We start from the raw sequence: 57,671 nt of genomic DNA, 5'->3' as shown, positions 1-57,671 counted from the left end.
GACGATGGCAAGGATTCATCCCCAGTAAAGCCTATAAATTTAGATGGTTCCTGCAAGACTGACTGTTCACTTCCCATTTCCACAATCAGTTGATTTTGTTCAATTCGATAACCAGTCGATTGCAAGTGTGAGCCCTTTTCCAGCGGTATAATTAGGTCCAAAAACCTGCGGGCATACAAAATAACTTGCCGTCCCCTCAGCGGGTTATAGGTGGTTCCTCTTTCGGTGCCATCTTGTTCATCAATGACATCCGTTCCGTAAAGCGCATCATATAGGCTACCCCAACGTGCATTGGCTGCATTTATTGCATAACGAGCATTATTGACCGGTACGACAAGCTGCGGCCCAGCGAGTGAAGCAATTTCATCATCTACATTTAAAGTCTCAATCTGAAAGGGCTCCCCCTTTGGTTCCAAATAACCAATTTCTTTTAAAAACATTTCGTATTTCGTCCGATTTTCAAACCAATTATGATTGCCATGCCATTCATTAATTTTTGTCTGCATCTGTTCTCGTACAGTCAACAACTCACGGTTCTTTGGAGCCAATTCATAAATTAGTTGACTCAAACCTTCCCAGAACATATCGCTCCTTACATCACTGCCTGGCAAAGCTTCATCTTCTATAAACCGATATAATTCATTTGAAATTTTTAAACGGTTCCGTTGAATCACTCAACCGCCTCCAGTTGTTATAGTACAGTTATTTTTTTATATACTATTACATAACAATCTGTTTCGTGCAGTCACTTTCATCATTTTTTTTCTTAAAGTAAATCGATCTTCATCGCATTATCTAAAAAAGAATAAAAAAATGATATAAGACCACTCTAAAGTTACAAATACACAAGGAGGCTGTTGAACTAATGAAAAAAACATGGATGATCTTCTCAACCATCCTTTTATGTATCGCGTTAATGGGATGTGGCACTAAAGAAGAAAAAGATACTACCAACAATTCTGAAAGTAATAAACCTATTGAGGAAAATACAGATGAAACAGCAAATGACGAAGTTAATTTAGAGCTTGCTGATAAAGCTTCAGAAAAAATTATGGAATTAGAAGAAGTGAAAAGTGCGACTGTCATTCTTACAGATAACAACGCCTATGTCGGGGTGGTATTAAACAAAAAAGCAGATGGAACAGAAATAAAAGAAGGTTCAGAGGAACTTGATGAACTATACGCCAAGATACGAAAAGAATTAAGTATGACAAACGCCAATGTTAAGAATGTTTATATTTCTATAAATCCTGAATTTGTAACCCGTATGCAGGACTATGGTAAGAAAATTGATGAAGGCAAACCAGTGGAAGGCCTATTCGAAGAATTTAGCGAAACTGTTAAACGGGTCTTTCCGGACGCTAAATAGTTCCACTTCCAGAAATCAGCCTTATTATTCCCGCGTGAGAACCTGAATGTGATATTTATTTCTTAGAAACCTGCCTATGTGGCAGGTTTTTTAATTGGTTCACGACTCTTGGTTGTAATTATCGACGTTCACGTAGGAATTATCGAGGTTGACGTTGGAAAATTCAGGGTTCACGTAGGAATAATTGACGTCCACGTTGTAAAAAGCATCTTTTGGAATGTACAAAAGCTCCAGCAGGAAAAGCAAAGTGGCGAAATCCACACGAACGAACAGTTCGAGTTATTTCGGCGCAAGCCCGCGGAAAGCGCAGCTGTTTTACGGCATATCAACCTCACATTGATTTATTCATAGCTTATATTGTGTGGGGGTTTTCGAAGTGTTCAACCTACCAGTAGCCACCTTATTTAAAAAACAAGAAAATGAGTTCGCAGAATTCAACCTATATCGATTCTTTGAAATCACATAGATTATGTATAAAACTAAATGAGGTTTTAACATGACATACACGAAACACGTTATAACGATATTGGGCAGTGCAGGAGGAGTGGCAAACGGGATACTTTCGATTCTCAACAACTCCTTGCAGGATCAGCAGGATCCAATTAATGAAGTTATGAATAATTGCTGCATTCATTTAATTGATCATGTACAAAAACAAGCATCTGACTTTGCTCTTTCTTTTCCAAACTTAAAAGATAAGTTTGTTTTCCATGAATTCGATTTGAGAGACGCTGAACAATTTATGGATCATTTAAGAAACACCCTGACTTCTATTGTCATTGATCTTTCCTGGGCGGATACAGTTGAGATGATGCAGTGTTGTGATCAGCTCGGTGTCAGCTATGTAAATACAGCGTTGGAGAACACGATGATTGATGAAAACGAAGAATTATATGAAGGGTTTGGCTTGATTGAACGATTTAGGCATTTGGAAAAGGTTAAAAACAAATTTCTAAATCACACAGCTATTATCGGTTCTGGAATGAATCCCGGTGTCGTTCAGTGGATGGCTCTTGAACTTCTAAAGGCAGATTCAGCTGATAATAAGCCAATCGGCTGTTATATTGTAGAGCATGATAACTCGTTTTATAAAAATCCAGAACGAGCGAAAATGAATGTAATCTACACCACATGGTCCCCTGAATGTTTCCTTGACGAGGCTATTCTTAGCCACCCCATGTTTATGAAGCACCACAACCCCCTCTTCTTCTACGAAAAGGTTTATAATCTTGAATTCAAGGTCACCTTGGGAAATAAACAGTTTTATGGTTGCTTAATGCCCCACGAAGAAGTCTATACCCTTTGTAGGCTTTTCGACATGGAAGGCGGCTTCCTTTACAAAGTGAACGATCATACGACGAACTTGATACGTGAAAACATCGATGACTTGGATAAATTGTGGAATTATGAGATGGAGGTGCTTAATCCTGAAGAGGAAGCATTAATTGGCGAAGATTTAGTAGGAGTTTTGCTCGTTTATCCCGATAAAGAACGGTACATGTATAACGTGTTGAGCAATGAAGCAATCTTTTCCAAATTTAAAACAAATGCAACTTATTTCCAAGTAGCCTGCGGAGTTTACGCCTCCCTTTGCACACTGCTTTTGGATTCAGTCCCTAAAGGGGCGTACTATGTTGATGAACTGCTGTTGAACACCGAGAACAACTATGGAAAATATTTAACGCACTATATGACGGAATTCATTACAGGAGAAAACAAACAGACAGACGGCCTGTTGCATCAGCGCATGCACAACCGTCGTACATCAGATGAGTAATCAATTAATTTGCTTATAGACGGTTCATTGGGACGTTCATTTCTTAGTGACCTTTAACAATAGCCGAGCTTTCTTTCAACTTAAATTATCCTATTTTCTTACAGTAACAACTTACTTTATTTTACGAAGCGTCAATAGATCCGTATGAGATATGACATCAATTTGATGGTTGCCTTTTATGTAATATACCGAATCGCCTTCTCGTTGTCCTTTTTCCCAACCATTTACTTTTAGTACCACTTCGTAAGCTACCGGGATTCCGTGTTCTTCGGAGACATGGGACCACTCATACGTTTTCCCCTGTGTACTTTCTTCAACTAGCTCAGCATGCTTAGGTACTGGGAAGTTAAATAGCTCTTTCGAAGATTGATAGGCAAATACAGTCGTCGAATATAAACCAACTCCAATAAATAGCACTACGGCAAGCACCCAACCAATAATCTTCATCATAAAGCCTCCCCCTTCCTTCACAAAACCGAACTGAACAATGATATGTAAATTATACCCATTATCATAACATGTAGATTGAAGATGAGTTAGCATTATTTTACATTTTACCGAAATTGATGTTGGGAAATATTTGACTCACCCTTCACTTTAATCATTAAAATTTCCGTACCCTTACTCCCATTAATATCGATATGTTAAAAAGTATCTTGGATGAACACCTATTGGACTTCACTGATTATACAAAACAAATCCTTAAGAGTTCATGATTCTCAAAAAGCCCCCACTCTCCAATACAAAATTGGTAGAGAGGAGGCTTTTTAAGGATTTACATTGTATTCTTTTTTAGTCCCTGTGTTCCTAACCTGATTCACTCCATCGCTAACCGAATCTTTTTAAAAGGATTTTTCCATTCCATCAATAATGCATTATGATGCGAGTCTTTATCATCCAAATAATTTGGTACTAGACAAACTGGCGTACGCCCGCATCTGAGTAAAAAAGTAATGACTGGATCCTTTATCTCACCAGCAACCACCTTCTCCACATACGCTTCCGGTGTTAGTTGAACTGCATGCATGTGATATCCAGGCATGCGTCCTCCTCCAAGTACACGATCAAGTTTATCGTTGACCACTCGCTCGTACATCGACTGCATCAACAATTTCCCAATATCCATTTTGCGATATTTAGGCTTTACGGAAATATCAACGATGTACAATGTTTTCCCCATAGGTTTATGATTCGTAATATAACCACGATCAGTCACCTCATCCCAAGTATGCATGGGGTTTTCTGAATCGAAATCGACCAATAATCCGGTAATCGAACCCGCTATTTCACCATTTAACTCTACACATAATGCACCTTCTGGGTAAATCCCCACATGGTTTTTTAGCTGTTTTTCATTCCACCACAGATCGGAAGGAAATGGTGGTGGAAAACTCTCTTTCTGAACGGCAATTAAGTCTTCAAAATCTTCTTCGCGATAATTTCTGACAACCGCTGGAATAGGAGTTGATTCCATAAATACATATACTTCTTTTCTATACATATTCTCATCTACTTTCGAAAGGCATAATGCAATTCTACGTCATCATCGGAAATTCAATCGTAAATATTTTTCCCACCTCAACCCCGTGTCGAAGAATGGTCGACTACTCCACTTTCTCCGCCTTCATGAGTTATCCCAAAAAATATATTAAGGGTACAATACATTTCGGTTTACGAATGTTATAATATTCTAACTATTATATATTTTAAGAAATTTATTATTGTTAGTAATTTACAGGAAAAGGGAATGAACTTATTGATTAAAATGGGAACCAAACTAAAAGAATTGAGAATGAAAAAATGTATGACTTCTGAGGAGTTAGCAAAAAATCTTGATGTTGCCAAAAGTATTATCTGGAGTTATGAATTAAATAAGAAAGAGCCTAGTAATACACATTTAATTAAGATAGCCGATTATTTTGATGTCTCAGTGGATTACTTACTGGATCGGGAACAGCAGAATAATACAGTCAATTTTCAATATCCACTCGATGACGTGATCGACAAATACACTTTCTTAATTGACAATCGGCCGGTAGGAAAAGAAGAATTGCTGGACACAATTGCTTATATAAAAGCCAAAAGAATTTTAACCTCGCAAAATTATAGTTAAATAACTAACGTAGTATGAATCGAAAAATCAAGTGGAGGCTGAATACATGTGGGACCAGCAACTTATTGAAACAACTAGAGGAACTTTCGAGATATTCATAAAAGGAAATGGCGAACCCATGTGTGTTACTCATTTGTACAGTGCCTATAATGCAAATGGAAATACATTTGCTCATGCATTCACCAATTATTTCACCGTTTATCTCGTGAATCTACGTGGAGCTGGAAACTCGGTTGGTTTTCAGACAACCGATGAGTTAAGCATGAAAGAATCCATCAACGATCTGGAAGCCATTCGTGAGGCACTTCACATCAAAAAGTGGGCATTTGCCGGTCATTCCACTGGAGGAATGCTTGGGCTCGTTTATGCCCTCCAAACACCTCAATCTTTAACACAAATCGTCATTGGCGGAGCCTCCGCTTCCAAGGAATATATGAACCACCCAGGAAGTATTTATTGTAAAGACAATTTGAATAACAAACGACTGCTGGAGATTTTCAGTACATTGAACTCCCCATCGAGCTCAATTGAAGAAAAAAGATCCGCTGGTCGGGAGTGGACGGAAATGTCCATTTACCGTCCCGAGAAGTACGAAGAGTATTTTAATGTACCAAACAGTGGCAGTGTCGTTCCAGATCGACTCAATTATTATTCCTACTTAGAACTTCCCACATATGATTTAATGATTCACTTAAGTACGATCACTGTTCAAACCACTGTATACTGTGGTTTACATGATGCACAGTGTCCCTATATATTTTCTGAACAAATCGCACATGCCATTCCAAATGCAAGCCTTTTTACATTCGAAGAAAGTAACCATTTCCCTTTCACTGAAGAACCTGAACATTTTATGAATATGATTGCGAAAACAGTATGAGTTTAATGAATGCTTACAGCTCATCATGTGATAATTGATATTTGGTTACCTTTCCTTAGAAGCATCCAGTTTCGCTATTTGATTATTGTGTAAACCGCTTAATATAAGGGTCGCCAAAATCGCCCCCGCAAAGGCACAAGACATATCCCATTGCGCGTCCCACTGATCTCCTTGCATGCCTAGAAAGTCTTTAGCTACTTTTTTGGCATTCGGCAGTTTCGTACTCAGCCATTCAACAATTTCATACAACGCTGCAAGGGCAAGTACCATACTGATGGATATGGCAGTCAACCAGCTTCCTTTAAACAATGGGGTTTTCCTCACTAAAATTTCCCTAATCACAATGACTGTTAGCCCTTTTAGAAAATGTCCAAATCGATCGTAGTGATTCCGAGCCAAATGGAACTCTTCTTTTAGCCAATTAAATAGGGGAACCTCAGAATAGGTATAGTGACCTCCGATAAATGTAAGGATGGACAAGATTGCAATGATTAAATAAGAAATGGTTGTCAGGCGAAACTTGTTATAAGTAGCTACTACTACAATGAGTGCCACCATTGATGGCACAACCTCTGCCACCCATGACATAAAAACGGCCGGTTTTATAACAGACCACACGAATACAGCTAGTACCAATAAAAGTAGAAAAATATGAAGCTTTGTCTCCTTACTAGATGCCAACGTTTCCACTCCTTCCGCTAACAGTATGCGAAAAAATAGAATAGTGCATACCTGCTTAATCATGAAGAGCCACTTATCAGGATACTTTCACAGTTAATTGGTATCGAACTCTGTTTATTCAACATGACACTCAACTTATTCGGAGTAAGAGGGAATTTAATCGGCATAAAATTGGATTTAATCGGCTTCAACTTGTACTTGTCACGATTTCTAGTACTTAAAGTTATCCTTTCAGTTCAATAAACTCAAATGTGTTAACCATTATTAAAAATAGGTTGACTAATAAATTCGGATTTTCTATACTGAATTTATATTGAGTTACTGGAGGGTTCACATGACGAGTTCCACTGCAACAAGATCAACTAACCATTCACGCACTTTACAATTGGTACAAACTGCGATGTTTGCCGCTTTAATGATGGTAGGTGCCAACATTTCATCGTTTCTAATCATTGGTGGTGTCCCAATCACACTTCAAACATTCTTCGCCATACTAGCAGGTCTCTTATTAGGGAAACGTACTGGCGCAATTGCGATGCTTGTATATGCTTTAATCGGTTTAGCAGGATTACCTGTATTCGCAAACTTTTCAGGTGGATTTGATACAATTCTAAGCCCAACATTCGGCTTTATTGTTTCCTTTATATTGGTCGCTTATTTTGTTGGTCTCATTGTTGAGAAATACCCAACTAAAGTTGGATTTGTAGTAGCGGCATTAGTCGGGACTGCAATCAATTACCTTTTCGGAACGAACTGGATGTATGCTGCTTATAAAGTTTGGGCTGCAGCACCAGAGGGCTTTACATACCAAATGGCTTGGGCTTGGATGGCCGTACCTTTGCCAAAAGATCTTCTACTTTCGGTTCTTGCTGGCTTGTTCGGTTATCGATTACGTCCAATCATTCAAAAATATTTATAATCTCAAAAACCCCCTCACCACGCTGGTCAATCGCCGGTTGGTGAGGGGGTTTATTATTCATTTGTTTTCTATTCCCAAATGATTTCCATTACTTTATGCGGGGAATCTGGTTGTCTTTTCTTCAGTTATTTCTTATGGCGATGTTAAAGTAAATGGTTCATATTGTATAGAAAAATGAGCCTGGAAAAGCATTTCCAAGCTCATTTTTTCCTGTCTTTTTCACTAAAGCATCCACTAGCGCAGTTGATTGTACTATTCATATTCCCTTAAACCGGTGTATTTTGGTGTCCGTGAGCGTCCGTAAGTTACTGGCGTTGTCGTTTACTCTCTTCACTTTGACGGACGATTTCGTCAACGACACGCTCGATCGGTGCGGTGGAGTCGATTATTATTCCGTTTTTCGGAATGTCTTCTTTCGTTTGGTGTAATCGCGTAATGAATTCCCGTTCTGTCTTTTTCCCGCCAAACTCATCTTCCGGTCGCTCGTCAAGCCGCCGATTCAATGTGTCAATGTCGACCTCGAGGACAAACACTCCGTCAAATAGATCTATAAATTTCGAAAAGTTCCTAGAGCCACCGCAGAAAAATGTTACCGCCTCATCCTGTTTGGCCACCAAAGCTTTTACTTTATCTACATGCCAAATGTGGTTCTCGTGCGTGGCAGTATCCGTCGGTGTACCAGTTTCCGAATCGCCTTGATAAGCCAATTCACGGTCACCATGAATGGCATGGTAACCTCGCCGCTGCAATTCGTTGCAGACTGTTGTTTTACCGGAGCAGGAAACGCCTTCAATCAGATAATTCCTAATGCCCATGTCTAGTACCTCCATTCAATTGGATAGGAATCGTAAGGTATACCTATTAAAGTTCTCTTTGAAGTGTAACATCTGCTTGTCAAAAAAGTTGACTGCTTCATTCACTAGGCTTTAATTTAAATTTCATATGTACCTCCAAAGTTTAAACACTTTCACAATATTATGTTTATTTTAAACATAAGTTTCCATAAAAAATTATATAGGGAAGCCCATTCTCACATACATTATCGATTAATAATTAACCTTTTCCTTTAACAGAGTCTTTCTTTTTAATAATTTCATCAAGCTTAAACTCCGTAGGGATATAGTGTTGATCAGTAACAATATTACCGCCGTCACTAAAAATCTTAACCTCATGAACTGTATTCTTTCCTTCGAATATTATTCTACCATCCGGCCCTTTTTCAAAAGAAATTTTTGACAAATCCTTTTTGGGAGTCGAATTTATTTTTTCAATGAAGTCATTTATAACGTTCTTATTCGTAATAACATACGGTCCGTCTTTATCAAAATTCGTATAGATAGTCATTTTAGAAAAGTCGTCGTCTTTTATCAGTTTATCTCCAATCATCATGTATCCACACACGATGCAAACCATAGTAGTTACAAATATGTAGAAAAGCTTACGTTTCATATATCAACATCTCCATATATATGAACTGATAATTACTAATCACAACCTCCTCCGCCGTCACCGCCACTGTCTCCTCCACTATCTCCACAGTCACTACCCCCACCGTAGTAGCTCCAGGCGTAGTCATTTGAAGACTGCTTTTTAGATTTCTTTTTGTGGATCTTTGTTGGTTTTCTCTTTTGGGTGATTTCAAAAACAGCTGGTAAGAACATCCCTAAAATGAATGATGATATAACGAATGAAGATGTGGTGTATTCAAAACTGTCTAAAATTGTTATGACAAGGGCTACCATCATTAATTCTACGACCATAAACTTAATGACATCGAAATTGAATCCAAGTTTGAAAAGCAAATATATGATTTGGGTATTTTTAAGGACGAAGATACTGGCAATTATTATAAATATGCCCATGAATAAATAGTAGATCATCTTCTTTCCCCGCTTCCTTAACAAGATTTCTTTTATAGTAATACGTTCAAAATAGGCGTTGCGTTTCATTTAGTCAATTATAAAAAAAGGCAGCTGAATTTGTTTTTCAACTGCCTTTGTCAAAAATCGACTTTATTAAATTTCAAAGGAACATGTTATCTCCATAATCCCAAAATGAAGCCAATAACAGTAAACGTCACTACATGGTATCCTGCATTAATCAAAAATAATTTCAAAGACTTTCTTTCAAATAAATACGTGATTCCCATTGCGGTAGCAACCCAAAAAAGTCCAGCCATAAAACCAGCAGAAGCGCCGAACATCGCATCACGTTCCGGTCCTAAAAATAACACGAAGACAAATGAAATGATTAAAGATAAAATAAAGGACCCTCCAAAAATGATGCCCATATTTCCTTGCTTTAACTTTTCTTCATCAAACCCATTCTCTACCATCCATGACTTTGAAAATAGCACTGAATACCAAAGACCTCCTATAACGAAAGCCGATAAAGCTGCTACTATAACTGATAAATAATTGATTGATTCCATCGACTGTGAAAAATCCATTTTCTTCACCCTTTCCTACTTCCAAAAACATTGAGGCCATCATCACAATATCATATGGATAATCTCCTTGAATTTCTTTTCTTCATCATCAATTCCGACTTTTTGGGACAAGATCTAATTCAGTCTAAACAATTCCGGATACATGCTGGCCATAGTTTTCATGATTTCTCTTGATTCGCGACTACAAGACCACGATTCTAGTAGGGACAGTTGCCACCCCTGCAACTCGCTTCGAGCCCCTTCCACTTTAGACCACACCCCATAGGAACTATCCAAATGTTTGTCCACTTCCATATACCAGCCGTCCGCAATTAACCACCGCACGCGATCTATATTGGAAAGGGCATAATACATTTCGTTTCTCATGACAGCACGATACGTTTCATGTAGAAAGGCGAAAACCTTTGTTTTCCAAAATGAGATATCCTCCACTTCCACCTTGTAAATTTGCTCATTGGCTTCCCTTAATAATAGAACAAGGATGTTTGAAGGATCGTACAAAGGTTTTAACCCCTTCAACCAGATGGAAGGGATAACTTCATCCAGAGTTTTATACCAGCTATCCACTTTTATAAAGCAATCAAAATGAGTCACAACCACTGGAGAAGTGGGTGAAGATTCTTCGTAATACAACACGTTCCCCCAAGTTGAAGACCGTTTTCGTTTATTCTTGATAAATTCCTTTTTTGTTTCAGGCGTCACAATAATATGTAAATCAATGTCTGAGTAAGTATCAAAATTACCCTTTCCCAGTGACCCCCCAAGGTAAATGGCCAACACATTGGGATTACCAGTCAAATCGGACAAAGCACTTTCTAAAAGTCGCGTACGTAATAAGGGTAGCTCCTCATCCCGTTTCAAATGTCTAGATACTAATCCCACTCATCCTTCACCAACTCCTAACAAATTAAATTCATTCATCACTCTCTATTAATTTCGATAAGTCCCTATCAATCCCTTCTTTTTGAATGACACTGAAAAATGATACTGCTATTTATCGTACATTTTCGCTTAATGCATGTTCCGAGCCGAACAAGTATGAGAAAGGTAGCCTATTCCCCTAATTTTTATAAAAATCAACATTAAAAGTTAAGTGTGCCTTTTTCTCTTGGGTCACCTGTCAATCGGAAAAGCAAGTTGATTTAAATTCAAAATATATAAAAAGACGACTGAAAAAAATTTCAGCCGTCTTTTGCTTATTAAACTTATTTATTTCCTTATACAATTAAACTCAACAATAGAACAAATACTAATCCCGACACCGAGATAATCGTCTCAAGTAACGTCCATGTTGCAAACGTTTCTTTTAATGTTAATCCGAAGAATTCTTTGAACATCCAGAAACCTGCGTCATTCACATGTGAAGCTATTAAACTACCTGCACCCGTTGCCAGAACGACTAACGCCAAGTTGACATCAGTTGAACCTAGCATTGGAATAACCAAGCCAGCAGTGGTTAATGCTGCAACAGTTGCCGACCCTAAAGATATACGTAAAATAGCTGCAATCATCCAAGCAAGAATGATTGGCGAGAGTGTGCTGTCACTGAACAATTCAGCCACATAATCCCCGACGCCACCATCGATCAGCACTTGTTTAAAAGCACCGCCACCACCGATAATCAATAGCATCATACCGATACTTGCAATCGCTTTGGAACAAGAATCCATAATGGTTTTCATCGGAATATTACGAGCAAGTCCCATCGTATAAACAGCAAGCAATAATGAAAGAAGCATCGCTGTTGAAGCATTCCCGATAAAACGAACTGTTGCAAAAATGGCGTTATCTTCAATGCCATTTGTTTTTTGAATCATGGTAATAATCGTAGCTATTGCCATTAAAATAACAGGAAACATTGCCGTGAATACACTAATCCCAAAACTTGGCGTTTCATTAAGGTTAAACGTTTTTTGTTCACCCAACGATTCGATATCTCCCGTTTTATTAAACGAGTTAGGTACAATTTTTCTAGCAAGTTTTGTAAATAAAGGTCCAGCAATAATAACGGTTGGAATTGCAATGATGAAACCATAAAGTAAAACTTCACCAATATTCGCTCCGTACTCCCCTGCAATAACTGTCGGGCCCGGATGCGGCGGTAAAAATCCGTGTGTGACGGATAAAGCGGCAACCATCGGAATTCCTAAATGTAAAATGGAAACCTTCAATTGCTTGGAAATTGTAAATACGATCGGAATCAACAATACCATCCCAACTTCGAAGAATAGAGCAACACCAATGATGAATGAAGAAACGACTACTGCCCATTGAATATTTTTCTCTCCGAATTTATCAATCAAGGTCATGGCGATGCGCTGTGCTCCACCTGAATCTGCAATCAATCTACCTAACATGGCACCAAGTCCAAATATTAATGCCAAATGTCCAAGTGTTCCGCCAAGTCCACCTTCAATGGATGCGACAATGCTATCCAGTGGCATACCTAAAGCTAAAGCAACTCCAAATGCCACGATGATCAATGAAACGAACGTATTTAATTTTAAGCCCATAATCAAAATAAGTAACGAGACAATTCCGATTGCAACAATCAATAACGGCATAACAATTCCCTCCAAATTCTTAGTTGTTAGTTTTGATTAAACTTCTTTGATACTTTGCGATGCTAGAATACTCTTTTTCCAACACTCGCGAAATGTTAATAAATATCGGTAGCAACTCTCTGTATTCCTGAACATCTGATTCAATCGGTGTGTGCTTAAATGTACTGCCAATCATGTCAGAAACCACATCAAAGGAGTCAATTTTCCCTGTAGCATATAGCCCTAATATACAAGCCCCAAGACATGAACTCTCATAACTTTCCGGCACAACAACTTCAAGATCGAATATATCAGCCATCATTTGACGCCACACATCTGATCTGGCAAAACCACCAGTTGCCTGAATCCGAACGACAGGCTCATCCATCACTTCGAGCAATGCCAGAAATACGGTGTAAAGATTGTAAATGACACCTTCAAGGGCAGCTCGAATCATATGTTCTTTCTTGTGGGACATGGTCAGCCCAAAAAATGAACCTCTTACATCCGGATTCCATAATGGTGCACGTTCACCTGCCAAGTAGGGATGGAACAACAATCCATCTGCACCCGGTCTTACGCGTTCTGCTATCTTGGTTAACACTTCATATGGATCAATGCCAAGTCTTTTTGCCGTTTCCACTTCTGAAGAGGCGAATTCATCTCTGATCCAACGAAGAACCATTCCACCATTATTGACTGGACCACCAATAACCCAATGTTTCTCGGTCAAGGCGTAACAAAATATGCGCCCCTTTTCATCTGTTTGAGGTCGGTCAATAACCGTACGAATCGCTCCACTGGTACCAATTGTAACGGCTACTTCCCCTTTACCAATTGCATTGACACCAATGTTGGAAAGGACTCCGTCACTTGCCCCGATGACAAAGGCTGTTTGTGGACTGATCCCTAGCTTTTTCGCAAACTTTGGATTGCAATCACTGAAAATCGTAGTTGTCGGCACCAGTTCAGATAACTGCTCTGACGTGACGCCCGCGATTTGCAGCGCTTCTTCATCCCAATCCAAATTTTTAAGATTCATCATCCCCATAGCAGAAGCTAAAGAATGATCGACCACATAGCGATCAAAGAACTTTTTGAACACATATTCTTTAATGCCTATATATTTTTTCACTTTCGCTGCCAGCTCAGGACGATCATTTACAATCCAAGCAATCTTGCTCAATGGTGACATCGGGTGAATCGGCGTCCCAGTCCGTTTATAGACTTCGTGACCGTTTAACTCTTTTTTAATTTTTCGTGCCCAGGCTTCACTGCGGTTATCTGCCCAAGTGATGCACTGCGTTAACGGTTGATCATTTTCATCAATTGCAATGACGCTGTGCATGGCACTGCTAAATGAAATGAACAGCAATTCTTCCTGAGCAATACCGGATAGTTTCATGACATTGGATATTGATTTAACTACGGCCTGAAATATTTCTTCTGGATTTTGTTCAGCAGTTGAAATATCCGGTGTATGCAGTGGATATCCATTATTCTCTTGATGAATGATTTCACCCGACTCAGTAAATAGAACAGCTTTCGTGCTTGTTGTTCCTATATCCACACCTAACATATAGTTCGTCATCTATTTTGCTCCCTCTCTTTCGTGAGCATTTGTTGGGACATCCAAAGGTCTTCCACTTTCTCCTGAACATCCTCAAAGTTTTGATGCAACGCTTTAATCATGATGTCCCTGTCTTTCGATTGAATCGCTTCAATATAAACATCATGATTGTTCAAGACACGTGAATAATCTTCGAATTTCTCTTCCATTCGCATGCGCATCGATAATAGAATGAGACTTTCCATCACCGGTTTTGCATTGTTCCAAATCAATAGGATATAGGAATGGTTGATGGATCGAACGATTGTTTCATGGAATAACACATCTTGGTACGAGAATTCATCTGCATCCTTATATTTAATGGCTACTTCCATCATTTCACGAATTTTGCTCAGTTCTTTGACTAAGTCAGTTGTATCGAGTTTCAAGATTCGTTCATATACAAACGTTTCAATCATTAGTCGAACATCGTATAGCTCTTTTATATCTTTTTCCGTTAATCCAACAACTACAGCACCCATCCGCTCCAAACGAATGATATTTTCCGATGCTAATATTTTAAGCGCCTCACGAATAGGCGAACGGCTTACTTCAAATTCTGCTGCTAGCTTGTTCTCCGAAAGTACGGTACCACGCTCAATCAGCCCTGCAATGATTCTTATTCTTAACTCACTAGCCAGTCGTACGCCAGTGGAAGCGTTTGCAATCCACTTTTCAGGAAAGATATATTTTTGATTTTCACTCATGATTACCTGCCTACCTTCATAACCGACATACTTGTATACAAGTATAGTAATTGACTATTCTCAAAATGTAAACGCTTTTACAAGATTCATTCTCGCTCTCACTAATAAAAGAGCTGTGGATTAACCACAGCTCTTAGACTGATAACAAGAGATTATTAATTAATATACAGATAGGCCGCTTTAAGGAATTAGAATGGAAAAAGCCTAATTTTCCAACCTACTACGATTGAAAAATAAGGCTTCTTTCCAAACTATATGATCTTTAACACTCAGGGAGTTAAATATAGCCGAGTATTTTACCGCCAGCTATATAATGGTTTTCATTAAAGTCTAGATCCTCATGCGATGAAACAATAAACCAAGAGTAAGTGTTATCAAAAATACAGAAATCCTTAGGTGAAACTCCACGTCTAATTTTAAACTCATGATTGATTATTTCATTGTAATTAACCTTGTAAACTGCACTTCTACGGTGAGAAATAGGTAAACTTGAATCTCCATTTTCAAAAAGGATATAAACAGTTGTATTTAACAAAGGAGTAATAATATTTCTCAATTTATCTACACTTACGGTTCTATTTTCAATACTAAATTGCGATTCCCAAATATAATTTCCTGGTTCATTGATTATAAAGTTCTGAATGAATTCATTAACAATCTTTTTTGAATTGGACAATGGTTTATTCCCATTCCAATCTAAATGTTCATTTGGATTTACATCCGGAAAATATACATTTCTATTGTTGTTTTTTATAGAAAACTCCTCAAAAAAAGAGGCGTTTCCATATAGTGAATTCTCGCCAAATACATTATAAGTCAAATAAATATAAGGGAAAGTCGGAAGATATAATTCGCTCATAACTTTTAAATATTTTCCTGATTTAATTATAATGTTTGCAAGTTTATCGTTATCTAAGGTAGGAATTTCTTTTTTTACTCCTATAAAATTCATCATTTTAGAACCATCATACAATACATAAAATTTATCATTGATAGTTATGCCTAATTTTTCTTCTAATAAATTTATGTTTCTAAAATAATCCACCTTCTCATATTCATCGTCTGTATCATAAAATCCAACAAGTGTTATATCGTTTAATTGTATTACTTTTTCATCATTTTTCATTTTCTCATACCTCCTACCCTAATGGTAGCACCTCTTCTATTTGGTAGTAGTTGTTCGACAACTCTACTTTACCATGGAATGAGGTGTTTTCTTCTGTTTAATTTAACTGTCAAAGAACTTAATGAAACAGGGAAAAGCTTTAACAAGATTCATTCTCGCTCTCATTTAAAAAAGAGTATCAATTTATATAACAGGATAAAAATTCGTGTTCTTATTTTCTGCACTCAATCCAAAAAAGGTGTTCGGCTATTTCTTTCGCTTTCCGCGGATGAAACGCCAGCCTCCTCGGTTTTTAAAAACCTAAGGCACTGGTGCAGGCGTGGCTTTCCCTAGAAGAAGTACATGCCAAAAGATGTTTTTACAACGTGAACGTCGATTTTTCCTACGTGGAGCTCAATTTTTCCTACGTCAATGCCGATTTTTCCTACGTGAACGCCATTTATTACAACTGAGAGTCGGTTTCTCCTAAATAAGCTTCGCACAAACGGATAAAAAAAGAAGAAACCTGCCAAAATTACATCTTTGGCAGGTTGTTTTCTCGAGACTAGGTGTCGAATCTTTCGTTACCCAAAGCACTTAAACATGGGCACATCAAATTCCGATGTTCTACGGCAGGATTGCCCAAGAGAAAGACCCTGGCGAAGTGACAACTTCACTTCATCAGGGTCTTTGCGTTCAGGTCGGATTTACTTGTGTAAATGTATTTTCATGCTACGAAAGTTGAATTATTTATTTCTTCGTCAACAGGTAAATGAAATAAGGTGCCCCGATTAATGCCACCATGACGCCTGCTGGAAGTCCGTTTTGCTCAATAATATTACGACCGATTGTGTCTGCAATTAGCAATAGCCAACCACCGACCAGTAAGCTCAGTGGAAGAAATAGCTGGTGTCGTGGACCAACGAGTGTACGTGCAATGTGCGGTGCCATCAACCCAATGAATGAAATCCCACCAGTCACGGAGACAGCGGACGCTGCAAGTGCAACGGCTGCGAGTGTCAGGACAATTCGTTCTTTTTGAACGGACAAACCGACGCCAATCGCGACAGGTTCACCCAATCCTAGAATGTTTAAGCGGTTCGCTTTCATTAAAGCAAATGGAATCAGCACAATCAGCCAAGGCAAAATCGCCAGGACAAACGGCCAATCTGTTCCCCAAATACCTCCGGCTAGCCATCGTGCAATGAAATCAACTTTGATTCGGTCAGCTGAAGATATCATGACAATCATGGCACCTGACAACGCCATCGCCATACCTACACCGACTAACACAAGGCGTACCGGTTCCATACCAGTCGTTCGACTATAGGAAAACAGGTAAATAATACCCGCTGTCAGCAATGCACCGATAAATGCAACCAAAGGCAAGACATAAATGAATGTACCTGCTTCTGCTGGAAAGTATAAAAAGAAAATCGCTACTGCCACACCGGCACCTGAATTGATTCCAATGATACCGGGATCAGCCAATTCATTGCGGGTAATTCCCTGCAGCAAAGCTCCTGATAAGGCGAGCGCCATTCCAGCCAGAAGCGTTATGACAATTCGCGGCATTCGAACAGAGAAAAGCACAAATTCTTCTTTGAATTCCCCTTGGCCAAGTAAGGTTGGGATAATGCGGTCGTACGATACGGATGAATAGCCGAGTCCCAGTCCAATCACTGCAGTTGCCAGTATCAAAAATGAAAAGACAATCAGCAGTATTCGCTGTTTACGAATAATGGATTTTTCGATCATGAGAAGCTTCGCCCTCCTTTACGTACAATGTACAAGAAGAATGGCAAGCCCATAATGGAAACAACAGCTGCCACAGGTGTTTCATACGGCGCGTTAATTGTACGTCCGACGGTATCCGCGAGTAACATGAAAGACGCTCCAAGTATGGCTGACATCGGAAGCACAAAACGATAATCCGTACCGACGATTGCCCGCACTATATGTGGTACCATCAGCCCGAAGAATGCTAAGTTGCCGACTAGTGCTACGGACGCACCTGTCAAAATGATGACGAGTACAAACAATATGGACTTGATCAATCGAACACGTTGCCCAAGACCAAGAGCCATTTCTTCACTAAGAGACAGAATGGTTAATTGGCGTGAACACATGATTGAAATGCCAATTCCGACCAGAACAATTGGTGCAATCAATAGTACTTGGTTCCAAGTCGTTCCGACCATGCCTCCAGCAGTCCACATGGAGACTTGTTGCGATATTTTAAAATAGAGTCCGATTCCTTCAGCAATCGCGTAGAGAAAAGCTGAAATGGTTGCTCCTGCAAGCACGATTCGTAAAGTGGTAAAGCCTTCTGGATGAAACGAACTGAATCCAAATACGAGAATCGCTCCGACAGCCGCTCCTGCAAAACACGCTAACATCACACCAAAGTAATTTACCGATGGCCAAAATGCCAACGTAATCGCTAGTGCCGCATTGGCACCTGCAGTCAAACCGAGCAAACCTGGGTCGGCAAGCGGATTGCGAGTCATCCCCTGAATAATAGCACCTGAAACAGCAAGAGCCGCGCCTATTAGGGCAGCGGCTACTTCTCGCGGAAAACGTATTTCCCGCAACATGATGGCTTGGTTATTCGGTGCAGTGGATAGTAAGGCAGATAGTACATCTTTCACACTCGTATCGGCCGCTCCGAAAACTAACGCCATGCCGAAAAGTACGATCATCAGAATCAAACTCATTCCCAGTTTAATTGAATAAGGAATGCGTTGAAGCCGATAATTAAACATGATTTAGTTCCCCAAGAAAGATTCTTTGAAGAATTCCAATTGATAATCCAATGTCAAAGGATCGTTAAAGTAAAACTCCATTGCATCTACTGTATACAATTGGTCGTTTTTTACTGCCGGGATATTCTTAAACGTTTCTGTACCTTCAAATGAATTGTCTGCATCTTTATGTTTGCTGAAGATTAAATAGTCTCCAACATACTCAGGTAAAACTTCAGCTGATAATGCATAGTAACCATCTTTCAATGCCATTTCTTTTACTTTCTCAGGCATGCCTAGACCCATTTCCTGATAAAGGATTTCCGTACCGCGGCCCCAGTTGTCGCCGAATACATACAAGTCTTTATCAAAGCTTTCAATTACTGTTACAGTCGCATCTTCGCCAATTTTCGCTTTGATTTCATCGCCTGCTTCTTGAGTACGTTTTTTGAAATCGTCTACCCAAGCTTGTGCTTCTTTTTCTTTATTAAGTAATTTCCCGATTTCTACGTGCTGAGTTAAGTAGTCTACTTTTCCATACGTAAATGTAACAGTTGGTGCAATTTCATTCAGTTTATCTACATTTTTGATGTTAGAAAGGCCGATAATTAAGTCCGGATCCATTTCAATGATCTTCTCCAGGTTTTCATCCGTTACTTCTTCAACGCCTTCAAGTTTATCTGCAAAGCGTGGATTCATTTTCGACCAAGAGTCAACTCCAACTAGAGGAACATCCAATGCCATAACGTTACCTGCAAAAGATGCTAACACGATTACACGTTGTGGATCAGCTGGTACTTCGACAGGTCCATTTTCAGATTCATACGTAATGGTTGATGGTTCTGAAGAGTCCCCTTCTTTAGATGTAGATTTTCCTTCTTCTTTATTACCGCCGCATGCAGCTAATACAAACATCGCAAGTAGTGCAATGAATAGGTATGAGTATTTTTTCATTTTATGTCAATCTCCTCTTACTAAATTATAGGTAATGCAAATCGGTTTTCCTGTACGTGGGTCTTCGCCAATTTCGGCATCGATTTGAAACAGTTCGCGTAAAACAGGTTTCGTGATAATTTCTTCACTGGGACCCGACTTCACAATTTTTCCAAACTTCATGCCAATAATATAATCCGCAAAACGGGCAGCATGATTCAAATCATGTAGCACCATCACAATTGTGCGCTTTTCTGTAACGTTCAACTGCTGCAGCAATTCAAGAATCTCCAGTTGGTGCGCCATATCCAGATAGGTTGTTGGTTCGTCCAGGAAAATCATATCGGTTTCCTGAGCAAGGGCCAGGGCAATCCACACACGCTGACGTTGCCCACCAGATAGTGAATCTACGGGATGGGACTTAAAAAACTTAGTTCCTGTCACTTCAAGTGCCCAGTCAATCATTTCTAAATCCTTCTTGGTCAATCTTCCGAATCGATTCTGATGTGGAAACCGTCCGTATGAAACCAATTCGCCAACCGTCAATGCGCCTGCACTTTCTGGGGTCTGAGGCAGTACAGCAATTTTCTGCGCCAGTCGTTTTGTGGGTTCTTTGACGATGCTTTCGCCGTCCAGAACAACGGAGCCCTTTTGATGAGGAATGATACGAGTCATTGCTTTCAATAAGGTTGATTTCCCACAGCCATTGGGACCAATAATCACGGTGATTTTTTTATCCGGAATAGAAACAGTCAAGTTTTCAACAATCGTTCTTTCCCCGTACTGGATTTGTAAGTCCTTCGCTTGTAGCCGAACCATTTTCAACCTCCTTTCAATAAATTATGTATGTTTACTGATAACGATTATCAATATCATTTACAAACTAACTATAATGGGGTAAGCTAAACCTGTCAATAGCACTATATACAAATTTTGAAAACGCGATTTACTACCAGTTGAGGAAGGAATGAATAGAATAATGCACTTAGAAGAGTATGATGTAACGATCATTGGTGGAGGCCCTGCAGGTTTGTATGCCAGTTTTTACAGCGGACTCCGCGGACTAAAAACGAAGATCATTGAATTCCAACCTCAACTGGGTGGCAAAATCCATGTCTATCCCGAAAAAATGATTTGGGATGTTGGCGGACACCCGCCACTTCCAGGAGCGATGCTTATTGAGAAACTGGTGGAACAAGGATTGACGTTCCAGCCAACCGTCGTAGTGAATACAAAAGTAGAGGCGATTCATCAGCGGGCGGATCAACTATTCGAAATTACTACTAATACAAACGAACAACATATAACCAAAACAATTATCGTGGCAACCGGGAGTGGTATCCTTACTCCACAAAAACTTCAAATAGAAGGTGCTGACCGATTTGAAGTCAGTAACTTGAATTACACGATTAAATCGCTAATGCGCTTTAAAGACAAAAAGGTCATCATTTCTGGTGGCGGGAACTCGGCTATCGACTGGGCCAATGAACTTGCACCGATTGCTAAACAAGTCATCGTCGTTTACAGAAAAGGTGATTTCACTGGACATGAGGCACAGGTTACCAAGCTTTTTGAAAGCAATGCCGTTTGCCTGTTTCATACGTCCATTTCCAAATTGATTGCTTCTGGGGACAATTCTCATATCGAAACGGTCGAACTGACCGATTCCCATACAGGTGAAAAACAATACTTGTCCGTGGATGAAATTGTCATCAACCATGGATTTGAACAAGATATTGCTTTACTTGAAAATAGTTCAGTAAATATAGAATTAGCTGATGGTTACTATATTGCTGGAAGCGTAAACAGTGAATCCTCAATTCCAGGTATTTTTGCAGCTGGTGATATATTAAAACATGATGGCAAACTTAACTTGATTGCCGGTACTTTTCATGATGCTGCGAATGCGGTGAATAAAGCGAAACAATATATAGAGCCAGAAGCAGATCAAGTAGCTATGGTCTCTTCCCATAATGATGTTTTCAAAGCGCGTAATAAAGAACTCGTAAAAGAGTTGCTGAAAGAAAGTGTTCATTCCTAAAACAGTGCCACTTATAAAATTCCATTTAAATAGAGTAAGCGCATAAATGCGCCTACTCTATTTCTTCTCTATTCTTCATCATATTATTCTTCAGATGGTGCAAAGACATTCGACACGAGCTCCGCTACATAAGCACTGCCATCGTTATCTTCCACTCCTTCAATCATCATTGCAAGAATGAACGCCTTATTTTCGGAGTTATAGGTAACAAAAAATCCGTTTTCCTGTCCTTTCTCTTCCGAAGTTGCTTTCAGTTCTGCCGTACCTGTTTTTCCCGCAAGAGGTATAGAAGGAAGATTGGCAGCCTGTGCAAAGCCATCTACCACAACGTTTCGCAAACTTTTTTGAATAAGCGCCGCATTTTCAGCACTAATAAGTCCTTCCTTCCAAACTTGAGCGTCTTCCTCTTCTAAAAACAAAGTTGGCTTATACATGACACCGTTTGTTAAAAAGACTTCATACATCGACGCAAGATGAAGAATGTTCGTCAACATTTGGCCTTGTCCAAATGACGTGTCTGCAAGTTGACCTTGAGAACCAATTGTTCCATCATTTGAAATTTGGGAAGACTTCATTCCATAAGAGAATGGAATTTCCTCACCAAAACCGAAACGTTTCATTCCTTCCACAAATGTCTCGCGGCCCATGTCCAAAGCTTGTTGCGCAAAGTAAATATTATCCGAATAGACAAGTGCTTTATTCAAATCAATCGGATTAGGTGCTTCATCATGGACACGCGTTACCCGGTAGTCCCCCCAGGAAGCATCTTTTTGCCACGTCTTTCCTTTTATTGTTATTCCTTCAGCGGGATTCAGAGTACCTGCTTCCAACCCAATTGTTGCCGTTATTGGTTTCAATGTAGAGCCTGGAGCATAAGCAGCTGTGAACCGATTGAATAATGGTTTTAACGGGTTTTCTTCCAATTCCTTGTATCGATCACCACTGATGCCTAGCATGAATTCGGATGGATTAAAACCAGGAGAACTGACAAGAGCAAGTGTCTCTCCAGTGCTAGGATCGACCGCAGCACTCGTTCCCGCTTCGCCTCGCATCGCTTGATACGTTTCGTTCTGCAGTTCTGCATCAATCGTCAAAGAAACTGTCTCCCCGTCCACGACGGATTGTTCGGCTACCGTTATTGCTTCCGCACCTTCTTCGGCTTTATCAATGAAAATACGGATTCCTGCTTCTCCCCGTAGCCAATCTTCGAGTAATCTTTCCAATCCTTGTCGCCCAATGAAGTCACTTTCTGTATATCCATCATCTTTACGTTTTTCCAACTGTTCCGCTGTAATGACACCGATAAATCCGGTTAAATGCGAAAGTGCTTCACCATATGGATACTCACGCATCGGTGTTTCCCTACGTGAGACCCCTGGGATGTCAGCCAACTTTTCCAGTAATGGCATATCCGTTTTTGCTACTTTAGCAATCGGTACGAATTGATCTGGTTTTACCCAACTCTGGCTTAACTGATCTTCAATGTACTTTTCCGTTGTTTCTAGCAGCTCAATCAGCTCTGCTTTTTTCGCATCATCCGTGAATTTACCAGGCTCGATCCCTATTTCATAGCCCTTGCCGTTTATGGCAATTGGTAGCCCGTTGCGGTCAAGAATTTCACCACGTGCCGGTGGGAGCGTTGAAATTCTGATTTTATCCTTTTCTCCTAGTTCTGGGAATATGAATGAAGTATCCCACTCCACAAACCAGTTTTCTTTTTCATTATGTGTTTCGTGCACCAACTTCATTGTTTTCTCGAATGTTACCGGACCAGCCGCTGTATCCATTTTCACTTGTATTGGAAAACTTGCTGGTTTCTCTATGTCCCACTCTATATCCTTCTCAGGCTTGTTATAGGTTACTTTTATATTTTTAATCCCTAAATCTGTTTGCAGTTTTTCCTGTCGCTCGACAAAACCTTTCTCTCCAAATATATCTTTTGTCTCTTTGTTCAGGAAGCCGCTATACATAGCATCGAAATCCCCTTTATTCCAATGACCAACGTATTCCTTTAACCGTTCCTCGGGTGTCACTTGATCGCGACAGCCTGTGAGGAAGAAGGCAATACACATGAATGCGATAAAAGCTCCCAAACCCTTTTTCATTCCATAACCTCCTTATTGTAAATCTAGAGTATTTGTATATTTATGGTAACATACTCCCCTTAATCTTGTTAAAATCTACCTTCTATTTTTAATAATCCTCTATTTGATACACTCTCAACTGGAAAGAATGTTACGATTTTTGTCGAAAACTTGAAAACCATAGATAATTAGTAATTTATAGTAAAATATTGTTATTAATTACCTATTATCTTCTACCAATATATGCTACCTTTGAATCTATTTAACTTTTCAGAAAATTGGTACTATCATTACACATCCAGATTTCGCTTACCAAAAAATGAGGAGGGAGAATGTGAAAAACTTTGTACAGTTAATTCCTTACCATGTAGTAGAGCAGCTGGACACGGTAAATGAAATCCCAAAAGGGGTCGAAATTATTCAAGCCCCTGAGATTTGGAACGAAACAAAAGGAAAAGGGGTCACCGTCGCCATTCTGGATACAGGGTGCGATACGAATCACCCTGACTTGAAAGATCGTATCATCGGGGGACGTAATTTCACGAAAGATTACAAAGGGGATCCAGAGAGATTCGAGGATAACAATGGTCATGGAACCCATGTAAGCGGAACAATTGCAGCAACACTTAATAACCAGGGGGTCGTTGGCGTTGCACCGGAAGCAAGTCTATTGATACTGAAAGTTCTCGGAAGAAATGGTTCTGGTCAGTATGATTGGATCATCGAAGCCATTCATTACGCAATTGAACAAAAAGTGGATATTATCTCAATGTCTCTTGGTGGACCATCAGATGTAAAAGAACTTCACGAAGCGATTATCGAAGCGGTGAATCAAAAGATTCTTGTTGTCTGTGCTGCAGGCAATGAAGGAGACGGTCAAGATTCGACGGACGAACTGGGGTATCCTGGCTGTTACAACGAAGTAATAAGCGTTGGGGCAGTTAATATGGAAAGAGAGTCTTCTGAATTTACCAATTCCAATAACCAAGTTGATTTGGTTGCGCCTGGTGAAAAAGTAACTTCCACTTATCTCAATGGAACTTACGCGACTTTAAGCGGCACTTCAATGGCGACGCCTCATGTATCTGGCGCATTGGCCTTGATCAAAGTAATGGCGAATGCATCATTTCAAAGAGAACTAACTGTTCCCGAATTGTATGCCCAATTGATTAAGCGGACAGTACCACTTGGCAATTCACCTTATATCGAAGGAAATGGTTTAGTTTATTTGACCCTTCCGGATTATATTAAAACAGTTTTCGATCAACAAAGAGTAGAATCACTGGTTTCAATATAAGTAATAGCAGATGCCTTTGACTAAAAGGCATCTGTATTTGCAATTGTTTTCGTTGCTTACCTATTTCTATTCATAAATGTAATAATTTTTCAATAAACTTTTCCAAGGAGTTGTGAAATAGTCGCATCAATCTTCTTTATCAAATAAATACAAATAAAGAAGGCGGGGATATTTCATGAGTACAGTAGATGTTCCATTATGGACAACAGTAATAAGTAATTTTGGATTTCCAATTGCCATCACTATTTATCTTTTCTATCGATTTGAGAGAAAAATCGAAAATTTGGAAAATGTCATTTTTAAGTTGAATGAAGACATCAAAGATTATTTATAAAAAAATGAATCGTAATTTCTTTATATTTTTTTAACCGCTTAACCGAACTAACGTTCTTTGCGGGAGGTCATTTAGATGAAAGAGTTATTCGATCATCATACTCAAAGTGTTGAGATTTACCTTGATAAACTGAAAAAACACCTTCAAAACCCTATCATCAAGTCTTTCTTGGAAATTCCAGAACATATTGTATTGTTGAAAGAAGTCAGGAATCAACCCACTCCCGAACTAAAGAAAAAATTAGATGATACATTCAGGGAATTTTACTTCAACATCAGATTCACCACTTATTTATCACAAACCATTTATTTTAATGCAATCAATTACGATAAGAAAGTTAATTTGGTTTCCGATCGGTATAAGTTAATTTTGGACAGACCTTTAAAAGAAGATGGTGAATTAACATTTCTTGATTTACTAAGTTCTTCAGAAAGCATGGAAAACACGGACATTTTCATTGCTTCATCCACTATTGGGGACCATTTAACAAGCTATGAGATTTTTCATGCGATTCAATCACTCACAGAAAATCAGCAGCAAGTACTGAGTTTGGCTTACATTTACGGGTTGAACGATTCCGAAATCGCAGAAAGCCTGAATAAAACCCAGCAAGCCGTTTCCAAAAGTCATACAAAAGCATTAAGAAAGATTAGAGAGATAATAGAAACCGAACAGAGAAGGAAGGGGCAGAAATGAGTGAAAGTTTATTTACCTTAGTAAAGCAGTCAAGAACGGACAACAATTCACTGGCCATTGTCATTGATTTGTTTGCTCCAAAAATTGATCGCTCTTTACATCAGACAAAATGGCAACACAGGGAAGACTTGTCCCAAGAACTGAAAATCAAATTACTGGAATGCATCCGAAATTATGAAGTTGATAACATTCCGGGCTATTTTCAAATGCTCGACCTCTTAGAAGGACAAGATGCTCAATATTATGAGCAATAATAATTGGCTAGTTTTTTGGCGATGCCAACAAAGCACAACCATGTGCTAAACTCCTCCTTTCTAAGTTGATGGGAGGTCTTTTGATGAAGTTAATTAATTTTTGTACTAGGTTTATACTAAGATGGTGGTTTTCGTGTTTTCGTCCATTCGGGATACATTTCCGTCCACTCATTGTGTTTCTTTGACCGCTGGCGATAGGTTTTCATCCACTCGCAGAGTGTTTCTGACCACTTGCGATGACTTTCCGTCCACTCATCACTAATTGCCTATAGCCTCCCTCTGATTCTTCTCCAATAGATGACTACCGCCACCACTTACATGATATTCCGATATTTCCTTTAACCTTGCTTTCACTTCTTCTCTCTTATTCATAATCAAATGCTCGATGTAGCCCCATTTGTTCTTGATCAGGAAATCAACGCCTTTGTCATAGTAATTAAGTGGGTTGGTGTATTGGAAATAAAGTTTAAGCATAAGAATTTCATCAAGTGCATCTGCTTCTACCAAATCTTCTTCATTCGTTTTCATTGAATAATAAAGCATGAATTGACCAGCATACTCTCCTCTTAATATTTCCACAACGCCAAGGCTAAATGTAATAGCTGCACTCAAATCGATTCTCACTTTTGGTAAATAGAATGTGGCATTACGGATATACTGAGTCGGGGTGATTCCCATCCCCACATTCCCATCCCTGCTCACTTTCCATAATTCCAAAAAAGCTTGAAAGTGATTCTTCTTCAATCGTTCCGTTTCAAAATAGGCCAAGCTATCCATGTTATACCATTCATCTACAGAATAAGTTTTAAAGTCCTCGTCAAGAACGATTATCGAGACGATTGCATAATCGAATCCATGAATTAATTGTTCTGCATCTACTATTTTCTCGATGAAATCCATCATCTCATTCATCCGTTCATTACTCCCATCTTATTTGACTTATAGACATCTTCCACTTCATACTCTTTCTTGATTTTCAATAGGATGTCTAGTTGATCCTTTTCTGCCGCTTCTTCATTTTCATACTCTCCGATAATTCGAACGAGCTGGTATCGGTCCTTCCCATGCTCAATTACAGTGTACGTTCCACCCATATACTCTATTTTCAAGTTTTTCATATTCATCTCTCCTTATACTTAAAATAGGTACTTCATTTTCTTGAAATCCCACGAGTAGTAGAATGAATTGTTCCTAAGCTATTAGTAAATAGAAAAAACGAGCTGCGACTAGAGCACAACTCGTTTCGTTATTTCTAAATTTTAATAAGTTCGAACAGGCACTATTAGTTGCAAAATAGCTTTATCGTGAACGGAGTTCAATATAAATGGACGCATTGCTCCGGTAAATTGAATTCTTATATCGTGCCCTCCAAAAGCTTTTAATGCATCCATCATATACTTCGCACTGAAAGAGATTTTCATTTCTTCTCCTTCAATAGAAGTTGCCTCAATTTCTTCTTCAACTTGTCCTACTTCTGGTGAGCTAGAGGATATCTCAATAATGTTTCCACCCAATGAAGAAAATTGGACAATATTATTACGTTCTTCACGTGCAAGTAAGGAAGCACGATCAATTGCTTGAAGTAAAGCCTTTCCATCAAGTGTGATGGTCGTATGATAATCGCTTGGAATCAACCGGGATGTGTCTGGATAATTCCCTTCCAATAATCGCGAATAAAATAGTATACCTTCTGTTTTAAACAACACTTGCTGTTTCGTCATCACAATATGTACAGGCTGGGAAGAATCCGCAATGACTTTATTTAATTCGATTAAGCTTTTTCCTGGAATTACTACGCTGAACTCTGCTTCAGGCAGCTGCTGTAACCTAACTTTCCGACGAGCCAAACGGTGACTGTCCGTCGCTAAGCATTCAAGTTCTCCACTTTTAATTTGCCAGTGAACACCAGTCAATACCGGCCGGCTTTCTGATGTAGAGACTGCAAATACGGTTTCACGAATAGTAGATTTTAGTAGGTCTGCTGGAAGGCTAAACTGTTGGTCATCTTGAATATCTGGAAGTAAGGGATAATCAGAAGCATCTAATCCGATTAAATGAAATTCTGATTTACCTGAACGAATATGCGTCCGATTTTGCCCATTGACTTCAATTTCAACAGCATTTGTAGGCAGTTTTCGTATAATCTCATTGAACATCCTAGCTTGTACCACAATCGTTCCAATTTCAAAAATATTGATAACCTGTTCGCCATTTTCTTCGGCTTTAATAAAAGTTTGAATTGTTATATCGGAATCACTACCCGTTATATACAACCCCGCTGCAGTTAGGTCGAATTTAATCCCAGTCAAAATAGGGATTGTTGTTTTAGAACTTACTGCTTTCATCACATCATTTAACCCATCTAATAATCGATCACGCTTGATTTCAAATTTCATGATGATACCTCACTTGTAAGTATTTTTAAAAATTGAACATTAGTAAGTATTACGATGATGATTACTGGATTGAAATGATTAATTTAATTTCTTTTTTAAATCGATCTGTCTTTTTATTGTATAGCCTAACCACTCAACTTTTTGTCACTTCATGTCGAACCGCGACAATTATTTCTTTCATCATTAACTACTTGTAAACAAGCAAAAGACCGCTGAAAATGTAAATTCAGCGGTCAGATAGATAATATTTTAGACGAATGCATATTAAGATTTAAGCTAGTAACTCACTAATCACTTTTACTAATTCATTGCGTGTATTTGGTAGTTTCTTTTTAAGATCCTCGTTGTCCCAAGGGTCTTCTGTGAAGAAACTAGCAAATGATTGATTTTCATACCTTGGCACGACGTGCATGTGGTAATGAGTCAAATCATCGATTGTTCCGCCGTTTTGACAAACTGTTATCCCATCAGGTTGGTAAATTTTCTTAATTGCCTTAGACATTAATTGAGCTGCTTTCATTATGGCGTTTGCCGTCTCGGTATCAAATTCATCTACAAAACGAAAATGTTTCTTAGGCAAAATTAAAGTATGCCCTTCGTTAAAAGGGTCGTGGTCTAAAATACAACAAACGAACTCATCTTCAAAAACCACTTGTACGGGTAAATCTTTATTTGCCAAAGTGCAGCCCAGACAATCCGAGCTCTCATGTCTATGATCAACTGTCATTCGTTCACCTCATTTGTAATAGATTTCGACTGATCAAAGTAGTGTTTGCTCAGGCGACTTGCTTCTTTCTGATTGAGTTCTGTTTCAAATGCTACATCGAATTGGCCTGTCCATGTATTCCAGACACGTATAAAGACGGAGTCTTCCGTAGTGTCATGCATATGAAATTCGAAACACACTACTTGCAACGTTTCTTGCATCTCAATCAATTTAATTTCTTCAATCTGTTTTTGGCCGTTCTCCACGATAAATTCATAACCCGAGTCTTCAATGATCTGTATGATTTGCGAGTCTTTCAGTTCGGTCACATCAACATGAACGATATCTTCCGCAAACCGATAATCAGTCAATTGATCGTCTGCCTCTACAGGGGGTTGATTGGTATCTCGAATTAGTGCTTCGTTGTGGTAGGGACTATATGCAATTTCGACTTCTTCCTCCATGGAATCATGCACGAACGTTCCTACTTTCAGTTGTTCCATCCCCATGTTGGTCAGCCGGTAGAAACCCTCATTTAACTCAACCATCTGATTTTGCATCATCAGCTTTAACATATGCTCGACAAAAATGCTTTCTACTGCCAGCAATTCACTGATTTCCGTAGCATGTTTAACGTCCAGTTTCCCTAAAATCTTTAAGATCATTTTCATTAATACATCCATTTGACTTCGAATGCCCGTTGTCATTTGAATGATCGCAAGCTGAAGTGGAAATGCCCACCGCTCGCTTCCAAGCAACCGGAGATGGCGTTGTTCCAACAATATGGCTGATACTTTCGACATTTCAGTATCAAGTTGTTTGCTCACAAAAATCACTTCCTGCCTGTGTTAGTTTCCAACTGTTTCAGTCCTTCGTATTTATCCACGACTTTCAACACGTGTTGGAACATGGCTTTTTGGGATTCCCCATGTGCTTTTTTCGTGAACATATCCGCACTGCCAACTATCATAAGAAGTTCGCGTGCACGCGAAAGAGCAACGTTCAATCGGCGATAATCCTTCAAGAAGCCAATGTTACCGTCTTTCTGGTGATGATTACGAACGAAGCTCAGGATGATGACATCCATCTCCATCCCCTGGAATTTATCGACCGTCCCTGTCCGGCAATGCAAATGAGGCAGATCTAGTTCCTGGCTCAGAAGACGATCTACTTTTTTCACTTGTTCACCGTAAAAACTGATGACGCCTACTTTTTTCTTCACCGTTTCATCCAAACGCCCATCGTTTTTCGCTTGAGCGGTAGCCTGATTTAAATCCAGCAACAATTCACGGATTTGTTTCAGCTCAGCAGCATTATAATAGCTGCGACTATGCTGCTCCCGCTCCTCAAGATACCCTTGTTCATTCGGCATATCATACCAGATGATGTGCTGTCCTCGTTTGAACAGCTTGCCATCCAGCAAATGATCCCGATCCTTGTTTGAATCTACAAGACCACATTCCAATCCGTAATTGTTTTCTTGGTAAAACGGATTGATGGTTTCCATGATGTGCTCATGCATCCGGTATTGAATGCGCAGCGTCGCCTTGCTGTCTTCAGGCAAATCATTAAACAATCGTTCAAAAATGGATTCCTTCAAAATCGACTTCAAATCGGCTTTCTCTTTCGCATCAGTCATATCTTCAAGCACTTCATCCATTGTGTCCTGGCCAACCAAAGGAGGCAGTTGATGATGATCGCCAACTAAAATGATTTTCTTCCCTTTCAGCATCGGCAACAGTAATTCCGGTGGTGTCGCTTTTGATACTTCATCAATAATGACGACATCAAAATCAGGATACTGAGTCACGAAATCCTTACTTGCTGAAATCGAACAGGTCACACCGATTACATTGGCGTACTGGATATATAATTTTTTGATTTCATCCATATCGTAAGTCGTCGATTGCCCGAGCATATCCTGCCACTCAAGACGAATGTCGTTTGACACGTTCAGGAACGTTTCTTTACGTTTTAATTCGATTAATTGAGTTGACGTTTTCTCGAAGTTCGAGTTCACTTCGTTCAATAAAGCATCTATATCGATACGGACGATTTCTTCTAATTCGACTACTTCTTTATTGATGTTTGTTTGTTTCAACTGTTCCATCGTCAATTTTTGTTCAAGTTCATCCATTGACTGTTGGATTTGGGTCATTTCATGTTCTCGTTTTTGCAGTACCCCTTGTTGGTTGGATGCTGCTTGAACCAATCCTTCCAGGTAGCTCTCTTCTGTTCCCAACTGTTCCAGCTCTGATTTTTTATCCGTAAGAGCCTTTTCTAGTTCGACCATTGGAGAAAGCGTTTCTTGATTGGGACCCGTTTCACGCATATCAGAAAGGGTCTTTTCATAAGAAGCAATTTCTTCATCCAGATCAGGAAGTTTTGTCTTCAATAAAGTCTTTTCTTCAGCTAATTCTTGCTGGCGTTTTACAAGAGCCTGTCCTACGACTTCTTTCAACTGTTCAAATGAAGTCAATATTTCATTCTTTATTTGCTCGTTCCCTTGTGTAACACCGCGTGTTAATCTAGTATTTCTGGATGCTTTTAGGACCACCATATGTTCATATATAGCAGACAGTTTTTGTCGGTCTGCTTGGTTTAACGGCTCACGGAAAGCGTTCTTTTGTTTGGCATAATCGCGAAATGCGTCAACCACTTTTTTTACATATCGATCTTCAAGCTTACCCCCAACCACATTCGGCATCATGGTAATTTTCTTTGCGAGCATCTTCATATTGTATTGATGCGCAATCAATTGTTGTTCGGCATACATAATGGCTTTATTCAACGTTTCATCCATTTCAGAATGATTTCCTGCTTGAATGGACGCTTGATAGTCCCTACGCAACTGTTCCATTTGATGAAGTATGCCGTTAATTTCAGCCGAACTAGCCCAGGATTCGTTGCCAATCAAAGTTTGTAGCTCAGGAATTTTCTTAACATTTGGCAGGTGCTTGGCTATGCGGTCTAAGATCTCTTGTTGAGTAGAAGCCTTCTTCAGTTGATCCGCAGTTTCTTGTTGCGCGTTTCTTTTCTGTTGAAGTGACGTTGTTGTTTGTAAATACGCTAACTGTTTTTGAAGTACTTGAAGCTCATCATTGAGTTTAGCTTGTAACTTAGCAAATTCACCCGTCCCTGAAAAACGCGCGACTTGATCATTGAATCGTTCATATCTGCTTTCTGCGTCCTCAAAAATGTCCTGACTCATCGTCAATTGAAAATCAAACTGATCTTTTTTCCGTTTCAACTCTTGAACGGATAACTGGCTAGAATTCATTTCGAGCTGAAGTCTGTTCAAATTTTCCTTGGCTTGAATCTTTTCTATTTTCTTTGTTTCAAGGGCCGCTATTTCAGCTTTTAGTTTTTCTAACGTTGTTTCGGTATGTTTAATAGAAGCAAGTAAGACCTGCTCCTCTTTTTCAAACTGATTTACATGTGTCTGGATCGACAAAAGCGTCTGTTGCTTCCAGTAAAGAGCCACTTGTTCTTCAACAAAACGCTGGCCCTCTTCCTCGATGCTTTCACTTCGACCAATTCGTAAAATTCGAATGTCCTGGTCCGTCAGTAATTTGCCCAGTGCATTATCGACCGCTAAATTCGATTGTGAAGCGACGAGTGTTTTCAATCCCATCTTCGCATGCTGATAGCAAATCTCAGAAATAACTGTTGTCTTCCCTGTTCCAGGAGGCCCTTGTATGACATAGAGATCTTGTGCGGCAATCGCACCTTCCACTGCCTGGCGTTGAAATTCATTCAGATTTTGCTTGAAGGATAAGTCCTCCGGTACCTTCCCTTTTCGAACAGTTGGACGCTTCTCAAATAATAGCTTTTCAAGGTTCGGATTTACCGCCCAGCCGTTTTCTAGACGCTTAAACCCATCTTTCAAACGATTGATTTGCGCCATCTCTGCCACATTATCGAATGCAAGTTTGCCGTTTGCCGGCACTCGCCATTTCCCTGTTCGTGCCTTTTCCTGAAGATCCCTGGTCAGTTCAATATCAATAGAACGTTTGCCCATTTGCACTTGTACGACATTCCCAAGGCTTTGGTTTGTCTCGACTAATTTAACCGCCGATTTTTTGTAGAACTTATCAAAGCCATTCGGCAGTTTATGAAGTTCAAATGTGACTTTACGGAAATCCAAGCTTAACCTTGCACTCCGTATACCAATTTCGAGCCTTTCTACATCTGCGTTCCGTTCCATCACCCGTAGATATGATTCCCAGCTGGAAATCCGTTTTTTCACATACTCCGATCGGTCGGAAGCGATGGGTAGAGCCTGAATAATCCGGTATAGTGAGAGCGTCATTTCTGTAGACACTAAACCTTTGCGATCAAACGCCATCCTCATCTGCAAATGACGGTTATTTCCTAACTGAAGTCGCTTTTTCGTTATATAGAAATGAACAACCTCAAGTCCGTTACCAATCCATTCGCACTCCATGACTGGCGTCCCCTCGACTGCTTCGGTTTCAATATATAAAGACACTCGTTTTTGATTCGTCTGACCATCTGAAAGGCGTTCCATATGAACGTCTACAACTGGAGACACATTCAACAAGTTCGTCATCTCTTCAGCCAATTTCTGTTTATTTTTCTTAAACCGGCTGCTCACCGCCAAGTTACACCGCGTGATCTCACTTACTTTTACACTCACCGCTACATTCACCCCCTGCCCATTAAAAACTCATCTTTCCATTGTATCGGAAATCCATGTTCAAATCGACGTAGGAATTCAATTCGGTTAAAGAAAGAATTGTCCGTCTTCGACTAACCAGAAAGGTGACTGAAGATGCTTAAATTCTTATTTTTGAATAAACCCCTATTACTGCTTTTCGCTACAGCCAAAAGCCTTTTCTGTTAGTGACGCTCACTTTGAGGTTTCCATATTTTTACCATTCCAACTAAATTTGTGATTTGTTCAACCAAATCATGAAGATTTCCAACGAAACTGGTTAATACTCCAACGAAACTTTTTTGAAGTCTTTAAGCAGCTGAAGACAAACTTGATTTCGACTCATTAAAATTGTATATAAAAACGGGGCAGGTACCGTCACTTCGCTTTCCGTGGGCTTGGCTTCTGACTCCTCGGGCCAACAGGATGTTGGTCACGAAGACGTCGCCACACGAAGTGGCGAACTAAGTCTTCGTTCCACAAAAAATCCGGGGTCTTCAGCTCAAGCTATTCCCACAGGAGTCTTCGTGACGGTACCCGCCCTGTTTATATTGAACAGACTTCTAAGAAGTTAAATCATATTACCGTTTGGAGACTTGATTAAGGTGTTAGATGACTTAAAATTTCCTCTTTTTTACAATGAAAAGCGATGGTATATTTTAATTAATACAGACGTACTTAATAAAGAAGAGGTGCACTTATGAATGGAATTGCTTGGGCTATTGTTATCTGTGAAATATTATTTTGGGTTTTTATAGTCAGTGGTCTTGTCGCTCGCTATATAGGCAAAAAAGAAACACTTGGGTTAGTCCTATTTACAATGACCCCTTTAGTGGATTTGGCATTACTTGGTTTAACGGGATACGATATGTACCGAGGATCAACTGCCACAATGGCCCACGGAATTGCTGCTATCTATATCGGTATTTCCATTGCTTACGGTAAATCGATGATTCGATGGGCTGATGATCAGTTTTGTTTTTACTTTCTCAAAACGAAGAAAAAACCGGGCAAAAAGACGGGAATGGCATTTGCTAAACTTGATTTCGTTAATTGGTTACGACATCTACTCGCCTTCATGATCGGTACTGGTTTATTGTTCTTATTAACTAATTTAATTGGAAATGCCGAAAGAACAGAGGCTTTCGGACAACTTATTCGCGTATGGTCACTTGTAGTCGGTCTTGATTTCCTGATAACATTGAGTTACTTTATCTGGCCACGCCCAAACAGACATACTGCCTGACTCTGTCAATAGAATATAGGCATAACAAAAAGAGACATTCAATTATCTTCAAATTGAATGTCTCTTTTATGGTTTTAATACTTTTTCAAATGGACTGACCATCATCGACTACTTCTTATAAATCTCTTTATATGCAATAACTTTCAACGCCAACATTTCTTCTTCTGTTAAGTCCTCGTTAAGTACCTGTAAAACTTCTTCTTTAGAAGCAGACCCATTTCTGACTTTGGCTTGTAAATCTTGAAGCTTGTTGACGCCTACCTTTTTGACTAGGACGCGCGTGGCTTCACCTTTAGTCGTAAACGGCAACGTACTTTCATCTGCTGATTCTGCTTCCTTCATCATTGCCAGTAATTCAGGATCATTTTCTATATAAGATTTCACTTCATTTATTTGCCCACTATCCTCGAGTTTCTTTGAAACGGAATCAACCATTTTTTCCGAAGCGACATTGGTTCCGAAATAATAAAGTCCATAACCTGCGAGTCCTAAAATCAGGACGACAACTAAAAATTTCTTCATCTTCTCACTCCTTCTTTTACGTGCATTATAGTACAGACGTCCGAGAATATAAAATGTAACAGATTTCGTTTGTTTAATTTTTTCCATTTAATTTTTTGTTTTATGTATCAAATATTCATTTGCGGCATATACATATTGAATGTGGTCAAAATTGAATCCATGTTTTTAATACAATGACATGCGCTGAAACTGATCATACACGAAAATGAGATGAGTAGGTGAATACATGATGAATCATTATGAAATGCAACAAATGATGGAAGCAAAAAGAATGGAGATAGATCGTCAAATTGAAATGCAGTCGTTTTTCCTTCAGGGAGAAACAACTAAAGAAAGTTTGAGTCTGTTTGAACTGTTCAAGAAAATGTTCAACAATCGAAAAAATAGCAACCAAGAAGATGAATGTTGTACAAATTGCTAAAATCGCAAAGAAGCATGCAGCGGGTAGTGACCAGGTCACTCCCGCTTTTGTTTGCTTCAGAATTTTTACCACATGAAAATTTATTTTGTTTATTAGTTGCATTTTGCAATTGATTAGCATATAAATATGGTAAGAGGTAAAAACAACAAATATAAATGATTACTTAATTAATAATTACACCTAGATACATTTCGGGTTGTTTCATCACTTCTAACACTTGCAACTTACAATTACAGGTGTTGATTTAAATCAAAATTAAATTAGAAAAGGGATGATTTTAGTGATTAATTTTTACGGAATGGAACAAATGATGGAAGCGAAGAAAATGGAAATGGCACGCTATAATGAAGATCGGTTTGCTTACCAACAATTTAAGAAGAACAAAGCAAGAATGAATGTTATTGAAATGTTTAAGAAAACATTCAGCAAGCGAAGTGTTAATGAACAGATTGAATGTTGTGCAGCTAATTAATATTAAGACTGTCAACTGAATGAACGAGCCGAGCAAAGAGCTTAAATCCCTTCGTTCGGCTCATGTCATTTTAAGCTGATCTTCCTCCCCCCTCCGTTAGTAGTCGAGTGCTTTTTGGCAATCTATAAGAGTCGCTGGAATTACTGCATAAAATATAGAGTCAGCGTGAAATCCTCTATCATCTCTATAAAGCCTTTGACATACACGCTAATTTGTTATAAATTAACCTATAGACGAACAATTTTCATTAACTTAACATTAATATTCGTATTTAGGGGTGCTCATTGTGGAAAACGTGTTTGATTACGAAGATATTCAATTGATTCCGGCAAAATGTATCGTAAACAGTCGGTCAGAATGTGATACAACGGTTACTTTAGGTGAACATACATTCAAGTTGCCTGTAGTGCCTGCAAATATGCAAACGATTATAGACGAAAAGATTGCGATTTTCTTAGCGGAAAAAGGTTACTTCTATGTGATGCACCGTTTTCAACCAGAAAAAAGAGTCGATTTCATTAAAGATATGCATTCACGTGGATTAATCGCATCCATTAGTGTCGGTGTTAAAGAAGAAGAATATGGTTTTATTCAACAATTAGCGGATGAAAAGCTAATACCTGAATACATCACAATCGATATTGCACATGGTCATTCCAACGCAGTGATTGAGATGATTCAACATATCAAAATGCACTTGCCTCAAAGCTTTGTGATCGCTGGAAATGTCGGTACTCCAGAAGCAGTTAGAGAACTGGAAAATGCAGGAGCTGATGCGACAAAAGTGGGCATTGGACCAGGGAAAGTTTGTATTACTAAGATTAAGACAGGCTTTGGAACTGGCGGTTGGCAATTGGCAGCTCTTCGTTGGTGTGCAAAAGCAGCAAGCAAACCGATTATTGCGGATGGTGGTATTCGTACGCATGGGGATATAGCAAAATCCGTGAGATTCGGAGCTTCCATGGTCATGATTGGTTCCCTATTTGCTGGTCATGATGAGTCTCCTGGAGAAACAGTCGTAAAAGATGGAAAACACTTTAAAGAATACTTTGGTTCCGCTTCGGAATTCCAAAAAGGCGAGAAGAAAAACGTGGAAGGCAAGAAAATGTTCGTGGAGCACAAAGGTTCTCTTGAAGACACGTTAAAAGAAATGGAGCAAGATCTTCAATCCTCTATTTCCTATTCTGGTGGAAACAAGTTGGAAGCCATCCGCAACGTAGATTACGTCATCGTTAAGAACTCCATTTTTAATGGCGATAAAGTGTATTAAGGTATTACTGCATTTCTAATCAATACTATTCCGTATATAATGCCCCCACCAATCGCTAAATAGCTGATTGATGGGGGCATTCATTTTGTCATTCTTTCATTTCAGGGTGTAGGAGCTAAAAGGATAGCAACGACAGATTTACTGAACGTTGCTATTTTATTTCGGGTTTTATATGGAATAAGAGAAGTTATTGTTTAAGCAGTTATTCTCTTAATTAAGTAAATATATCGGTAACCGGAAAGTTATGTTAAAATTCAGATAATAAGTAATGGAAAGGGGCGATGTGTTATGAAATTGATGAGAATTTATTACGGGGTGAACTTAATTTAAAGGATAAGCGTATAATTTCCCCATTAAACTACGTGGTCCTTAAAATCAGGAGGAAAAAAGTGATTATTAGAGACTACAGAGTTAATGATGAGATTGGATGGGTGAGATGCCGAACACTCGCTTTTTTACAGACGGCCTATTTTGATAATGTGTTAAATAAGAAAGAACATTATGATAATCCTGCAATTGAGCTTGTTGCAGAATTGGATGGTCAAATCGTTGGGCTTATTGACGTTGAATACGAAAAAGAAGAACGAACAGTTTGTTCCAAGGGAGAAGGGTTAGGTGGGATGATTTGGCACATCGCAGTACATCCGGACTTCTCTCGACAAGGAATCGGCCAACAATTACTGGATGAGGCTGAAAATAAAGCAAAAGAGATTGGATTAAATCGTTTCGAGGCTTGGACACGAGATGATCTATGGGTCCAAAACTGGTATCAAAAAATGAATTTTAATCTGGTTGATTCCTATTATCACGTTTATTTTGAAGGAGATGAAATAAATCATCGAATTCGAAGTAACGTGACAAAACTATACGTAATGAATGCTTACGCCCATTACGTTGGGAATGATATTGAGCAATTTAAAAATAATAAACGCATTCATCAGTGCGTTTGTTTTGAAAAACATTTTAACTAAAACACTATGTAGTAATTGTTAACCTGCAATCTGGCGCGATTGCGGAACAATGAGCGGTCACTTTTTTATTGAAACAGATATAACGTTCAACAAATGGTGGATGTAAATAATTAAAGAACCCAGCTAATTTTCTCATATGAAGATTAGCTGGGTTTTTAATGTTGGAAAAGCAATAAAACATTTTAAGCAAGCGCAAATTAATACCTAAAGTGACAGAAAACTTTTGGAACCAGTAGTGTCGTGCTCAGTTGAGTAGGAGATTAAGCGATTTATGTTGCTATTGACAAAAGAAACGTAATAAGGAGGACTAAAAATGAGTAAGACGATCTTAAAAAAGGTCTAAAAAAATTACTATCCCCGTTTACTTTTAATTCTCGGAAAAGAACTAATTACTTATTAAATATACCCACATTAAATATGTTAAGGGAATTAGCATCAAGTGCGCTAAAAAAATTAACCAAGATTTAGAATTATTCTTTTTTAATTTCATAGTCCTTTTAAATAAATAATTTAAACTAATGGTTCCAGCTAATGTTACAAACACAGAGAAAATCAAAAAAGTTAAATCCAGTGTATTCTGAGTTACCGTAGGGCTTTCTGTAGCGAACGTAATCATCATAAGTAATGGAAAACTACTAGGATAAACAAGTAAATAAGAAAATAGGTAAATTATATATTGAATAATGTTTTTTGTTTTCAAAGAATTTCAATTCTCCTCTTTAGTAACGTGACTAACGCTAACTATACATTCAACAAAAAGTTGAAATTCCCTTCTATAGCTCTAGTCAATACAGTAGCTAAAAATAAGGCGCCTATTTTTGTATCCACGCTTACTCATAAGAAGTTTTTTAGCATGATTTCCCTCTTGAAGCATATCCTTTAGGACTATTTCATAATTTGCATTCCGGAGGATAGGACTCATGAAAAAAATACTGCTTCTTATTTTCCTCCTACTCACAAATGGATGTGCACAACCTTCAAGTGAACCTCTAACTGAACGTACCACTCTTCCCGAGAATGATTTTCTTATTATTGCTCATCGCGGCGCATCTGCTTATGCAGCAGAGCACACACTTGCTTCCTATGAAATGGCGATACAGATGGGGGCAGACTACATTGAAATCGATCTTCAAATGACGAAAGATGGAAAATTAGTTGCGATGCATGATCGGGTTGTCACTTTTGACAACGCACAACAGGCAGTAACGGATGTCACGTTTGATGAGATTCAACTTCATTCTCCTGAAAAAGCGTTCGAGAAAAATCATCTGGACTATACCCTTCCGCATTATGATGATTTACGTATTGTTGATTTGGAGGAGATTCTTCTTCACTTCGGTGACACCGTCAATTATTACATTGAAATAAAATCACCTAAAAAGTACCCAGGGATTGAGAAGGAGCTTTTGAAACAACTACGAGAACACAATCTATTAGATCGGACAGACATCATACCAAAAGTCATCATTCAATCCTTTGACTCGAAAAGCCTGAAAAACATATTTGCTATGGATCCATCCATTCCCTTAATTAAACTTTATACATTTAAGGAAAAAGCTCATATCCCCAAGAAACAACTGAATGAACTGACACAATATGCATCGGGAGTTGGCGTGAATTCAATTGCCGTTTCCAAGGAATTCATTGATTTGATGCACAGCAAAAACTTAATCGTACACCCCTACACTGTCAATGACGCACAAACGATGCGTTTCCTTATTGATCTAGGGGTAAACGGATTTTTCACGGACAGACCCGATGTGGCAAATTGGGTTAGAAGTGAGACGAACCGACTGGAGAAAAACTAGTAAAAACTTCAACCTAAAAAATTGGCAGAGACCGCCACTTCGCTTTCCGTGGGCTTGGCTTCAGCCACCTACGGGGGTCTTCAGCTCAAGCTATTCCCACAGGAGTCTTCGTGGTAATCCCTGCCTTACATTTATTACAGTATGAGGTTGTCATTTTTAAAAAAGTCGAATCCCTTAGTATGCTAAGGATTCGACTTTTTGACAGTTATAAAAATTGACTAGTATCCTAGTGGAGTTTTCCTCTTAAACTGCTTTAACGTCGCTACTATGAGAAAACTAACAATCACTAATAAGAGCCAAGAACTCACCTTCCCTAAGTGAACGAGACTCCATGCATCGACTTGGTTTGGATATTCCCATGCACCAAAGAACGTGGCAATGTTTTCGGCTATCCATATAAAAAATCCGATGAGCACAAACGAAAGAGCGAGTGGCATACGGTAACGAGTTTCATTAACCTCGTAGGTGACCCATGATTGCCAAAAGACGAGTATTACAAGTCCAGATAACCACCAGCGAACGTCAATCCAATAATGGTGGGTAAAAAAATTTAAATAGATCGCCGCTGCAAGAGGTACAACTACAAAAAACGGTGGCCACTTAACCAGTTCAACCTTAAATCTCCTCCACGCCTGGCATAGATAACTCGCTACACTTGCATACATGAATCCGCTAAATAAAGGCACTCCAAAAACTTTGAAATATCCTTCCTCTGGATAAGACCAAGAGCCCATATGTACTTTGAAAAGTTCAAGTGCAAGTCCAATAAGATGAAATAAGGTGATCACCTTGAGTTCATCCCGAGTTTCGAGCCTGGAACGCACCATCCACCATTGCATCAGAAGGCAGATGATGAGCAGCCAGTCATACCGTGGTAGGAAAGGAAGCGGTATGATTTGTGTAAGAGCCAAAGAGGCAAAAATAACAACAGGAAACAAACATGATAGGGCCTGCTCCCAACCAAAACGAAAGAGTTGTTTTAATGCTCTCATGATTTCTGCCTCCAAAGGGTTTTCTGATTATATGTAGGTCCTGTTTAGTGAACAGTAAGATCTCATCGAATGTTTATATTGATTTTAATACATTATATATCGTTTCACAATAAATTATTATCGATTTTTGTTTTAAGGTGGAATGTTATTAGGCAATGAAAAAAGCATTCCTCATGACAAGGAATGCTTTTTAACATTTAATTGTTTAATTTAATTTTTTCAACGAACCTAGCGTAAGTTCAAGCGTTAGAACTTGCGATTAAAATTCCGCTGTCTTAGTTTATTGGGAAGAAAAATTGGTCATCTTCGGAATTATATTCTATAAAATCTATTTGTTTTACAGCATACTCTTTCCCATCCCAATCGTACTCAAGTTTAAGTAAGCCAATTAATCCTCCGATGAAACTATCTTGTGATATAAAAACAGGGATTTTTCCAAACAGTTGTCCATTTTCAACGGCGTAAGTTGTCAGATCAAAGCTGATGCTTAATGGTTCATGTGGGTTCTGGTAATTGTATTTGGAGATGTCGATGGTGTACTTCTCATCACCTATACGAGTCGTCACGATATTACCCTGTTTCTCTAGTGTCACTTTAGAGCTAATTGTTGTTTTTGTCTTTTCCATAGATTCGATAGGTGCTTCTTCATACGCTTCTTGCTCTTTGATAAAATTCAGGATATGAATGTCCTTATTAGGATTTCCAATACCCGCTTTATCATTATTAAGCACAACAATAATGTCACCAAAAGTGTCACCATTCACATCTTTGTAAATTAATTCTGGCGGATACTTTCCGTGATACCAATTAGGGAAGCGATACAAAGTCTCTTGCCCACTATCACCAACTTGAATAACAAAGTTTTCATAGTCCATCCAAGTTATTTTATCAGCCATTAAGTAAATAATTGAATGCCTTATTTCTGAAGGGACACTTAGTAATACTACTCGTTCACGTTTTTCTTCAGCAATGACTTTCTCAGATTCTTCTGTTGCTTTGTTGGACATCAATCCAGTAAAAAATAACGTTAATACTAAAACGAATGAAACCAACATAAAAATCATGTGTTTGGTTTTCATATTTTTAATGACCACCTTAATTTATCATGTAAGGTAGTTTGCCCAGTTCATACAAGTTATTCGTAGCTTGTCTTAAACTGATTGCAAGTTAAAAAGAGTTACTTAAGCTTTATGTGCTTTAATCAACCTGAATTACAAAAACAATTCAAAATATCTCTTTTGTCTTATTGTCAAAAAGTCTAAGCAACGCAATTCCAATTGATAGTATCCCTACAAATAAAAAACTAAGGAAAAAAACTTTCAAACCTCGTGTTGGAGATTGTGATACAAAACCACTTAAAACCAAAAATAATACTCCAATTGATGTTAGGAAATATGAAAACATCTTCTTTCTACGTTTGAGTACAATATATCCAATCAGGATTAGAACGTACGAGCCACTAAGAAACATAATTAAAGGAAATGTAGGTAAAAACTTTGCTGCATATACGAAATAGTCAACGATCAAAATATCGCTCGATTCCTTCACTGGACCATTTACGATCTCAGAAAAGATAGCGGTATGTTTCCATTCCCATGGAACATCTAATATTTTGCTTCCCTCGTACCACGTAGCAAGAGAAGAAAATATAAAAGCAAATAAAGTTATAGATAATTGAATTATTATTTTAAAAGACATTTTTCACACCTCCAAGATACGCTTGATATAACCATTAATTTACATGGAATTGAATTTACAAGAATAGGTTAATGGATTCATTTGATCTAGTCTTTATCAGCAATGTCTTTTACTTTAGTTTATTTTTCTTAACACTAAGCAGAAAGTGGTCAAGGTCCTTAGAACAACCGCTAATTAAGAATTCAACTTCACCTTGTACTTTTTCTTCTTGAATTATTTCCGTACAGACATCAGTCTCAATTCCTTTATCTTCTCCAGCATACTCATCGTTCGAATTGTTATAGGTGTTTTGAATGATTTTTCCATCAAATTGTAAATCCTGGAATATGGGGTCACCTTCTTTTGTATAGCCAGTAATACGGATCGTATCCTTTTTCTTGTTTGCCACGTTATTTAAGAATTGTTCGAATCGCCCTAAATTATGAACTTCATTCCGATAAACAACGTCTCCTCTTTTAATCGCTTCTTCGGAACCATATGCTGTGCTCTTTGAACAATCAATTATGGTAATAGCAACAAAAAAGGCAATGACAATGACTAATAATCTTTTCACTTTCCCCCCTCCAACCCGATTAACGTTAAGCTTATTTCTTCATTCTTTCCATATATACCTTCTTAAACTAAGATACTGCGCTCGTTTAATCCAATTAGCCTACCCATCTTTAATAACCGAAGTCACCATGTGTAACGAATCCCATTCCCCCATTGAAAAGCGGACAATGGGATATTTTTTAGAGAAGAGGATGTTATTGATTTGTTTAGGTGGTAAGCCTTTGTTGTGGAGCGAAATGATTTTGCTTTGAAGCTCTAGTAAGTAATCGAGTTTGCGATTGAGATTGTCTCTACCGTTCTCTAAGTACCCGGCATGATTGCAGTATACTTCTTTGAAATCGTAAGTAAGGACTCGTTGCAAGGAATTGATTAGGGTCGGAATGCTTTCGTCTCGAAGAACTACTTTTGTCCGTTCCTGACAATATAGGTCTCCGGTGAAAAGTTGGCCGGTTTCTTTATTCAGAAAAGACATATGATCCTCCGCATGACCAGGGGTGTGAATAGACTCCCATGTCATGCCTCTGCTGGAGAAAGTGCTCTTCATCGGCTCGGCATGGAATGGTGGTCGTTTTCCCCAAAACAGCTTTCTATACAAAAGATAGTCTGCTTTTGAATGACAGTCTTTTATATATCGTTCATGCATATAAATAGGTTTTCCTAACTGTTGTAGATAAGCCGCCCCTCCGGTGTGATCTTCATGATGGTGGGTAATCATGACTTGATCGATTTCCTGTTGGTCAAAAAATAGTTGAAATTCTTTTTCGAGTGACTTTGCGCCAGTATCTATTAATACGCCGTCCGTCACAAAACTGTACACATTTAGGTTAACGCCTTTAAATGCCACATTGCCATTGACCATTTGAACACCACTAACTTCGGACAGCTCCACGTTTTTCTTAAAAATCATTCATCTCACTCCCCTTGAAAACCTTTCTGTTTAGATGACTTTAGCATAAAATGAATGACTATTCACTTTAATTTTTCCAATATTTCTTAATGGCAATCCACAAATGTAATAGCAACAGATTTTCACCTCATTTCAGTTATACTGTATTAAGTACCTAAAATATGTAATTATTGGAGGAATTGGATGTATAAGAATACATTAACCCCCTTATTTTTATTGTTAATTCTTTTCTTTGTAGCTGCTTGTTCCGAGGTAGACGATACACCTTCCCAACAAAGTAGCGAATCTAATGATCAAGAAGTTGTTTCTGAGGATTCCGATTCACAATCTGAAAAAGATGATGACGATACTGATCCTGTTGTGAGCGAAGAGCCAGAAGTGTTAAGTGATGCCGAAATAAGAGTGGTCATGGATAAGTTTCAGAAGATAGAAGAGCTTGTTAAAGAGACGAATAGCAAGATGACTTTTACTGAAGAAGAAAGTACACAACCAGAAGTGATGGCAGCTAAACTTAAAGAAAACTTACCGGAGAGTATAAAGGAATTAGCATCAAGCGAAATGCTTAACAAGGAATTGTTGGATGCGCTTCAGTATTGGTATTATTCCAATGGAGAAGAAGGGTTCTTTCCTGAAGTTTCTTTGGATGCAAGGATGGAAGTGATTGAAAATACTCCACAATTAGTAAAGGTGAAAACCTTTCAATTGAATGACTTTTTTCAATGGCATGGAAGTGTCTATATAACAGCAGTGAACGAAAATGGGCAGTGGTTAATTGATGGCGGTTACGAATGGGTAGATGCAGACAAAGAACCTCTAGACTTGTCAAAAGAGGAATTACTTATCCATGAAGAAACGATGAATGATTCCGAAATCGAGTTTATCGCTGAAGAAACCATAACGAGCAACATGGACGATGGCACTTCAAAAACGGCAAATGCGATTATTGTTAAGATTGTAAAAGATAACACGCTAAAGGGACGATTTACGGATACAGGAGAAATCGTGAATGAGCTACCTGAAAAATTCAAGTCGGCTGAATGAGATTCGTGCAGAAATATCTGTAAGAAAAAGAAGAATGAAGTGGTTATTCAACTAACCTTCACACCCATCCTTCATATTCTTTAAATAAATTCATTAAAAAGGAGCGGCTGATTTATTCAGCCACTCCTTTTTTCACTTGCTATTAAGTTTTTCGGTAAATAATTGATCCATAATTGGATTCGATTTGTTTTGTGCCTTTTTCACGAAGATCGGATTCAAAAGAACCAATGCCAAGATATTAGCAAGCAGCCCCCAGAAACCTTCATAAATTCCGAATGAATTTCCTGTTGCATATACACCGAAAGTGACACCTAAACCAACAAGTAATCCAATGATGGTTGCTTCTCTTGTCTGGTTTCTCCAGAACAAACTAAAGACGATCGCCGGGAAGATTTGCACCATTCCAGATACCCCTAAAAGTTGAAGTGAAACAAGTGCTGTAGGGAACAGCATACCGAAGATTAATGCTAGTCCAATAACTACGAATACCATCGAGCGTGTAATCATCGTCAATTTTGCAGGTTTTACATTTGGGTCGATAAAATCACGGTAAATATTATTCGCAAACAGATTCGAAGCACCAATTGCCATGATTGAACAAGGAATTAATGATGCGAGTGCGATTGTTGAATATGCTAGCCCTTGTACTACTCCGCCATAAGACATTTGAATTAGATTCAAAAGTGCAAAACGTGGATCGCTTCCTTCTGGAAGAACCAGGTAAGCTGCAAAGCCAAGGAAAACAACGAGAATTAACACGATATTGTAGAACGGTAAATAGATGGCGTTTTTACGAAGCACATCTGCACTTTTCGCTGTAAATACACCAGTTACGGCATGAGCCCACATAAATAAAGCCAATCCAGAAACCAAGGAAGCTGTAAGGAACCAAGGAACTCCTTTTGGACCTGTTGTCGGAATCGTTAATAACTCTGGAGAGTCCGTTACAATCTTATCGATCATAGATCCCCAACTTCCAAAGTGGATGATTGGAATCGACGCGACCAGGAATAACATAATGACCCAAACTAAAATATCTTTGATTACTGCGGTATAGGCAGGTCCTTTTATTCCACTGAAGAATGTATAAAGTGCTACTAAAAGAAATGAAATGATAACAACCACTTTAATATTAATATAACCTGTACCCGCTACTGTTAACGTATCTTGAATACCAGCTAACTGTAAATCAATGTATGGAATCAGCATTAATACCCCAACAATGGCAATTAACAACGATAAGAATTTACTATCAAATCGTCCTTTTGCATAATCTGCAAGCGTCGTTAGATTATGCTTCTTAGAAACTTCCCACAACTTTGGTAAATAAAAATAAGAAACAAAGAACGCAATAATCGTATAAGGAATGGCAAAGAATGCGATACTTCCTGCTGCAAACGCAGTACTCGTTAATCCTAAGAATGTGTAAGCTGTATATAAGTCCGCACCGACCAGAAGCCATACGAGCAATGGTCCAAAACGTCTTCCACCAACTGACCACTCTTCAACCGAACTCCGGCTCGATTTATTTCGTCCTGCAATAAATCCAATTAACACTACCGATAAAACAATGAAACTCGTAATTAATAACGCCGTTAAATTTCCCTGCATCATTCAATACTCCCTTCTGACTTCTGTATGCGATAAATAACATACGTACATAATGGAGTAATGATCATGGCTACAAATAGCCAGAAATGAAGAAATGGCAATCCAAAGATAATCGGTTTAATGCGATTAACAAAAGGAATTGCACCAAGCATTAGGACAAACGGTATAACAGTTAAAATGACAATCATGAATTTTTTGCTCATCTGTATCCTCCTAGGTGTGGTTTAAATAATATATTGGAATAGTTATAATACTCAATCATTAATACTAACAGAACAAAACATCAAAGCAAGTGGTTTTCTTGAAAACGGTTACAAAGTGCCAATTATACTGAACGAAATAGCATTTCAAAAATTTTGCTCTACCTACACCTGCAACATTACCTATATAGAAAAAAGACAAGCAAAGTGAACATAACTTTGCTTGTCTTTTTTTGTATAACATTCTTTCAAGAAGTTACTGTTAGTATCCTCTAATTCTTTGCAAATTTCCCATCAACCTCAACCGTTTCAAATATATTAACAAAGGCATGTTCATCATGTTTCCGAACAATTTTTTTGATTTGCAATGTTTCATAGCGCGTAACGACCATCGTTAATATTTGTTTCTTCTCCTTCGTATATCCACCGTAACCGTCTGTAATGGTCATCCCTCTATAGATAGACTGTAATAATTCATCGCTGATTAAGTGGCCTTTTGAAGTGACAATCTGCATTGTCAATTTGACGTGATTAGTGAAGATCGTATCAATCATTTTACCGGTTAAATAGATAGATAATAAGGTGTACAAGGCGATATTCCAGTTAAAGACAGCTCCAGAAATCAAAACAATGACACCGTTCATAGCCGTGAGAAGCAGGCCGATACTGACATTACTGATTCGGGAAATCATAATCGCGATAATATCCAGACCACCAGAAGTTCCTGAATATTTTAAGATAAGGCCGACACCTAATCCGCCCAAGCCTCCACCAAAAACTGTGGACAGCAAGATATTATCGGTTACTTGAACGACTGGCAACAAATATAAGAAGGCCGACAGTGATACGACACAAATCATGGTATTGATCGTAATGGTTTTGCCAAGTTTGAAGTAACCCAACACCACTAATGGCAAGTTAAATAACAGGTTCAATAAGCCTGTATTAAATGGGGTAATTAACCCAACTAAAATAGCGATTCCACTAATCCCGCTGCTCAAAATCCCATAAGGAACTAAAAAGAAATTAAAAGCGAATGCCACAATTAGCGAGCCTATGATGACGATTGCATTTTTCATGAACACATATATTCCTCCAACTTTTTTCAACATCGTTTCGATTTTCTATGTATGAAAGTGCATTGTATCACGGGGCTAGATTAAAATGTGAGTTTTGCATTAATCCGCTTTCTTCGTTTTGCGTAGAGTAGGGCGTGACAATTTCCTTGTTTCCAACGAAAATCGCTTTTCGTACTACGAAAGCGTGTCTACTCAAAAAATGCAATCTGCTGGTTTCTTCGCAGAGAAGAGCGAAGCATTTCCACGTTTCCAACAAAAACTGCAATTTGTCCAACGAAAATCGGAAAGTGTCCAACGAAATCTCATATTTTCCAACGAAAATGGCTTTTCGTACAATGAAAGAAATGAAGCGGTTTCCAAATTCAACAGTACCGTCACTGTGAAAAGTGTTCTCTGCAGTCTGGCATTTTATACAAGGACTGCAGCCATACAAAAAAGGCTGAACCACAATGGGTCCAGCCTTTTTCTTATTACCCTTTAACGGGTACTTGTTTATAAACACGCTCTTTCTCTTCTTCCGTAACCTCTCTGTTCGGCTTTTTGATGAAGAGTGTTAACGCTAACGCTACAACTGCAATAAATGTAGAGACGAAGAAGGTATAAGTGATTCCTTCCATCATCGAGTTCTTCAGTATGTTCACTGGATCCGTCCCACTCCTCGCTAAGTCTTCCGCAGTTGAAGTTGTGCGGGTATTCATAACAGTAATTAATAACGCAGAACCAATTGCACCAGATACTTGTTGCAGTGTATTGTTCATTGCTGTTCCGTGCGGATAGGCTTTCATTGGCAATGTGTTCAAGCCGTTTGTCATGACCGGCATCATCACCATTGAGATCCCGAACATGCGGATTGTATAGAGGAACATAATTTCAAGATATGTTGTCTCTAAACTCAATTGACTAAAATAATAGGTTGAAATTACAACAATCGACATACCAGTTATAGCGAGTAATTTTGCCCCGTATTTATCAAACAGTTTGCCTGTAATTGGTGACATGAAGCCCATTACCAAAGCTCCTGGCAGCATGAGCAATCCCGAATCAAGAGGTGAAATCCCTTTGATTGTCTGAACATAAATCGGCATCAGAATCATCGCCGAGAACATGGAAATCGACAAAACAATTGAAATCGCTGATGATAAAGCAAACATCGGATATTTGTAAATACGGAATTCAAGCAATGGCTCACTTAATTTAAGTTGGCGCAGAATGAATGTGACAAGGGAAATCACACCGACAGCAATAGTTCCTAATACAACCGCATCATCCCACCCACGGTGTCCTGCAGAACTAAATCCGTAAAGAATCCCGCCAAAACCTAGACTTGAGAAAACCAAAGATAGTTTATCCAAAGACAATTCTGTGTTTTGGAACGTTAGATTCTTTAATTTGAAAATCCCTAAAGCTAATGGAATTAAAGCAACCGGCAAGACAATGAAAAACAATACTCGCCATGAATAATGTTCAACAATGTAACCCGAAAGTGTTGGTCCGATTGCAGGTGCCACGATCATAACGAGACCGAATACCCCCATGGCTGCTCCGCGGCGCTCCACTGGAAACGCAGCTAACATCACGTTCATCAACAGTGGCATGATCAGTGCGGCCCCTGCCGCCTGTATCATTCGAGCTGCAAGTAGCACACCGAAAGTCGGTGCTAAACCGGCAAACAATGTCCCTAGCGCAAATAAAGACATCGCTAGGATGAAAATGGATCTATTGGAATAACGCTGTATAAAATAAGCACTTGCGGGAATTAAAATCCCGTTCACTAACATATAGCCTGTTACAAGCCATTGGACTGTAGAAGCATCTTTAATATTTAAATCAGTCATAATCGACGGCAATGCAATATTAAGCAAAGTCTGGGTAAAGATTGCTACAAATGCACCCGTAAATAAAATAGCGATGATGCCATAAGGTGGTTTTTTCTGTTCTGTCATCCTTTTTTTCCTCCATACTGTTTAATCGTTTTCTTCATATTTTTTGAGGGCAGGTTCATTTTTGCTTACATAAACCTCGCTTCATTAAAGTCACTTCCATCGTATAGTTTTGCATGGATTGTTCGATCGATAAGTCTTTTGCGAATACTTGAATCAGATTCTGAAACGTGACAGCTTTCATAATTCTCAGAATATGAATCAGTTCGTTCTCGTCCGTGATATTCAGTTGCTCTTTGTCTACCAAACTCATAACTTGTTTCAAGCGAGTATTCATTTCCTCCTTACTCACCTCAGGAGTTAATGTATTTTCTGCTTTATAGTTCATGTTCAAAAATGCATTTCTGAAAAATTGACGGAATTCAACGCTTTGCAAGTTGTTCAGCATCATACGGAAGGATTCAATGAATGTCTCCATTAAATCTCCTTTTTGGTTTTCCAATATCGATATAAATCGTTTTCTTAACCTTTGTGAATATTCATCTAGCAAGAAATAGTAGAGATCCTCTTTGTCTTCAAAATATTGATAAAAGCTTCCCCGCGGTATTCCAGCCTCTTTAACAATGTTCGAAATGGATGCTTCAAATAATGGGGCTCTTGAAAACTCCTTCATAGCTGCATGTATTAATGTTTCCTTTTTATCGTTAGGTAAATTGATGAAAGTTTGTTTAGGCAATCTCATACACTCCTCTCTAGCAATCGTATGACATCGTGTCACATGCCAACAGATTTTAATTATAGATGACACGATGTCACATTGCAACAAAAATATGACAAGGTGTCATATGCCCGAATTTTTCAACTTTAGTGTTCAGTTACACTCATTAAAACAAAGCAACTGAAATTGTATTTTCTGTTGCATTGCTTTATTTTTGCAAGTTAAAATTGATGTAATCCACGAGATGCTTAATGATCAAATTAGTAAGTATCGAGTTTTCGAGGTGATTACAATTGAAAATAACTCAAGAATTGATAGATAGATTTCTCACGCAAGAGGATGAATTGCATTATGTTCTGAACCGAATTACGGGAGAAATTATTCTCGATGTTCCAGAATCGATGACGGGTGAACCCGAAATTGATTGGGATGATGAAGAGAATGAGGAAAACCTGATAATGATTCCACAAATTTCATCTTCTGAAGCATTTGAGGTTATGGTCCTGTTCGCTGAAACACAAGTGGAGCAGGTTAGAAATGAATTGCTTACGATACTAAACGGGAAAAAACCCTTCCGAAATTTCAAAGATCGTGTTCAATTTTTAGGACTAGAGGAGAGCTGGTACTGTTTTGAAAATGAGTATGCCAAAAATGTGCTTATTCAATGGTTAGAAGAGCATGATATGAATGAAAATGACACGTTTATAAAGGATGAGATACGCAATGACAAAGCTTAAAATTAGTGATGTAAAGAAACATTTGAAAAGTTATGATCAAAAGATGCTTATTCAGTTGGTATCGGACCTTTATAAGCTGAGTCCAGATGTTCAACAGTATTTGGCCATAGAGATTACCGGAGACGAAGCTGTGGAAGCTGCTTTCGAAAAGGCAAAAGCTGAAATTCGTGAAGAGTTTTTCCCAAGCAAAGGCCACGGGAAACTGCGATTGGCAATAGCCAAGAAGGCGATCAGTGATTTTAAAAAACTATCAAATAATAACATTAGATCAATTGACTTAATGCTGTATTATGTAGAAATGGGAACGAAATTCACTTGTACTTATGGGGATATCGATAGCCGATTTTATTCTAGTATGGGTTCGATGTTTGATCAGGTTGCTGAGGCATGTAATGCAGACGAGGAAATTTATACAACCTTTAAAGATAGGCTATATGCTGTTGTCAGTAACAGTGAAGGTGTTGGTTGGGGCTATTCAGATTACTTATATGACTGTTATTACTCAATTCAATGGATCGATGAGGAATAGCAGATGTACATACTAGGTTCTTGTATCAAATGGAAAAACGTCTACCCGTTAGTAACTGGATAGACGTTTTTATTTGATTAATTTATAGATGTTTCCAACGCAATTGACCAATTAAGGCTTTCTTTACACAGAGGTTGTATATCAAAATGGAGTTCTTTTCTCTCTTTAGTTGTGTCTACTACTACAAGTTATTAAAGAAAGTCCTAATTACATCTGCTCCGCCGATAAAAGTTCCCAGTGATCCGCCGAGGTTAGTGAGGACTACGACCAGGAGCACGCGCGTGACTTTATTATTCCAAAATCCTTTGATCGAAAACACATCTTCCGATAGTGTTTCAAAGTCTCCGATATTCGGTTTGCGAATATAAGCTTGGACGATTCCCGAAACCCAGCCCGCTGCAATCAACGGATGCAGTGCTGTAAATGGTGCAGCGACAAAGGCGGACAAGACGGCCAGCGGGTGCCCGAAAGCAACTGCCGCTCCAATCGCAGCCAGACTTCCTGTCCACAATATCCATGCTAATGCTTGATCGAACCCTGCAGAAGGGTTCGCGTAGAATGTATAGATCATGACTGCAACAATCAGCAGAGGAATCACCCAACCTAAAATTTTTGGAACGATTGATTTAGGTGGTGTTTGTGATAAGGCTACTAAATCATGTTCCTTATGAATTTCTTTTGTAATGCCTGGTACATGGGCTGCACCTAAGACGGCAACAATTTTATTACCAGGAGCATCCTTGATTTTTTGGGCTAAATATTGATCCCGCTCATCAATTAAAGGCTCTTTTAACTTTGGAAAAGCTTCTGTAAATTCAGCGAGAGCAGCGTTAAGCGTATCTTGCGTTTTCATTTTTTCAAGTTCATCCTCAGAGATCGTCTCTTTACTGAAGATACTAAAGAAAATGGCACTGAGTAGTTGTGATTTGCCAGACAATCCGAGATTACCCCAAATTCGGCTAAAGGTGACCTGTATATTACGGTCTGCCAGAACCAGATTGGCACCTGTCTCTTTTGCTGATTCAATTCCCTGAATCATTTCCTGTCCAGGCTTGATATCAAATTGTTTTGCTAAACGATTTTGAAAAGAAGAAATCGCCAAATTCATCAATAGAAACGTAGCTTTTTTGTCTTTAATGACTTTGAAAATATCTGTCTCTTTATATTTGTTGCTGTCCATAACGGACTGGTATCTTTGTTCATCCAACTCAATACAAACTGAGTCGGGACGTTCTCGTTCAATAACCTCTTTAACCTCTTCTGCACTCTGTCTCGATACATGAGCAGTCCCAATAAGAATCAATTCTTTCCCATTAAGGCTAATTCGCGTAATATTTTCTTCCGGCATAAGCTACTTCCTTCATAGAATGTATTTCTTCTGCGCAATCCTGAATCTATCAATTACGAAAAGACTGTCTACTTTTAATAATGAATTAGATTATAAGAAATTTCAAATATGTTTTGATGATTTTTAGAGAAATAGTTGCAAGAAGAGTTTGGAATTCCACCAGATGAATTTATGGATAGGATATTCTGTACTTTTCAAATTGATTCTGTTAACTTATAATAGTTACCTTGAGTAACAGTTACCTTAGATAACCAATTTCAAGGAGTGTTGACATGACCACTTATCGAAAGTTCTTTCATGAATTAATTCTTTTATATAGACCGTTTGAGCATCATCTAAATACACAATTAGCCAAGCATGATCTGTTCAGAGCACAGTGGGCTACTTTGTATTACTTATTCAATAATGGTTCATCCACATTAGTGGAACTCTCCGGTTATCAAAGTGTAGAGAAACCGACCGTTACCCGTACCATCACCCGTTTAGAAGAATTGGGGTATGTTGAGCATGTTCCCGGTAAAGACAAACGGGAAAAACGAATGCAGCTGACTGCGCTTGGGAGAAACGTTTATGAGGATGTCCGTAAGACCGTTGATCAATTTGAACAAGACATTCTAAAAGGAATTTCTGAAGAGGAACAGTTAGAGACCATCCGTATTATGGAACAAATACGAAATAACCTCAAAGAGTAAGGAGATATACTTTTGAAGCAACCAACTAGAGCAAAACTATGGACAAAAGATTTTATTCTTGTTTCCTCCGTCAATTTCTTATTAACATTAATCTTTTATTTATTAATGGTGACCATAGCCGTTTTTGCCGTACAGGAGTATGACGCTTCCACAAGTGCAGCCGGATTGATTACAGGCATTTTCATTGTAGGAACGTTATTCGGACGGTTATATATCGGACGAGTAATCGATATAATCGGTCGCAAGAGAACGTTGATTATCGGGTTAATCTTTTTCACCCTGACCACCTTTTTGTACTTCTTTAATCTCGGGCTTCCGTTCCTCATGCTTAACCGCTTAATTCACGGGATGGCACTTGGGATGGCGAGTACAGCGTCCGGCACCATTGTGGCACAGATTATTCCCGCTACCCGAAGAGGAGAAGGCATCGGCTACTTCAGCATGAGCACGACCCTTTCCACCGCCATCGGACCGTTTATCGGACTATATATGAGCCAAATTACGAGCTTCCAAATGATTTTCACTTTATCTCTTGTTTTGGGTATCGTTAGTTTGATTGTCGCACTCTTCGTTCAAGTACCGAAATTAGCAGTCGTTCCGAAAATGACGGACACAAAATCAGAAGAAACAAAAGGATTCAAGATTTCGAATTTCGTCGAACCAAAAGCATTGCCTATCGCTTTTATCACGATGATGATTGCCTTTTGTTACTCAAGTATTCTTTCTTTCATCAATTTCTACGCCATTGAGATAAATTTGGTAGAGACAGCCAGCTTCTTCTTCGTCGTATATGCTGTCGCCGTCTTGTTGTCCCGACCTTTTACAGGACGCTTAATGGATGAAAAAGGTGCAAACTTCGTGATGTATCCTGCTTTTGTCATTTTTGCAGCCGGCATGTTATTGCTTAGTTCGGTAACCACAGGTATTACATTACTGATAGCCGGTGCTCTGATAGGTCTGGGCTTTGGGAATATGCAGTCCACGACGCAAGCAGTTGCCGTGAAATTGACAGCACCACACAGGTTAGGACTTGCAACATCCACATTTTTCATCGCACTGGATGCCGGACTTGGTTTCGGACCATACTTGCTTGGATTCATTATTCCAGTCACTGGCTACAGAACGTTATTTGTTATTTTGGCGTTCATCATTCTGTTAACATCCGCGTTCTACTATTTCCTGCATGGTAAAAGAGACCGTGCAGAACAAGCAGCTTTGAAAGCTACAACTACAGTTTGATCAGTTTAGAAAAAGGGATATCCTGTTTGACTAACGGGCTCTCTTTTGCAAAAACCTTAAATCCAATGTTAAAGGACTACCAATTATAAAAATTACATTGGTAGTCCTTTACTCGTTGATATATCAACTTTCTTCATCTTCCATCCATATTTTCATTTATTGAGAACTTTAGTTTAGTTTTTTTAATATGTTCCCATATATCTCTTAAAGGTATCCCTTCAATTGTAGCTTGTTCTACCAACTGATCAGCTGAAAGGATTGTAGATCCGCCTGAAGTCGGACAGATGCCATTGACCGGAATGTTTGTTAACATGATAAGTCTCATTTTTATAAACAAAACTAATCATTCCCCCAATATTGATGTCTCGTTTAAAATTATCGAATGAATAGTTCATTTTTACCGGTAATTTCCTATTTCAATTTGCTGCGTTATCTTAATACGAATCTATTTTTAAGCAATCCGAACAAAGAAGAAATCCCTAAAAATAAACCAGTAAATAAGATGATTGATAGTCCGATTAACAATAATGCTAATAAGTAAAAGTTGTTTTCCATGGGACCTACATATGCTAACCCTAAATTCAAATTGCCCCCAAAACGTTTGAATTCAATCACTTTAAAAATCCCATACCCTACCGTAATGAGTACGATATGAAATCCAATTGAATATATGAAAGACTCTAATAGTCTTTTCATGCCATCACCTTTTTCTCATTTAGTTGTAATTCACTTAAGAATGAATCGGTAAATATATCTTTACCTCTTCATCTCCACCGGCAATTGGGTGATAGGTCTCAACAATTGAAGAATCTAAATCCCTGTTGTACCCTTGTTCTTCTGCCCAATGCAATAAATATTGATGAAGTTCCCCTACCCGCGTGACTTGCCCTCTAGTTGTCACAAAATCATTCGTTCTTTCTATATATTCCATTCCTGTAGGAACTTTAGTTAAATAATTACTCACAATTAATCCAACAAAATAGCTGCCTTCTAAGTGATTAACATCTCTTTTCGGTTCATATAAAGCGATTTCGGTTCCAGTATGATTTTGAATTTCGTTCGAACGGTTCAATACTTGCTGGGCCAATACCGGAACTTCATTGCCAAAGTTATCAAAGGCTCCCCTTTTTTTCATACCTACCACTTTAAATGTTTTGTTTACCTTCTTAAATTCCATCATTACAACTCCTTAAAAAGAGTATTTTACTTAATCCATGACTCCATCATCTTCACTTTTCGATTCGTTGCATCCAGCTCCACTTCTCGTCCAATGGGTAACGTCAGCATCGGATGTGTGTGGCAGCAGTCAAAGTCAGCTAATATCGGTATACCCTTTTCCCCTATCACTTCGAGCAAAATATCAGTTGGCGTTCTTCCAGTCCCTTGATCATCAAATAACTCATGTTTCCCTAAAAGTATTCCG

61 protein-coding genes (2 of these 61 only partly in view) are annotated in these 57,671 nt (G+C 38.7%); 21 read left to right on the top strand and 40 right to left on the bottom strand.

The genetic code is table 11. From position 1 onward, the window contains the following. On the bottom strand, positions 1–674 hold the start of the coding sequence (locus ACQKEV_RS01720) for a malate synthase G (RefSeq protein WP_427442762.1). 1,498 nt of this gene lie to the left of the window's left edge; only the first 674 of its 2,172 coding nucleotides appear in the window; its start codon is at positions 672–674; its stop codon lies beyond the left edge, outside the window. 191 nt (positions 675–865) lie between these two features. Here ACQKEV_RS01720 and ACQKEV_RS01715 point away from each other — a divergent pair, with 191 nt between their 5' ends. Both ACQKEV_RS01715 and ACQKEV_RS01710 read left to right on the top strand, forming a co-directional pair. After that, a complete protein-coding gene (locus ACQKEV_RS01715; protein WP_427442760.1) occupies positions 866–1,369 on the top strand; it encodes a YhcN/YlaJ family sporulation lipoprotein in 504 nt (167 codons plus the stop codon). A gap of 496 nt (positions 1,370–1,865) precedes the next feature. Next, positions 1,866–3,146, top strand: a complete 1,281-nt coding sequence (locus tag ACQKEV_RS01710) for a saccharopine dehydrogenase NADP-binding domain-containing protein (protein ID WP_427442758.1) — start codon at positions 1,866–1,868, stop codon at positions 3,144–3,146. Between the two features lie 111 nt (positions 3,147–3,257). Here ACQKEV_RS01710 and ACQKEV_RS01705 read toward each other — a convergent pair whose 3' ends face one another. Continuing rightward, the gene (locus tag ACQKEV_RS01705; RefSeq protein ID WP_427442756.1) at positions 3,258–3,596 is read right to left on the bottom strand and encodes a hypothetical protein; all 339 of its coding nucleotides are present in this window, start codon (positions 3,594–3,596) and stop codon (positions 3,258–3,260) included. A 367-nt stretch (positions 3,597–3,963) separates the two neighbouring features. Next, a complete protein-coding gene (locus ACQKEV_RS01700; RefSeq protein ID WP_427442754.1) occupies positions 3,964–4,647 on the bottom strand; it encodes a GNAT family N-acetyltransferase in 684 nt (227 codons plus the stop codon). A 246-nt stretch (positions 4,648–4,893) separates the two neighbouring features. Here ACQKEV_RS01700 and ACQKEV_RS01695 point away from each other — a divergent pair, with 246 nt between their 5' ends. Continuing rightward, positions 4,894–5,259: a helix-turn-helix domain-containing protein gene (locus ACQKEV_RS01695; protein WP_427442752.1), complete on the top strand. Its 366-nt coding sequence runs from the start codon at positions 4,894–4,896 to the stop codon at positions 5,257–5,259. A gap of 46 nt (positions 5,260–5,305) precedes the next feature. After that, the gene (locus ACQKEV_RS01690) at positions 5,306–6,139 is read left to right on the top strand and encodes an alpha/beta fold hydrolase (protein WP_427442750.1); all 834 of its coding nucleotides are present in this window, start codon (positions 5,306–5,308) and stop codon (positions 6,137–6,139) included. 45 nt (positions 6,140–6,184) lie between these two features. Here the strand turns inward: ACQKEV_RS01690 and ACQKEV_RS01685 are convergent, their stop codons facing one another. Further along, positions 6,185–6,820 (bottom strand): DUF2238 domain-containing protein, encoded by a 636-nt coding sequence (locus ACQKEV_RS01685; protein ID WP_427442748.1) that lies wholly within the window; start codon positions 6,818–6,820, stop codon positions 6,185–6,187. A gap of 334 nt (positions 6,821–7,154) precedes the next feature. Between ACQKEV_RS01685 and ACQKEV_RS01680 the strand changes: the two genes are divergently transcribed. Then, positions 7,155–7,739 (top strand): biotin transporter BioY, encoded by a 585-nt coding sequence (locus tag ACQKEV_RS01680; RefSeq protein ID WP_427442746.1) that lies wholly within the window; start codon positions 7,155–7,157, stop codon positions 7,737–7,739. Between the two features lie 305 nt (positions 7,740–8,044). Here the strand turns inward: ACQKEV_RS01680 and ACQKEV_RS01675 are convergent, their stop codons facing one another. The 13 genes from ACQKEV_RS01675 to ACQKEV_RS01615 all read right to left on the bottom strand — a co-directional run bounded on the left by ACQKEV_RS01675 (position 8,045) and on the right by ACQKEV_RS01615 (position 20,648). After that, positions 8,045–8,554 carry an AAA family ATPase gene (locus tag ACQKEV_RS01675; protein ID WP_427442744.1) on the bottom strand — a complete coding sequence of 170 codons (510 nt, stop codon included), beginning with the start codon at positions 8,552–8,554 and terminating at the stop codon, positions 8,045–8,047. Between the two features lie 238 nt (positions 8,555–8,792). Then, positions 8,793–9,188, bottom strand: coding sequence for a hypothetical protein (locus ACQKEV_RS01670; RefSeq protein ID WP_427442742.1), 396 nt, complete (start codon positions 9,186–9,188; stop codon positions 8,793–8,795). A 35-nt stretch (positions 9,189–9,223) separates the two neighbouring features. Further along, entirely contained in the window at positions 9,224–9,619 is a 396-nt protein-coding gene (locus ACQKEV_RS01665) for a hypothetical protein (protein WP_427457677.1), read from the bottom strand. Positions 9,620–9,774: 155 nt separating this feature from the next. After that, the gene (locus tag ACQKEV_RS01660) at positions 9,775–10,188 is read right to left on the bottom strand and encodes a DUF1761 domain-containing protein (protein WP_427442738.1); all 414 of its coding nucleotides are present in this window, start codon (positions 10,186–10,188) and stop codon (positions 9,775–9,777) included. Positions 10,189–10,302: 114 nt separating this feature from the next. Next, positions 10,303–11,070 (bottom strand): nucleotidyltransferase domain-containing protein, encoded by a 768-nt coding sequence (locus ACQKEV_RS01655; RefSeq protein ID WP_427442737.1) that lies wholly within the window; start codon positions 11,068–11,070, stop codon positions 10,303–10,305. Between the two features lie 335 nt (positions 11,071–11,405). Continuing rightward, on the bottom strand, positions 11,406–12,752 hold the full coding sequence (locus ACQKEV_RS01650; protein ID WP_427442735.1) for a GntP family permease: 1,347 nt from the start codon (positions 12,750–12,752) through the stop codon (positions 11,406–11,408). Positions 12,753–12,771: 19 nt separating this feature from the next. Further along, a complete protein-coding gene (gene gntK, locus ACQKEV_RS01645) occupies positions 12,772–14,322 on the bottom strand; it encodes a gluconokinase (RefSeq protein WP_427442734.1) in 1,551 nt (516 codons plus the stop codon). Next, a complete protein-coding gene (locus tag ACQKEV_RS01640; protein ID WP_427442732.1) occupies positions 14,319–15,047 on the bottom strand; it encodes a GntR family transcriptional regulator in 729 nt (242 codons plus the stop codon). The genes gntK and ACQKEV_RS01640 overlap by 4 nt, the downstream gene beginning before the upstream one ends. A gap of 277 nt (positions 15,048–15,324) precedes the next feature. Further along, positions 15,325–16,173 (bottom strand): hypothetical protein, encoded by an 849-nt coding sequence (locus tag ACQKEV_RS01635; RefSeq protein WP_427442730.1) that lies wholly within the window; start codon positions 16,171–16,173, stop codon positions 15,325–15,327. 729 nt (positions 16,174–16,902) lie between these two features. Further along, entirely contained in the window at positions 16,903–17,910 is a 1,008-nt protein-coding gene (locus tag ACQKEV_RS01630) for a FecCD family ABC transporter permease (RefSeq protein ID WP_427442726.1), read from the bottom strand. Continuing rightward, entirely contained in the window at positions 17,907–18,917 is a 1,011-nt protein-coding gene (locus ACQKEV_RS01625; RefSeq protein WP_427442724.1) for a FecCD family ABC transporter permease, read from the bottom strand. The genes ACQKEV_RS01630 and ACQKEV_RS01625 overlap by 4 nt, the downstream gene beginning before the upstream one ends. Before the next feature lie 3 nt (positions 18,918–18,920). Then, on the bottom strand, positions 18,921–19,850 hold the full coding sequence (locus ACQKEV_RS01620; protein WP_427442723.1) for an ABC transporter substrate-binding protein: 930 nt from the start codon (positions 19,848–19,850) through the stop codon (positions 18,921–18,923). Positions 19,851–19,856: 6 nt separating this feature from the next. Further along, the gene (locus tag ACQKEV_RS01615) at positions 19,857–20,648 is read right to left on the bottom strand and encodes an ABC transporter ATP-binding protein (RefSeq protein ID WP_427442721.1); all 792 of its coding nucleotides are present in this window, start codon (positions 20,646–20,648) and stop codon (positions 19,857–19,859) included. A gap of 148 nt (positions 20,649–20,796) precedes the next feature. Between ACQKEV_RS01615 and ACQKEV_RS01610 the strand changes: the two genes are divergently transcribed. After that, positions 20,797–21,870 (top strand): NAD(P)/FAD-dependent oxidoreductase, encoded by a 1,074-nt coding sequence (locus ACQKEV_RS01610; protein WP_427442719.1) that lies wholly within the window; start codon positions 20,797–20,799, stop codon positions 21,868–21,870. Positions 21,871–21,953: 83 nt separating this feature from the next. On the opposite strand, the gene ACQKEV_RS01605 is transcribed toward ACQKEV_RS01610, so the two are convergent. Continuing rightward, positions 21,954–23,975 (bottom strand): penicillin-binding transpeptidase domain-containing protein, encoded by a 2,022-nt coding sequence (locus tag ACQKEV_RS01605; RefSeq protein ID WP_427442718.1) that lies wholly within the window; start codon positions 23,973–23,975, stop codon positions 21,954–21,956. 313 nt (positions 23,976–24,288) lie between these two features. On the opposite strand from ACQKEV_RS01605, the gene ACQKEV_RS01600 reads away from it, so the two are divergent. From ACQKEV_RS01600 to ACQKEV_RS01585, 4 genes are all read left to right on the top strand, one after another. Next, complete coding sequence (locus ACQKEV_RS01600; protein WP_427442716.1) at positions 24,289–25,251, top strand: S8 family peptidase; 963 nt, start codon at positions 24,289–24,291, stop codon at positions 25,249–25,251. Positions 25,252–25,426: 175 nt separating this feature from the next. Beyond that, positions 25,427–25,585 carry a YvrJ family protein gene (locus ACQKEV_RS01595; protein ID WP_427442714.1) on the top strand — a complete coding sequence of 53 codons (159 nt, stop codon included), beginning with the start codon at positions 25,427–25,429 and terminating at the stop codon, positions 25,583–25,585. A 75-nt stretch (positions 25,586–25,660) separates the two neighbouring features. Further along, on the top strand, positions 25,661–26,281 hold the full coding sequence (locus ACQKEV_RS01590; protein ID WP_427442712.1) for a sigma-70 family RNA polymerase sigma factor: 621 nt from the start codon (positions 25,661–25,663) through the stop codon (positions 26,279–26,281). After that, positions 26,278–26,535, top strand: a complete 258-nt coding sequence (locus tag ACQKEV_RS01585; protein ID WP_427442710.1) for a helix-turn-helix domain-containing protein — start codon at positions 26,278–26,280, stop codon at positions 26,533–26,535. The genes ACQKEV_RS01590 and ACQKEV_RS01585 overlap by 4 nt, the downstream gene beginning before the upstream one ends. Before the next feature lie 258 nt (positions 26,536–26,793). On the opposite strand, the gene ACQKEV_RS01580 is transcribed toward ACQKEV_RS01585, so the two are convergent. From ACQKEV_RS01580 to ACQKEV_RS01555, 6 genes are all read right to left on the bottom strand, one after another. Beyond that, positions 26,794–27,447 (bottom strand): hypothetical protein, encoded by a 654-nt coding sequence (locus tag ACQKEV_RS01580; RefSeq protein ID WP_427442708.1) that lies wholly within the window; start codon positions 27,445–27,447, stop codon positions 26,794–26,796. After that, on the bottom strand, positions 27,444–27,653 hold the full coding sequence (locus ACQKEV_RS01575) for a hypothetical protein (protein WP_427442706.1): 210 nt from the start codon (positions 27,651–27,653) through the stop codon (positions 27,444–27,446). The genes ACQKEV_RS01580 and ACQKEV_RS01575 overlap by 4 nt, the downstream gene beginning before the upstream one ends. A 141-nt stretch (positions 27,654–27,794) precedes the next feature. After that, positions 27,795–28,931 carry a DNA polymerase III subunit beta gene (gene dnaN, locus ACQKEV_RS01570; RefSeq protein WP_427442705.1) on the bottom strand — a complete coding sequence of 379 codons (1,137 nt, stop codon included), beginning with the start codon at positions 28,929–28,931 and terminating at the stop codon, positions 27,795–27,797. A gap of 271 nt (positions 28,932–29,202) precedes the next feature. After that, entirely contained in the window at positions 29,203–29,658 is a 456-nt protein-coding gene (locus ACQKEV_RS01565) for an HIT family protein (protein WP_427442703.1), read from the bottom strand. Then, positions 29,655–30,464 carry a hypothetical protein gene (locus ACQKEV_RS01560; RefSeq protein ID WP_427442701.1) on the bottom strand — a complete coding sequence of 270 codons (810 nt, stop codon included), beginning with the start codon at positions 30,462–30,464 and terminating at the stop codon, positions 29,655–29,657. Before ACQKEV_RS01560 ends, ACQKEV_RS01565 begins: the two co-directional genes overlap by 4 nt. Before the next feature lie 5 nt (positions 30,465–30,469). Then, positions 30,470–34,297, bottom strand: coding sequence for an AAA domain-containing protein (locus ACQKEV_RS01555; protein ID WP_427442699.1), 3,828 nt, complete (start codon positions 34,295–34,297; stop codon positions 30,470–30,472). A 718-nt stretch (positions 34,298–35,015) separates the two neighbouring features. Here ACQKEV_RS01555 and ACQKEV_RS01550 point away from each other — a divergent pair. Next, a complete protein-coding gene (locus ACQKEV_RS01550; protein ID WP_427442697.1) occupies positions 35,016–35,561 on the top strand; it encodes a hypothetical protein in 546 nt (181 codons plus the stop codon). A 108-nt stretch (positions 35,562–35,669) separates the two neighbouring features. Here the strand turns inward: ACQKEV_RS01550 and ACQKEV_RS01545 are convergent, their stop codons facing one another. Continuing rightward, positions 35,670–36,083 (bottom strand): hypothetical protein, encoded by a 414-nt coding sequence (locus ACQKEV_RS01545; protein ID WP_427442695.1) that lies wholly within the window; start codon positions 36,081–36,083, stop codon positions 35,670–35,672. 226 nt (positions 36,084–36,309) lie between these two features. Here ACQKEV_RS01545 and ACQKEV_RS01540 point away from each other — a divergent pair, with 226 nt between their 5' ends. The 5 genes from ACQKEV_RS01540 to ACQKEV_RS01520 all read left to right on the top strand — a co-directional run bounded on the left by ACQKEV_RS01540 (position 36,310) and on the right by ACQKEV_RS01520 (position 41,025). After that, positions 36,310–36,504, top strand: a complete 195-nt coding sequence (locus ACQKEV_RS01540; protein ID WP_427457674.1) for a hypothetical protein — start codon at positions 36,310–36,312, stop codon at positions 36,502–36,504. Positions 36,505–36,784: 280 nt separating this feature from the next. Then, positions 36,785–36,976, top strand: coding sequence for a hypothetical protein (locus ACQKEV_RS01535; RefSeq protein ID WP_427442692.1), 192 nt, complete (start codon positions 36,785–36,787; stop codon positions 36,974–36,976). A 286-nt stretch (positions 36,977–37,262) separates the two neighbouring features. After that, positions 37,263–38,246, top strand: coding sequence for a GMP reductase (gene guaC, locus ACQKEV_RS01530; RefSeq protein WP_427442690.1), 984 nt, complete (start codon positions 37,263–37,265; stop codon positions 38,244–38,246). Between the two features lie 389 nt (positions 38,247–38,635). Then, positions 38,636–39,217 carry a GNAT family N-acetyltransferase gene (locus ACQKEV_RS01525; protein ID WP_427442688.1) on the top strand — a complete coding sequence of 194 codons (582 nt, stop codon included), beginning with the start codon at positions 38,636–38,638 and terminating at the stop codon, positions 39,215–39,217. 920 nt (positions 39,218–40,137) lie between these two features. Continuing rightward, entirely contained in the window at positions 40,138–41,025 is an 888-nt protein-coding gene (locus ACQKEV_RS01520; protein WP_427442686.1) for a glycerophosphodiester phosphodiesterase family protein, read from the top strand. Positions 41,026–41,243: 218 nt separating this feature from the next. Here ACQKEV_RS01520 and ACQKEV_RS01515 read toward each other — a convergent pair whose 3' ends face one another. The 5 genes from ACQKEV_RS01515 to ACQKEV_RS01495 form a co-directional block, all read right to left on the bottom strand. Next, entirely contained in the window at positions 41,244–42,017 is a 774-nt protein-coding gene (locus ACQKEV_RS01515) for a DUF817 domain-containing protein (protein WP_427442684.1), read from the bottom strand. Positions 42,018–42,292: 275 nt separating this feature from the next. Beyond that, positions 42,293–43,096: a hypothetical protein gene (locus ACQKEV_RS01510; RefSeq protein WP_427442682.1), complete on the bottom strand. Its 804-nt coding sequence runs from the start codon at positions 43,094–43,096 to the stop codon at positions 42,293–42,295. A gap of 145 nt (positions 43,097–43,241) precedes the next feature. Further along, positions 43,242–43,715: a DUF4306 domain-containing protein gene (locus tag ACQKEV_RS01505; protein ID WP_427442680.1), complete on the bottom strand. Its 474-nt coding sequence runs from the start codon at positions 43,713–43,715 to the stop codon at positions 43,242–43,244. A gap of 109 nt (positions 43,716–43,824) precedes the next feature. Then, a complete protein-coding gene (locus ACQKEV_RS01500) occupies positions 43,825–44,268 on the bottom strand; it encodes a DUF4362 domain-containing protein (protein ID WP_427442678.1) in 444 nt (147 codons plus the stop codon). Positions 44,269–44,367: 99 nt separating this feature from the next. Further along, entirely contained in the window at positions 44,368–45,174 is an 807-nt protein-coding gene (locus ACQKEV_RS01495) for an MBL fold metallo-hydrolase (RefSeq protein ID WP_427442676.1), read from the bottom strand. Positions 45,175–45,357: 183 nt separating this feature from the next. Between ACQKEV_RS01495 and ACQKEV_RS01490 the strand changes: the two genes are divergently transcribed. Next, positions 45,358–46,215, top strand: coding sequence for a hypothetical protein (locus tag ACQKEV_RS01490; protein WP_427442674.1), 858 nt, complete (start codon positions 45,358–45,360; stop codon positions 46,213–46,215). Positions 46,216–46,347: 132 nt separating this feature from the next. On the opposite strand, the gene ACQKEV_RS01485 is transcribed toward ACQKEV_RS01490, so the two are convergent. The 5 genes from ACQKEV_RS01485 to ACQKEV_RS01465 all read right to left on the bottom strand — a co-directional run bounded on the left by ACQKEV_RS01485 (position 46,348) and on the right by ACQKEV_RS01465 (position 51,721). Then, on the bottom strand, positions 46,348–47,826 hold the full coding sequence (locus ACQKEV_RS01485) for a sodium:solute symporter family protein (RefSeq protein WP_427444792.1): 1,479 nt from the start codon (positions 47,824–47,826) through the stop codon (positions 46,348–46,350). Beyond that, positions 47,826–48,029 carry a DUF3311 domain-containing protein gene (locus ACQKEV_RS01480; protein WP_427442672.1) on the bottom strand — a complete coding sequence of 68 codons (204 nt, stop codon included), beginning with the start codon at positions 48,027–48,029 and terminating at the stop codon, positions 47,826–47,828. Before ACQKEV_RS01480 ends, ACQKEV_RS01485 begins: the two co-directional genes overlap by 1 nt. 269 nt (positions 48,030–48,298) lie before the next feature. Continuing rightward, on the bottom strand, positions 48,299–49,105 hold the full coding sequence (locus ACQKEV_RS01475; RefSeq protein ID WP_427444790.1) for a YitT family protein: 807 nt from the start codon (positions 49,103–49,105) through the stop codon (positions 48,299–48,301). A 470-nt stretch (positions 49,106–49,575) separates the two neighbouring features. Beyond that, the gene (locus tag ACQKEV_RS01470; protein ID WP_427442670.1) at positions 49,576–51,048 is read right to left on the bottom strand and encodes an MDR family MFS transporter; all 1,473 of its coding nucleotides are present in this window, start codon (positions 51,046–51,048) and stop codon (positions 49,576–49,578) included. Between the two features lie 55 nt (positions 51,049–51,103). Beyond that, a complete protein-coding gene (locus ACQKEV_RS01465) occupies positions 51,104–51,721 on the bottom strand; it encodes a TetR/AcrR family transcriptional regulator (RefSeq protein WP_427442668.1) in 618 nt (205 codons plus the stop codon). 275 nt (positions 51,722–51,996) lie between these two features. Between ACQKEV_RS01465 and ACQKEV_RS01460 the strand changes: the two genes are divergently transcribed. After that, the gene (locus ACQKEV_RS01460) at positions 51,997–52,440 is read left to right on the top strand and encodes a UPF0158 family protein (protein WP_427442666.1); all 444 of its coding nucleotides are present in this window, start codon (positions 51,997–51,999) and stop codon (positions 52,438–52,440) included. Further along, complete coding sequence (locus tag ACQKEV_RS01455) at positions 52,427–52,969, top strand: DUF6155 family protein (protein WP_427442664.1); 543 nt, start codon at positions 52,427–52,429, stop codon at positions 52,967–52,969. Before ACQKEV_RS01460 ends, ACQKEV_RS01455 begins: the two co-directional genes overlap by 14 nt. 181 nt (positions 52,970–53,150) lie before the next feature. Here ACQKEV_RS01455 and ACQKEV_RS01450 read toward each other — a convergent pair whose 3' ends face one another. Beyond that, complete coding sequence (locus ACQKEV_RS01450; protein ID WP_427442662.1) at positions 53,151–54,317, bottom strand: TraB/GumN family protein; 1,167 nt, start codon at positions 54,315–54,317, stop codon at positions 53,151–53,153. A 272-nt stretch (positions 54,318–54,589) separates the two neighbouring features. Here ACQKEV_RS01450 and ACQKEV_RS01445 point away from each other — a divergent pair, with 272 nt between their 5' ends. Together ACQKEV_RS01445 and ACQKEV_RS01440 are read left to right on the top strand one after the other, a co-directional pair. Then, on the top strand, positions 54,590–55,009 hold the full coding sequence (locus ACQKEV_RS01445) for a MarR family winged helix-turn-helix transcriptional regulator (protein ID WP_427442660.1): 420 nt from the start codon (positions 54,590–54,592) through the stop codon (positions 55,007–55,009). Between the two features lie 12 nt (positions 55,010–55,021). Beyond that, on the top strand, positions 55,022–56,248 hold the full coding sequence (locus ACQKEV_RS01440) for an MFS transporter (protein ID WP_427442659.1): 1,227 nt from the start codon (positions 55,022–55,024) through the stop codon (positions 56,246–56,248). 133 nt (positions 56,249–56,381) lie between these two features. Here the strand turns inward: ACQKEV_RS01440 and ACQKEV_RS01435 are convergent, their stop codons facing one another. From ACQKEV_RS01435 to ACQKEV_RS01420, 4 genes are all read right to left on the bottom strand, one after another. Beyond that, positions 56,382–56,561: a hypothetical protein gene (locus ACQKEV_RS01435; protein ID WP_427457671.1), complete on the bottom strand. Its 180-nt coding sequence runs from the start codon at positions 56,559–56,561 to the stop codon at positions 56,382–56,384. A 116-nt stretch (positions 56,562–56,677) separates the two neighbouring features. Continuing rightward, positions 56,678–56,944, bottom strand: a complete 267-nt coding sequence (locus tag ACQKEV_RS01430) for a hypothetical protein (RefSeq protein WP_427442656.1) — start codon at positions 56,942–56,944, stop codon at positions 56,678–56,680. Between the two features lie 34 nt (positions 56,945–56,978). Continuing rightward, entirely contained in the window at positions 56,979–57,425 is a 447-nt protein-coding gene (locus ACQKEV_RS01425; protein ID WP_427442655.1) for a GyrI-like domain-containing protein, read from the bottom strand. Between the two features lie 26 nt (positions 57,426–57,451). Beyond that, positions 57,452–57,671, bottom strand: partial view of a S66 family peptidase gene (locus ACQKEV_RS01420; protein ID WP_427442653.1) — the 3' portion only. Its footprint extends 782 nt past the window's final position; only the last 220 of its 1,002 coding nucleotides appear in the window; its start codon lies off the right edge, out of view — the gene reads right to left on this strand; it ends in the stop codon at positions 57,452–57,454.

The organism is Paenisporosarcina sp. NPDC076907, from assembly GCF_050269735.1.
Classification (GTDB): domain Bacteria; phylum Bacillota; class Bacilli; order Bacillales_A; family Planococcaceae; genus Paenisporosarcina.
Note: the sequence above shows the minus strand (reverse complement) of the source record. Positions and strands in the feature narration are given on the sequence as shown.

What these genes read in the sequence shown, in the direction of transcription:
- ACQKEV_RS01715 (WP_427442760.1), top strand. Translation starts at nt 866, where the DNA reads ATGAAAAAAACATGGATGATCTTCTCAACCATCCTTTTATGTATCGCG.
- ACQKEV_RS01710 (WP_427442758.1), top strand. Translation starts at nt 1,866, where the DNA reads ATGACATACACGAAACACGTTATAACGATATTGGGCAGTGCAGGAGGA.
- ACQKEV_RS01705 (WP_427442756.1), bottom strand. Translation starts at nt 3,596, where the DNA reads ATGATGAAGATTATTGGTTGGGTGCTTGCCGTAGTGCTATTTATTGGA.
- ACQKEV_RS01700 (WP_427442754.1), bottom strand. Translation starts at nt 4,647, where the DNA reads ATGTATAGAAAAGAAGTATATGTATTTATGGAATCAACTCCTATTCCA.
- ACQKEV_RS01695 (WP_427442752.1), top strand. Translation starts at nt 4,894, where the DNA reads ATGAACTTATTGATTAAAATGGGAACCAAACTAAAAGAATTGAGAATG.
- ACQKEV_RS01690 (WP_427442750.1), top strand. Translation starts at nt 5,306, where the DNA reads ATGTGGGACCAGCAACTTATTGAAACAACTAGAGGAACTTTCGAGATA.
- ACQKEV_RS01680 (WP_427442746.1), top strand. Translation starts at nt 7,155, where the DNA reads ATGACGAGTTCCACTGCAACAAGATCAACTAACCATTCACGCACTTTA.
- ACQKEV_RS01675 (WP_427442744.1), bottom strand. Translation starts at nt 8,554, where the DNA reads ATGGGCATTAGGAATTATCTGATTGAAGGCGTTTCCTGCTCCGGTAAA.
- ACQKEV_RS01670 (WP_427442742.1), bottom strand. Translation starts at nt 9,188, where the DNA reads ATGAAACGTAAGCTTTTCTACATATTTGTAACTACTATGGTTTGCATC.
- ACQKEV_RS01665 (WP_427457677.1), bottom strand. Translation starts at nt 9,619, where the DNA reads ATGATCTACTATTTATTCATGGGCATATTTATAATAATTGCCAGTATC.
- ACQKEV_RS01660 (WP_427442738.1), bottom strand. Translation starts at nt 10,188, where the DNA reads ATGGATTTTTCACAGTCGATGGAATCAATCAATTATTTATCAGTTATA.
- ACQKEV_RS01650 (WP_427442735.1), bottom strand. Translation starts at nt 12,752, where the DNA reads ATGCCGTTATTGATTGTTGCAATCGGAATTGTCTCGTTACTTATTTTG.
- gntK (WP_427442734.1), bottom strand. Translation starts at nt 14,322, where the DNA reads ATGACGAACTATATGTTAGGTGTGGATATAGGAACAACAAGCACGAAA.
- ACQKEV_RS01640 (WP_427442732.1), bottom strand. Translation starts at nt 15,047, where the DNA reads ATGAGTGAAAATCAAAAATATATCTTTCCTGAAAAGTGGATTGCAAAC.
- ACQKEV_RS01635 (WP_427442730.1), bottom strand. Translation starts at nt 16,173, where the DNA reads ATGAAAAATGATGAAAAAGTAATACAATTAAACGATATAACACTTGTT.
- ACQKEV_RS01630 (WP_427442726.1), bottom strand. Translation starts at nt 17,910, where the DNA reads ATGATCGAAAAATCCATTATTCGTAAACAGCGAATACTGCTGATTGTC.
- ACQKEV_RS01625 (WP_427442724.1), bottom strand. Translation starts at nt 18,917, where the DNA reads ATGTTTAATTATCGGCTTCAACGCATTCCTTATTCAATTAAACTGGGA.
- ACQKEV_RS01620 (WP_427442723.1), bottom strand. Translation starts at nt 19,850, where the DNA reads ATGAAAAAATACTCATACCTATTCATTGCACTACTTGCGATGTTTGTA.
- ACQKEV_RS01615 (WP_427442721.1), bottom strand. Translation starts at nt 20,648, where the DNA reads ATGGTTCGGCTACAAGCGAAGGACTTACAAATCCAGTACGGGGAAAGA.
- ACQKEV_RS01610 (WP_427442719.1), top strand. Translation starts at nt 20,797, where the DNA reads ATGAATAGAATAATGCACTTAGAAGAGTATGATGTAACGATCATTGGT.
- ACQKEV_RS01605 (WP_427442718.1), bottom strand. Translation starts at nt 23,975, where the DNA reads ATGAAAAAGGGTTTGGGAGCTTTTATCGCATTCATGTGTATTGCCTTC.
- ACQKEV_RS01595 (WP_427442714.1), top strand. Translation starts at nt 25,427, where the DNA reads ATGAGTACAGTAGATGTTCCATTATGGACAACAGTAATAAGTAATTTT.
- ACQKEV_RS01590 (WP_427442712.1), top strand. Translation starts at nt 25,661, where the DNA reads ATGAAAGAGTTATTCGATCATCATACTCAAAGTGTTGAGATTTACCTT.
- ACQKEV_RS01585 (WP_427442710.1), top strand. Translation starts at nt 26,278, where the DNA reads ATGAGTGAAAGTTTATTTACCTTAGTAAAGCAGTCAAGAACGGACAAC.
- ACQKEV_RS01580 (WP_427442708.1), bottom strand. Translation starts at nt 27,447, where the DNA reads ATGAATGAGATGATGGATTTCATCGAGAAAATAGTAGATGCAGAACAA.
- ACQKEV_RS01575 (WP_427442706.1), bottom strand. Translation starts at nt 27,653, where the DNA reads ATGAAAAACTTGAAAATAGAGTATATGGGTGGAACGTACACTGTAATT.
- dnaN (WP_427442705.1), bottom strand. Translation starts at nt 28,931, where the DNA reads ATGAAATTTGAAATCAAGCGTGATCGATTATTAGATGGGTTAAATGAT.
- ACQKEV_RS01565 (WP_427442703.1), bottom strand. Translation starts at nt 29,658, where the DNA reads ATGACAGTTGATCATAGACATGAGAGCTCGGATTGTCTGGGCTGCACT.
- ACQKEV_RS01550 (WP_427442697.1), top strand. Translation starts at nt 35,016, where the DNA reads ATGAATGGAATTGCTTGGGCTATTGTTATCTGTGAAATATTATTTTGG.
- ACQKEV_RS01545 (WP_427442695.1), bottom strand. Translation starts at nt 36,083, where the DNA reads ATGAAGAAATTTTTAGTTGTCGTCCTGATTTTAGGACTCGCAGGTTAT.
- ACQKEV_RS01540 (WP_427457674.1), top strand. Translation starts at nt 36,310, where the DNA reads ATGATGAATCATTATGAAATGCAACAAATGATGGAAGCAAAAAGAATG.
- ACQKEV_RS01520 (WP_427442686.1), top strand. Translation starts at nt 40,138, where the DNA reads ATGAAAAAAATACTGCTTCTTATTTTCCTCCTACTCACAAATGGATGT.
- ACQKEV_RS01515 (WP_427442684.1), bottom strand. Translation starts at nt 42,017, where the DNA reads ATGAGAGCATTAAAACAACTCTTTCGTTTTGGTTGGGAGCAGGCCCTA.
- ACQKEV_RS01510 (WP_427442682.1), bottom strand. Translation starts at nt 43,096, where the DNA reads ATGAAAACCAAACACATGATTTTTATGTTGGTTTCATTCGTTTTAGTA.
- ACQKEV_RS01505 (WP_427442680.1), bottom strand. Translation starts at nt 43,715, where the DNA reads ATGTCTTTTAAAATAATAATTCAATTATCTATAACTTTATTTGCTTTT.
- ACQKEV_RS01495 (WP_427442676.1), bottom strand. Translation starts at nt 45,174, where the DNA reads ATGATTTTTAAGAAAAACGTGGAGCTGTCCGAAGTTAGTGGTGTTCAA.
- ACQKEV_RS01490 (WP_427442674.1), top strand. Translation starts at nt 45,358, where the DNA reads ATGTATAAGAATACATTAACCCCCTTATTTTTATTGTTAATTCTTTTC.
- ACQKEV_RS01485 (WP_427444792.1), bottom strand. Translation starts at nt 47,826, where the DNA reads ATGCAGGGAAATTTAACGGCGTTATTAATTACGAGTTTCATTGTTTTA.
- ACQKEV_RS01480 (WP_427442672.1), bottom strand. Translation starts at nt 48,029, where the DNA reads ATGAGCAAAAAATTCATGATTGTCATTTTAACTGTTATACCGTTTGTC.
- ACQKEV_RS01475 (WP_427444790.1), bottom strand. Translation starts at nt 49,105, where the DNA reads ATGAAAAATGCAATCGTCATCATAGGCTCGCTAATTGTGGCATTCGCT.
- ACQKEV_RS01470 (WP_427442670.1), bottom strand. Translation starts at nt 51,048, where the DNA reads ATGACAGAACAGAAAAAACCACCTTATGGCATCATCGCTATTTTATTT.
- ACQKEV_RS01455 (WP_427442664.1), top strand. Translation starts at nt 52,427, where the DNA reads ATGACAAAGCTTAAAATTAGTGATGTAAAGAAACATTTGAAAAGTTAT.
- ACQKEV_RS01450 (WP_427442662.1), bottom strand. Translation starts at nt 54,317, where the DNA reads ATGCCGGAAGAAAATATTACGCGAATTAGCCTTAATGGGAAAGAATTG.
- ACQKEV_RS01445 (WP_427442660.1), top strand. Translation starts at nt 54,590, where the DNA reads ATGACCACTTATCGAAAGTTCTTTCATGAATTAATTCTTTTATATAGA.
- ACQKEV_RS01435 (WP_427457671.1), bottom strand. Translation starts at nt 56,561, where the DNA reads ATGTTAACAAACATTCCGGTCAATGGCATCTGTCCGACTTCAGGCGGA.
- ACQKEV_RS01430 (WP_427442656.1), bottom strand. Translation starts at nt 56,944, where the DNA reads ATGAAAAGACTATTAGAGTCTTTCATATATTCAATTGGATTTCATATC.
- ACQKEV_RS01425 (WP_427442655.1), bottom strand. Translation starts at nt 57,425, where the DNA reads ATGGAATTTAAGAAGGTAAACAAAACATTTAAAGTGGTAGGTATGAAA.